A 54,868-nucleotide genomic window follows, 5' to 3' on the forward strand; every position below is an offset into this window, starting at 1 on the left:
GGCGGGGGGCGATCGAGCGGGGACAGGCGCGAGGGGGTTACTCGCGCGGTCCGGGGACTTCCATCGTTGGGGAGCCCGCCCGCCGTCGGCGTCGAACGGGGACAAAGCGCGTGTATTGCCCATTGGCCCGCGCCCTCGGCGGCTGGGACCGGCTCGAAAGGGTCGGTTCCGGGTCCGGCTAAGCCTCAACAGGGCTGCCCACCGGATGCTGGCGGATAACGAGCGCGCGGAGCGATCGGCTTCGTCGAAACGGTACAAACACAAAGAACTCCGGACGTTGTCCGGCGCTCCGCGTCCCTTTCCATCCGCTCACAGCCGAAGGCGTGAGCTTGAGAAGCCGTGCCCGCTAATACTTGCCCCCACCTGGCGGCTTCGCCGCCTGTCCGCCCCCATAGGGGGCGGAGGACGCCGCGCTCACGCCCTCTTCCCCCTGGTGGGGGAAGACGACCGCGAAGCGGTCCGTAGGGGGCAAGTGTTCGCCGCACCGAAAGGAGACGCCCATGGTCCAGCCCCGCGCCAAACGCATCCGCCCGACCCGGCTCAAGCGCGCGATGCGCAACTACATCCGCGCGCGGTTCAAGGTCGGCTTCATCCGGGGAGCGATCGCCAAGGTCGCCGAGCTCCGCCGCGACCGCCCCGACCTGGACGACCGCGTGGCGGACTGGCTGCCCCGCTGGGTGCGCCAGGCGGTGCTGGACGGGGTCGAACCGCCCGAGCCGGACATGTGGTCCTTCTACTGGCGCGGCAAAGGCCAGAAGAACCAGGGCCCGCCTACTCCCCCCGCCGCAGCCGCTCCCGATAAGCCCCCGAGCTCGCCACATAGCCCTCGGCGTCGCCATAGGCCTGGAAGTCGCGATAGCGGTCGTGGCTGCCCTTGACCTTCAGAGCGTGCTTGATCGGGCACCAGTACTGCTCGGTGCGGGCGGTGATCTCGCGGGCGTAGGCGATGACGCCGTTGCCGTAGCCGCAGAACACGCAGTTGAGCTTCTGCACCAGGTTCAGATAGCCCAGCCGGTGGCGGTCGATGACGACATAGTCCGAGCGCTTCACCCGGACCACGCCCCAGGCGGTGAAGCAGCCCAGTTGGTAGAGGCTGACGCTGAGGTCGAGGATCATCAGCGGCAGGGCCATGCCGTAGATCAGCGGCATGGTCAGCAGGGTGGGCCACGGGGTGCGGATCGCGCCCAGGCCGGCGGGCTTGCGGTGGGCGCGCTGGCGACGGAGGGCGTCGGCCTTGAAGCACGGCTTGCCGGCCTCGATCACCAGGCCGGCGGCGGCGGCGCGCTCGGCGTCCCGCGCGGCGAACGCGGCCTCGACCTCGGCCTCCACGGCGCGCAGGCGGTCGATGAGGTGTTCGAGGGTTTCGTTGGGCATGGGGGGCTCCGCTTGCGGGAGACCATGGGGCGAGTCGCGACTTGCCCCCACCTGGCGGCTTCGCCGCCTGTCCGCCCCCACAGGGGCGGAGGACGCGCGCCACGCCGGCGGCGGCTCCTCTTCCCCCTCTGGGGGAAGACGGCCGAAGGCCCGTAGGGGGCAAGTGGTCGCCCCGCTACGGCGCCGCTTTTGCTCAGCTTCACCAACAACGCATCATTTCGAGACAAGGCCGTCGCCATGTTCGCCAAGAAGAAAGACACCGCTCCCGCCCCGGCCTTCACGCCGCTGGCCCAGAGCGAGCCCGTTCAAATCGCCCCGCCGCCGGCCCAGCCGGCCCCGCCGCCGCGTCCCAGGCCCGCCTCGATGGTCGCCCAGGGCGTGGCCATCAAGGGCGAGGTGATGGGCGACGGCGAGGTGCACCTGGACTGCGTGGTCCAGGGCGACGTCCGCGTCGGCAAGCTGGTCCTGGGCCCCAACGCCCGGATCGAGGGCTCGCTGCACGCCCAGGTCATCGAGATCCACGGCAAGGTCACCGGCTCGGTCTGCGCCAAGCAGGTGCGTCTTTATGGGACGGCCGTGGTCGACGGCGACATCACCCACGAGCAGCTGGCCATGGAGAGCGGCGCCCAGTTCCAGGGCCGCAGCCTGAAGTTCCAGCGCCAGGCCCCGGCGTCCCCGGCGCCCGTCGCGAGCCACGCGCCGGCCCCCACCGGCGGGCATGCGCCGGCCATGGCCGTCTATCCGGGCTGATCGCGCGTTCTGGTGTTGAGCGGCGCGGAAAGGCATGGGGTCTTTTCCGCCGGCCGCCGACCGCGCTAGGATTTGGCATGCGTTCCCTGATCTCGAGTTCACGCGTTCTGATCCCGGCTCTTCTGCTCGGCCTGGGCCCCGTCGCCTTGGGATTGGCCGCCTGCTCGCGGAGCGACGACCGGGCCAGCGATCCGGCGGCGGGCGCGGGCCCTGTCCAGTCGGCCGCCCAGGACGCCGCCCCGGCGGCGGGCGGCCCCAGGACCCTCAAGCCGGGTCTGTGGCGGACCGTGACCCAGAGCCCGACCGGTCCGCAGGACTCGGTCCAGTGCGTGGGCGAGGGCTACGACCCCGGCGCCGAGGCGGCCCGCAAGGTCTCGCCCTGCGGCAGTCCCAACGTGACCCGCACCGCCGACGGCTTCCAGCTGGACCTGTCCTGCGAGAAGGACCACATCAACTACAGCCTGATCGGCCAGGTGCGGGGCGACTTCGTCACCACCGCCGACACCGACCTGGAACTGGAGGTCTCGGCCTTTGGACGCCGCCAGACCCTGCGCATGAAGGCCGTCAGCACCTATCAGGGGCCTTGCGAGCCAGGACAGAAGTCTGGTCAGGACGCGGATCAAAATATGGGCAAGACGACCGGTCGATAGGCCCGAAAAAGGGCGCCGGAATCCCCGCCTCCTACAAGCCATGGGCGAAGCTGTGGCATGCAGGACACTTAACCCAGCCGATCGCACGAACCGGCGCAAACCGGGGGAACGGCAGGGCTTGGACCCGCCTTGTATCTTCGAGGGCCGGCGCCGCGTTCGGACGCCGCCCGAGGAGTGAAGACGCCATGAATGGTCCGCTCTTGACCGTTGTTCCCGACCACGCCGAGCCGGTCGAGGTCTACAATCTCAGCCGGGGCCCGGAGACCACCACCCAGCGCGTGCAGCGCCTGCAGCGCGAGGCGCGCCTGCTGGCCCGCGAGCAGATCGAGGCTATGGGCCGCGACCTGGAAGACCTGGCCCGCCGGGCGCAGGAGATCGCCGAGGGCGGCGACGCCTATGCGGTCGGCGTGCGGGAAATGTGCTCGCGCCTGGCCTCCGACCTGCCCCAGAAGTCGCAGGGCCTGCTCGCCATCCTGAACCGTTCGGGCAAGGACTAAGCGGCGCTGAACGATCGGTGACGAGAGGTCGCCAAGGGAAGAGGGTGCGGGCTGGTCAAACCGTCACATCGGCGCGCTAGATGGCCGCCATGACCTTGCTGACCCGACGCGCCCTCACCACCGCCGCCCTGGCGGGAACCCTGCTGTCCGGCACGAGCTTCGCCGCCGCGCGGAAGAAGCCGATCGTCATCGCCCACCGGGGCGCCTCGGGCCTGCGTCCGGAGCACACCGAACTCTCGTACAACCTGGCCATCGACCAGGGCTGCGACTTCATCGAGCCCGACCTGGTGCCGACCAAGGACGGCCACCTGATCGCCCGCCACGAAAACGAGATCGGCGGCACCACCGACGTCGGCTCGCGTCCGGAATTCGCCGACCGCAAGGCCACCAAGACCATCGACGGCCAACAGGTCACCGGCTGGTTCACCGAGGACTTCACCCTGGCCGAGATCAAGACCCTGCGGGCCCGCGAGCGGCTGCCGCAGCTGCGTCCGGCCAATACGAAGTACGACGGCCAGGCCTCGCTGCTGACTTTCGACGAGGTCTGGGCCATCGCCAAGGCCGGCAGCCAGCGCACGGGCCGGACGATCGGCGTCTATCCCGAGATGAAACACCCCGGCTACTTCGCCAAGATCGGCCTGCCGGTCGAGGATCGGCTGGTCGCCTTGCTCAAGAAGAACGACCTGGACTCGGCCACCGCCCCGGTCTTCGTCCAGTGCTTCGAGGTCACGCCGCTGAAGACCATCCGCGCCAAGACCAAGGCCCGGCTGGTGCTGCTGACCGCCGGCGAGGGCGGCCCGCCCGACCTGCCGAACGTGACCTATTCCCAGCTGGTCAGCGCCTCGGGCCTGAAGGACGTGGCGCTCTACGCCGACGGCCTGGGCCCGGAGAAGACCCAGATCGTGCCGCAGGACGCGACCAACCTGCTGCCGGCCACCTCGCTGGTGAACGACGCCCACGCCGCCGGCCTGGCCGTCCACCCCTGGACCGTGCGGGCCGAGAACTATTTCCTGCCCTCGTCCCTGCGCCGCGGCGACGCGGCCGCCGCCGACTACCTGGCCCAGCCGGGCGAGGTCTCGGCGGTCTTCAAGGCCCTGTACGCCGCCGGCGTCGACGGCGTCTTCAGCGACTTCCCGGGCCTGGCGGTGGCGGCGCGGGGCTGATCCCCGCGGCGCCTCTTGCCGAGGCGCGAGGTCCGATGCAGCTTGCGCGCCTTCCTCGCCTAGAGACGCGCTCCATGATCCTCCGCCTCGCCGCCGCGACCGCCGCCTTCGCCCTGTTCGCCGCGCCCGCCCTGGCCGCCCCCGAGGGCGCCAAGCTGGACGTCATCGCCAAGGACTTCGTGCGCCTGACGCTGGAGGCCGGCGAGCGCGAGCCCGGCTATGTCGACGCCTATTACGGTCCCGCCGAATGGGCCACCGCCGCCAAGGCCAAGCCGCGCGAAGTGCCCGCCCTGCGCGCCGAAGCCGACCGGCTGGCCGCCGCCCTGAAGGCCGTGGACGGCGCGGGCCTCAGCCCGGACGAAGTCCGCCGCAAGGCCTTCCTGGCCGGCCAGGTCAAGGCCGCCCAGACCCGCCTGGCCATGCTGGCCGGCGTCAAGTTCAGCTTCCAGGATGAGGCCGAGGGCCTGTTCGGCGTGCGCCCGCCGTTAAAGCCGCTGACCTCCTACGACCCTATCCTGGCCAGGATCGACAAGCTGGTCCCCGGCGAGGGCGACCTGGCCAGCCGCGTCACCGCCTTCCAGGCCCGCTACACGATCCCGACCGACCGGCTGGAGCCGGTGATGAAGGCGGCGATCGCCGAGTGCAAGGCGCGCACGGAAGCCCACATCGCCCTGCCCAAGAACGAGCGCTTCGACCTGGCCTTCGTCACCAAGAAGCCCTGGAGCGGCTACAACTGGTACAAGGGCGGCGCCCACAGCCTGATCGAGGTCAACACCGACCTGCCCACCCCGATCAGCCGCGCCGTCGACCTGGGCTGCCACGAGGGCTATCCCGGCCACCACGTGCTGAACGCCCTGCTGGAGGAGAAGCTGACCAAGGCCAGGGGCTGGGTCGAGTTCAGCGTCTATCCGCTCTATTCGCCGCAATCGCTGATCGCCGAGGGCTCGGCCAATTACGGGATCAGGCTGGCCTTCCCGGGCGACGAGAAACTGGCCTTCGAGCGCAAGACGCTCTACCCGCTGGCCGGGCTGGATCCGGCCACGGCCGCCACCTACGACGCCCTGACCAGCGCCACGGCCGACCTGGCCAGCGTCCAGAACACCATCGCCGACCTCTACCTGTCGGGAAAGCTGGACAAGGAGGCCGCCGTCGCCGCCCTGGCCAAGTACGCCCTGAGCAGCCGCGCCAAGGCCGAGAAATCGCTGAGCTTCATCGAGGGCTATCGCAGCTACGTGATCAACTACAATCTCGGCCAGGACATGGTCCGCGCCCATGTCGAGCGGGCCGGCCCGTCGCAGGACGCCCGCTGGACCCGGATGGAGGCGGTGATCTCGCAGCCGACCACCCCAGCGGATTTGGCGAAGTAGGCTTAAGGCAGAGGGGCCAGGATGCGCCCCTCTTCGGCGTCGGCCTGGCCACTCACCACCGCCGCATAGGCCTGCGCCACCGCCTCGGCGCCCACGCCCTCGATCACCCGCAGCCAGCGCGGCGCATCAGCGGCGAACGGGGCCCAGGCGGCGTCGTGGCGCTGGTCCAGCCCGCCCGGCCCCCAGTCGGTCGCGCGCTTGCGGATGCGGTCGGGGGCGAAGAAGAACACCGGCTTGGGGCCCGGCAGGACTCCAGCCCCCCGCTCGGCCTCCCAATGCGTGCCGCCGACCAGGCAGGAATAGGCCAAGGCGTCGCCGAACCGCTCGTGGACGACCTTCAGCAGCGGCGCGTCGCCGGCGAAGTCGACCAGCACCACCGGCGCCTCGATCGGCGCGGACACGACCTCGTCATAGGTCACGACCTGATCGTAATAGCCCAGGCCCTCGACGAAGGCCTTGTTGCGGGCCGAGGTCAGGCCGACCACGCGCGCCTTGCCCCGTTGCTTGAGCTGGAAGGCCAGGCTGATCGCCGTCTTGCTGGAGGCGCTGGTCAGCACCACCGACCGCGCCCCGAACAGGTCGTTCTCATCGAGAAAGTCCTCGATCAGGAAGCCGGTGATGAACAGCGGTCGCAGCAGGGCCTGATAGTCCTCGGCCGGCTCGGCCGCGCCCACCGCCTGATACTGGTTGTAGACCAGCGGCAGGCCCTGCCGGTGCGGAGCGACGTCGGCGAAGCCGGTCCGGGTCTTGCGCGGCGTCACCGTCAGGTGGGTCGACATCGGATAGTAGCCGTAGAACCGCTGGCCGATGGCCAGGTCCGGGTGGTTGGAGGCCTCGACCCGCGCATGGCCCCAGACCGGGATCCGCCCCCAGCCCTCCGGCCCGGGGAAGAACTCCCAGTAGCGCATCGCCTCGCCGAACACCGCGTAGGTGACGTTGTTGGAGGTCAGGGCGAAGCGCTCGATCGCCAACCGCGCCTCGCCGTCGGCCAGTGCCGGCGGATCGCTGGGCGCGATCCTGGCCTGTCGGAAGTCGGCCTTGCCGACCAGGAAATCCCAGGTGGACATCGTCATGGCTCCCTTGCTCGACGCCAAGCTAAACGCCTTCCATGACAGAACGTCAAACAGATGTTTGAATTTCAAGGACCGAGCTTCGCCGCTTGACGGCCACATTGGCGGGATCACTCTAGGGACGGCCTTTGGAGGACTGGCTATGGCAAGGCGAGGATCGTCGGGTCCCATCGCGCTCGCGGCGCTGTTGGCGCTGGCGACGCCCGCCGTGGCGGCGGCGCAGAGCGACACGCTGAGCAAGACCCAGGCGCGCGCCCTGCCGCCCGCTGAACTGACCCACAGGGTGATGGACCTGGTCGCCGACCTGCTGACCCCGTCCGATCCCCGCCCCTCGCCCGGCCGCACGCCGACCAAGCCGTTGCGCGACCTGGCCTTCCAGGCGACCCCGCGCGCCACCTGGGCCCCGGGGGTTTGCGCCCGCGACGGCGTGGTCGTGACCTTCGAGCCGGCCCAGAAAAGCGAGGGGGAAGCCGAGCGCGGCGCCGACACCCCCATGCGCGCGGCCAGCCTCAAGGCCAGCACCCGTTATCACCTGGTGGCCCCACCGGCCCGCGAGGACGACTATTACGACGGCCCGCCGCCGCCCGAGGCCCAGGCGGCCTGCGCCAGGCTGGCCACCCAGGAGGAGGTGAGCTTCTTCTCCGCCCCGACCGCCGAGGCGGCGCTGAGCGGCGCCTGGTGGCTGACCCGCGCGGCCGAGGGCGCGAGCGGCGCCGACCCGGCCTTCGAGATCGACTGCCGGGTGGCGACCGCGACGCCGGAATCCTGTCCCGCGATCCTTCGTCGCCTGACCGTGGCCGACATCCGCTCGGTCTGGCCCTGTCCCGACGAGCGTCGCCCGACCGAGACCCTGCGCTGTTGGACGATGAAGGTCTGGCCGGACGACAAGACCTACGAGCTGCGGGTGTTCGCCTCGAAGGGCCCCGGCGCCGCGATCGCGCGCATCGAGGTCGATGAACAGGTCCTGACGGGCGAAAGCCTGATGGAATAGCCGAACCGGCATGGCGTCGCTTGGGCCGAGCGCCTAGATACGGCGGATCCCCGGAGCCCGCCGATGTCCCTGCCGCTGCGCCACTTCCTGCTCGCCCTGGCCGTGGTGGCGGTGTGGGGCACCAATTTCGTGGTCATCCGCGTGGCGCTGGACCACCTGCCGCCGCTGCTGTTCGCCACCCTGCGCTTCACCCTGGTGCTGTTGCCGGTGGTGTTCTTCGTCAAGCGGCCGCAGGTGCCTTGGACCAATCTGGCGGCCTATGGCGTGCTGATCGGGGCGGGGCAGTTCGGCTTGCTGTTCGTGGCCATGAAGGGCCACATCTCGCCGGGCCTGGCCTCGCTGGTGGTGCAGACCCAGGTGTTCTTCACCATCGGCATGGCCATGAAGATCAGCGGCGAGAAGGTGCAGCCGTTCCAGATCGTCGCCCTGCTGCTGGCCGCCTCGGGCATCGTGCTGATCGCCGCGCACGGCGGCGGGGCGGCCACGCCCCTGGGCGTGCTGCTGATCCTGCTGGCCGCCGCCAGCTGGGCCGGCGGCAACATCGTCGCCCGCCAGGCCGGCACGGTGAACATGTTGGCCTATGTGGTCTGGGCCAGCCTGTTCTCGATCCCGCCGCTGTTCCTGATGTCGCTGTGGCTGGAAGGCTGGCCGGCCATGGTCGCCGGCGTCAGAAACGCCGACGCCCTGACCTGGGGCGCGGTGGCCTGGCAGGCGGTGGGCAACACCATGTTCGGCTACGCGGCCTGGGGCTGGCTGCTGGCCCGCCACCCGGCCGCCACCGTCACGCCGATGGCCCTGCTGGTGCCGGTGTTCGGCATGGGCGCCTCGGCGATCCTGCTGCACGAGAGCCTGCCGCTCTGGAAGCTGGCGGCCGCGGCCCTGGTGCTGACGGGGTTGGCGGTGAACATGCTGTGGCCGAAGGTCCGGACGCGGTGGGTGGCTTCGGCTTGAGGCCGGGGACATGCCCTTGGGCGTGTCCCCATCAGAGGGAGCAGGCTTGGGGACACGCACAAGTGCATGTCCCCGGCCATGTCTGAACCTTCCACCCCAAAACCCTGGAATCGTCGGATGATCGTTGCGGAGGCGGACCCCTCGCCCCACCTCCGCAGCTGTGGACAAAGTCGGAAACCCGTTAACGCCTCCGCCCGGGGGTCTGGGCTCGAACCCGACCTGTCTCCATGGTGCCGCCAGTAGAGCCCTAGCCGCCAGCCAATGCGTTTCGACGACCACTTCCTTGACGAACTGAAGACCCGTCTTCGCCCTTCCGACGTGATCGGAAAGTCGGTGAAGCTGCGGCGGCAGGGGCGCGAATATGCGGGGCTGTCGCCGTTCACCAAGGAGAAGAGCCCGTCGTTCTTCGTCAACGACGACAAGGGCTTCTACCACTGCTTCTCCAGCGGCAAGCACGGCGACATCATCTCCTACCTGCAGGAGACCGAGCGGCTGACCTTCACCGAGGCGGTGGAGCGGCTGGCGGCCGAGGCGGGCATGGCCCTGCCCGAGCCCGACGCCCGCGCCGCCCAGGAAGACAAGAAGCGCGCCGGTCTGGGCGACTGGATGGAGCTGGCCTCGGCCTGGTTCGAAAGCGAGCTGCGCCGCCCCGTCGGCCAGGCCGCCCGCGACTACCTGGCCCGCCGCGCCCTGCCCGAGGATCAATGGAGCCGCTTTCGCATCGGCTTCGCACCCAACAACCGCACGGGGCTGAAGGACTACCTGATCGCCAAGGGCGCAAAGCCGGCCGAGCTGGTCGACGCCGGCGTGCTGATCGCGCCCGAGGACGGCGGCGCGCCCTATGACCGCTTCCGCGACCGGATCATCTTCCCGATCACCGACACCCGGGGCCGGGTCGTGTCGTTCGGCGGCCGGGCCATGGATCCCGCCGCCCGCGCCAAGTACCTGAACGGGCCGGAGACCACGCTCTTCCACAAGGGCCGGCTGCTGTACGGCCTGTACGAGGCCCGCAAGCTGCTGCACGCCGCCCAGGCCGCCGCGCCCACCGAACAGACCCCGATGCTGGTGGTCGAGGGCTATATGGACGTCGTGGCCTGCCAGCGGGCGGGCCTGCCGGCCGTGGCGCCGATGGGCACGGCCATGACCGAGGAGCAGATGGAGGTGCTGTGGCGCCTGCATCCCGAGCCCACCCTCAGCTTCGACGGCGACAAGGCCGGCCAGCGCGCCGCCGCCCGGGCCATCGACCGCGCCCTGCCGCTGCTGAAACCGGGCCGCTCGTTCAAGTTCTCGATCGTGGTCGGCGGCAAGGACCCCGACGACGTGCTGCGCGAGCAGGGCGCGGCGGCGCTGAAGAGCCAGCTGACCCAGACCACGCCGTTCGTCGAGGCGCTGTTCAATCGCGAGCGCGACCTGGAGCCGCTCGATACGCCCGAGCGCAAGGCCGGCCTCAAGCAGCGCCTGCGCGCCGCCGCCGGGACCATCGCCGACAAGGACCTGGCGGCCGCCTATCGCGACGACCTCTACGCCAAGCTCGACGCCTTGTTTCCCAAGCCGACTTTCGGCGGAGGCGGGTTCGGCGACGGCGGCGGCCGTCCCTTCGTGCCGCGCGGCCAGTGGAAGGGCGGACGCGATCGCGGACCGCCCGATCCCGGCATCCGGGGCGTGGCCCGGGCCGAGATCACCACGCGGCTCAACCCCTTCCACGCCGCCGTGGCCGTGGCCGCCTTGCGCCATCCGGCCTGGGCCCGGCCTTATGACGAGGCGATCGAGCGCATCGGCTTCGGCGATCCGCGCCTGGCCCCGCTGGCGGTCGAGCTGTTCGAGGCCCTGGCCGACGAGATCAGCGACGACGTGCCGTTCCGCGACATCCTGACGCGCAAGGGCCTGGGCCCGCAGCTGGCCGAGGCCGAGCGCGTGGCCTCGGGCATCGGCGCGCCGTTCCTCGACGAGAAGACGGACGCGCACCGCGCCCGCGCCCTGTGGGCCGCCTGCTACGAGGCCTTGGTCGAGATCGCCGACAGCGAGCGCGCCCTGGCGGCCCTGCGCCGCGAGGCCGTCACCGCCGGAACCCTGGCCGCCACGCGGGACCTGCGCACCCGGATCGGCGTGCTGGAACGCCAGATCAGCGGGCTGGAGTTCTGGGAAGCGCCGCCGACCTCGGTGGCGATCACCTAGGGGCGGAAGGGCCGCCGGCGGGCGGCCGAAATAGAACGATACTCAACACTACCCATCTTGACTCACGCGTCATGCAACGCCATCTGGCGACTCAAGGATTTGCCACGCTGCTGATTGACATCGCTCGGGCCGCCATTTTCATGCGCGCGCCCTCCTTGAAACAGGATGTCACCCTCGCCGCCGCCAGGTCCCAGTGGCTGCCGAAACCCCTCAAGGGTCGACGCTGATCGCGCCCGAAGGCAACGCCTCCGCAAAGAGCCCAGCTCGCGGAGCGTTAGGTCATGGCTCTTCGGCGTGTGTCAGGCGTTTATCTTGAGAATTTTTTCAGCGGTTCACTGGACAGCTTGCACGGACGACAGGGCGCGATGCGCAGGCGACCCATCACGTACACATTTCTCGACGCGCGCCGCGTTTCGGCGCCGCGTCGTTTCGGAGACCTGAATGAGCACCAATTCCTCGGCCGAGACGGAAGCGCCTGAAGCCACCGGCGGCGACGGGCCCCTGCTCGACCTGACCGACGCCGGCGTCAAGAAGTTCATCAAGCAGGCCAAGGCCCGCGGCTACGTCACGATGGACGAGCTGAACAAGGTCCTCCCGTCCGAGGAAGTGACCTCCGAGGCCATCGAAGACACCCTCGCCATGCTGAGCGAGATGGGCGTCAACGTGGTCGAGGCCGAAGAAGACGCCGAGACCTCGGAAGGCGGCGAAGTCGTCGCCCGCGAGGACAACCAGCAGGTCATCACCAGCGACAAGCCGGCGGCCTATGACCGCACGGACGACCCGGTGCGCATGTACCTGCGCGAAATGGGCTCGGTCGAGCTGCTGTCGCGCGAAGGCGAAATCGCCATCGCCAAGCGCATCGAGGCCGGCCGCGACACCATGATCCGCGGTCTGTGCGAAAGCGCCCTGACCTTCGAAGCCATCATGGTCTGGCGCGAGGAGCTGGGCACCGGCCGCATCCTGCTGCGCGAAGTGATCGACCTGGAAGGCACCTACGCCGCGATCAACGGCGTGGCCGCCGCGCCCGCCGCCGAGGAAGAGCCGGCCGAGCCGGTCGACGAGGAAGCCGCCGGCGAAGCCAAGCCCGAGGGCGAAGGCGACGACGACGACGATTTCGACGACGGCGCGGGCCCGACGGTCAGCGCCATGGAAGGCGAACTGCGCGAAGGCGTGATGGCCATCCTGGACGCGATCGCCAGCGAGTTCGAGACCTTCCGCAAGCTGCAGGACAAGCTGGTCGGCAGCCGCCTGAAGGGCGCGGACCTGAGCGACGCCGACCGCAAGGCCTATGAAGGCCTGTCGACGACGATCATCCAGCACCTGAAGACGCTGAAGCTGAACAACAACCGGATCGAGGCGCTGGTCGAGCAGCTCTATGCGATCAACAAGCGCCTGATCGGCCTGGAAGGCCGCCTGCTGCGCCTGGCCGACAGCTACGGCATCAGCCGCAGCGAGTTCCTGAAGGCCTATTTCGGTTCGGAACTGAACCCGAACTGGGTCGACCAAGTGAAAGCCATGGGCGTGCGCTGGACCAAGTTCGTCGAGAACGACGTCAACTCGGTCAGCGACATCCGCCAGGAGATCGCGGCGCTGGCCACCGAGACCGGCGTGCCGATCGACGACTATCGCCGCATCGTCCAGACCGTGCAGAAGGGCGAGCGCGAGGCCCGTCAGGCCAAGAAGGAGATGGTGGAAGCCAACCTCCGTCTCGTGATCTCGATCGCCAAGAAGTACACCAACCGCGGCCTGCAGTTCCTGGACCTGATCCAGGAAGGCAACATCGGCCTGATGAAGGCCGTCGATAAGTTCGAATATCGCCGCGGCTACAAGTTCTCGACCTACGCCACCTGGTGGATCCGTCAGGCGATCACCCGCTCGATCGCCGACCAGGCGCGGACCATCCGCATCCCGGTGCACATGATCGAGACGATCAACAAGATCGTCCGCACCAGCCGTCAGATGCTGCACGAGATCGGCCGCGAGCCGACCCCGGAAGAGCTGGCTGAAAAGCTGGCCATGCCGCTGGAGAAGGTGCGCAAGGTCCTGAAGATCGCCAAGGAGCCGATCAGCCTTGAAACCCCGATCGGGGACGAGGAAGACAGCCACCTGGGCGACTTCATCGAGGACAAGAACGCCATCCTGCCGATCGACGCGGCCATCCAGAGCAACCTGCGGGAAACCACCACCCGCGTGCTGGCCTCGCTGACCCCGCGTGAAGAGCGCGTGCTGCGCATGCGCTTCGGCATCGGCATGAACACCGACCACACCCTGGAAGAGGTCGGCCAGCAGTTCTCGGTCACCCGCGAACGGATCCGCCAGATCGAGGCCAAGGCCCTGCGCAAGCTCAAGCACCCCTCGCGGTCGCGCAAGCTGCGGAGCTTCCTGGACTCCTAAGGGTTCCGGACCGCCCAGACGTCAACGCCCGCCTCGGTCAGCCGAGGCGGGCGTTTTCGTTTTTCGACAAGACCAAGAAACATCTGGCTCCGGACCGACGAACTGGCGACCTGCCCGCCTCCCGTCTAGAGTGTGCGGAGCGACCAAGGAGCCCCGCCATGACCGTTCCCGACGAAGAGGTCTTCGCCTTTGTCGACGGCGAGCTGCCGCCCGAGGCCATGGCCCGGATCGAGGCGGCCATGGCGACCGATCCGCAGCTGGCCCTGAGAGTCGAGACCCAGCGTTCCTTGCGCCGTCTGCTGTCGGGCGCCCATGCCGGCGTCGGGCGAGCGCCCGAGGTTCGCGGCGCCACGGCCGCTGCCAAGCCGCCGGCCGCGTCCAAACCGGCCGAGGTGATCGCCTTCCCCGGCGCCCAGGCCAAGAAGGCGAAGGAGAAGGTCAAGCCGCGCGACCCCAAGCTGGCCAAGCCGGCCGGCGCGGCGGGCCAGGGCGCGCCCGCCTGGATCGGCCTGATCGCCTGCCTGGTCGCCGGCCTGGTGATCGGCCGCCTGGCCGCGCCGTCGCCCGTCACCCTGAGCGGGGCGGACGATCCGGCCCCGCTGGCCGCCGGCCCGCTGGCCAAGGCGCTGAACACCCTGGATTCGGGCCAGGCCGCCGGACCGGTGCGCATCGGCCAGTCGTTCAGGACCCCGTCGGGCTTCTATTGCCGGTCGTTCCAGGCCTCGGGCCGCTCGTCCATCGCCGGGGTGGCCTGCCGGGACCCCGACGCCTGGCGCGTGCGGGCCGTCAGCCCCGCCAACGCCAGCCCGAGCGGTCCACAGATCCCGGCGGCCATCGTGGCCGCCGTCGACTCGATGCGCGCCGGCCCGCCGCTGGACCCCGCCGGCGAGGCCAAGGCCAAGGCGGCCGGCTGGAAGCCAGGCGCTCGATAAAAGGCGCTCGATAAAAGGGGGCCGCCCCCCGGCGGAGCCGGAGGGCGGCGGGTCCGAGTCCGCGCAGGGGGGAATGCGGGATGGGCTCGGACCGGCTTGAGCCGGGGCTCTCCGGTGTTACCCGGTAACCTAGACCTTCATGTCCAGGAGGGCGCCCGTCATCTCGTCGGCGGTCTTGATGACCGCGGCGTTGGCTGTGAAATCCGTCTTGGCCGAGACCTGTTCGACGGCCTCGTGCGCCAGGTCGACCTTCTGCTCGGCCTGGCTCTGTTCCAGTCCCCAGGCGGCGGTGCGTTGAGCGCTGGCGCTGAGTCGGTCGGCGGCGGCGAACATGCCCGCGGCGGCGGTGTTGAGGACCTGCACGACCATCTCCCTGGTTGCCGGGCCAATGTCCGATGCATCGGTTAATCGGTGTTCACCAAAAAGGGTGAAGTTACACGGTTAACGTCCAAGGCCGGATTCGGCGACGGTCGCGCCCAGCAATTTCGGGATTGGCGCTAGGCGCTGATGTTGACCAGCGTGCCGGTCAGCTCGCCGGTGGCCTGGCCGAGGGCGGCGCCCGCCGCGGCCGTCATCTTGACGTTGGTCTGGGCCACGGCCAGTTGCGTGAGGTCGGCCGCCGCCGCGCTCTGGGCCTGGGCCGCGTCCGAGGAGGCCGGGCGTTGGACGGGAGCGCTGAAACGGTTGGCGGCGATCTGCACGACGTCTTCCTCTGGAGAGGCCGCCAACCTCGTCCCGAACCCGTTAATCACGGCTGACCAAAGACGGTAAACGCCGCTCACGCCCGGGATAACGCGTTCTTTCGGTGTTGTTTTTCCAGGAAGATTACAAAACGTTCAGGTTCCCAAACCTCGACAATCCGCCCCGCTCTAGCCAAGGTTCGCCCCTTCGCGGGCTCGGCCCGTATTTGGAGCCTGCCTTGATGCCGTTCTCCCGTCGCGCCGCGCTCGCCGGCGTCGCCCTGCTGCTGACCGTCCAGCCCGCCCTCGCCGCACCCGCCGCCCCCATTAAGTCTGCAGGGGCTAAGCCCGCCGCCACCAAGGCCGCCGCCCCCGCCTTCACGCCGTCTGCGGCCGCCATCAAGGCGCATATGGGCTTCCTGGCCAACGACCTGCTGGAAGGTCGCGAGTCCGGCACCCGCGGCTACGACATCGCCGCCAACTACGTGGCCTCGCAATATGCGGTGATGGGCGTCAAGCCGGCCGGCGACAACGGCACCTATCTGCAGCAAGTGCCCCTGACGGCCTACCGTTCGGCCAACGAGGGCGGCGTGTCCTACACCGGCGCCGACGGCAAGTCGGGCGCCCTGGCCTTCGGCGAGGACTACCTGCCCTCGGCCCAGGCCCGCCAGGCCGAGACCTCGGTCACCGCCCCGCTGGTCTTCGTCGGCTATGGCGTCGTCGCCCCCGAACGCGGCCGCGACGACTACGCGGGCCTGGACGTGAAGGGCAAGATCGTCGTCCTGCTGAGCGGCGCCCCCAGCGGCCTGCAGACCGAGATCCGCGCCCACTACAGCAACACCAACGTCAAGCGCGCCGAAGCCGCCAAGCGCGGCGCGGTCGGCGTCCTGACCATGCCGACCACCAGCTCCGAGAAGCGCCGCCCGTTCGCGCGCGGCGTCGGCAACTACCAGGAATGGAAGATGACCTGGAACGACGCCAAGGGCGTCGCCTATGTCCGCGGCGCCGAGGCGCCGTCCCTAGCCGGCCTGAGCCTGAAGGGCGCCGCCAAGCTGTTCTCGGGCGCGCCGACCTCGCTGGACGACGTGCTGGCCGCGGCCGAGACGCCGGACGGCGTGGTCAAGGGCTTCGACCTGCCCACCAACGTCACCGTCCAGCTGAAGACCGAGATCGAGAAGCGCCAGAGCAGCAACGTGGTCGGCCTGATCGAGGGCTCGGACCCGACGCTGAAGGCCCAGACCATCATCCTTTCCGCCCACCTCGACCACCTGGGCATCCACGGCAAGGACGCCGACAAGATCAACAACGGCGCGCTCGACAACGCCTCGGGCATCGCCACGATGCTGGAGGTGGCGCGGGGCTTCAAGGAAGCCAAGACCAAGCCCAAGCGCTCGGTCGTCCTGCTGGCCGTCACGGCCGAGGAGAAGGGCCTGATCGGCTCGGAATACTTCGCCAACAACCCCACCGTGCCGAAGGCCGGCATCGCCGCCGACGTCAACCTGGACATGCCGGTGCTGCTGTACGACTTCCAGGACGTGATCGCCTTCGGCGCCGACCGTTCGACGATCGGTCCGGCCGTGGCCCGCGCCGCCGGCCGCGTCGGCATCACCCTCTCGGCCGACCCGATGCCGGAAGAGGGCCTGTTCACCCGCTCGGACCACTACCGCTTCGTCGAGCAGGGCGTGCCGTCGGTGTTCCTGATGACCGGCTTCAAGAACGGCGGCGAGAAGGGCTTCAAGGACTTCCTGGCCACCCACTACCACAAGCCCAACGACGACCTGAACCAGCCGATCAACTACGAGGCCGGGGCCCGCTTCGCCTTGGTCAACTACCAGATCGCCCGCGAACTGGCCGACGCTCCGGCCCGTCCGGCGTGGAACAAGGGCGACTTCTTCGGAAACCTGTTCGGGAAGAAGTAGGGACCGATCCACGATCGGGGACAGGCGCATGCGCCTGTCCCCATCAGTTGGCTTGACCCCGCCCCCACGCGGCGCGATCTGTACCCCGAACCAGCCGGAGACGGGACGAGTGATAAGCGTTGGAAACCTGTTGCGGATCGGCCTGGTCGTGCCCGCGATCATGGTGGCCGACGTCCTGCTGGCCCAGCACCTGTTTCCGGGCTTCGACGCCGGCGCGCAGTTCATCAGCGAGCTGGGCGGGCCCAAGGCGCCCAACCCCCTGATCTTCAACATCGGCATGATCCTGGCCGGCCTGGCCGGCGTCGCGGCCGGGGGCGGCTTCGCCCACGCCCTGGAGCACGCCGGCGGCCGTCGCCGGGTCTCGGCCTTCGCGGGCCTCTGGGTGGCGATGACCGGCCTGGGCGCCCTGTTCGCCGGCCTGTTCCATTGGCCCGACCCCATGCACCGCGCCTGCGGCGTGGGCCTGGCCATCCAGTTCGCCCCGCTGTTCACCGCCTGGGCGCTGTGGGGCAAGCCGGGGCATCGCCGCCTGGCGCGGTTCTCGCTGGGCTGGTTCTTCTTCCTGCTGGTGGTGCTGGCCCTGCTGACCGGGGTGTGGAACGTGCGGACCGGCAGCGACGTCGGCCTCTGGCAGCGCGGCCACGCGTTCCTGGGCCTGCTGTGGCTGGCCATCGCCGCCTTCTGCCTGGACCGCCACTGGCGCTCGCGCCAGGCGCCGACCGCCCCCAACGACGATCAGCCGACCTCCGACCCCGACTACGCGCCCGCCGCCTCGTAGGTGACGATCAGGTCGTCGGAGGCCAGGGCGTCGCCCTTCAGCGCGTTGACCAGGTCGGCCAGCGGCGTCCTGGCGTCGAACGGCAGGCGCTCGACCAGGGCGAAGATCTGGACGTGATAGTGGTGCACCCCGTGCCCGACCGGCGGGCGCGGGCCGAACCAGCCGATCGTGCCGTTGTCGTTGGTCCCCTGGGTGGCGCCGCCGATCAGCCCCAGGCTGGCCTCGTTCGGCAGGCCCTCGGGCAGGCTGGTGGCCTCGCCGGGGATGTTCCAGATCAGCCAGTGCACGAACGGCCGCTCGCGCGGGGCGTCGGGATCCTCGACGATGATCGCATAGGCCGCCGCGCCCTCGACCTGGGTCCAGATCAACGGCGGCGACAGGTTGTCGTGATAGGCGCTGTGTCGGTCGGCGAGGCGGCCGTCCAGGTCCGTTGCGGTGGTAGTCAGGACCAGGCTGTCGTCGCCGAACGGCTGGACCTTCTGCATGGTGATCGCTTCACCGGAATGATCGGGCGTCTGGGCGTGAGGCATGAAGCTTCTCCTGGAGTCGGAGAAGAAACCCGCCGATGTCGAGCCGGTTTCAACCGTCGCCGAAGCGGGTCGGCTTTCGTCGACGCGCCAACCGACGCGCGCCGAGCCAGAGGAGCGCGAGGAGCAGGCCCAGCGGAGGGATGATCCAAAGCGCTTCGACGACGACGGGCGGCACGATCCCGCAGTCGGCGACGCAGGTCAGCTGGTGGGTTTCGAGTTCCGACGAGGACGCTTGCGAACCGACCATCGCTCCCCCTTAGCGCCAGGCGTAGTTGAAGCTGAGGCTGATCCGCTGTTCCTCGGCCTGGTTGGGCGTCACCTCGTGGCGCAGCCAGCTTTCCCACATCAGGATCGCGCCCGGCGCGGGCTGGACATAGACGAACGGCTGCAGCGTCTCCGGCGCGTCGGCCAGACGCGTGGGCGCGGCCATCATCATCGGCAAGCGCGGATCCTCGAACTTCAGGGCCGAGGCGCCCGGCGGGATGGTCACATAGACCGTGCCGGAGATGACGCTGTGGGGATGGATGTGGCCGCTGTGCTGGCCGCCCGGCTCCAGGATGTTGATCCAGAAGCTGTCCATCACCAGCTTGCCGCCCGCCAGGTCGAACCGCAGGTCCTTGGCGAAGGCCGCCGCGTGCTTGTCGAGCTTCTTCTTCAGGTCGGCGAACAGGCTGTCGCGCTGGGCCAGGTCGTCCAGCGAGGCGTAGGAGGTGTAGCCCAGATAGCCCTTCTTCTCGGCCCAGGCCTGACCGGCCTCGTCGTCCTCGGCCACGGCGATGCAGGCGTCGTGCAGGTCGTCGATGAAGGCCTCGAAGCCCTTGTCGCCGGCCAGGCTGGCTTCGTAGAGCGGGGTGACGAAGAGCGGGCGCGTGGTCATGGCGTCGTCCATACCGCCCCGCCGCGTTGACGACAAACCGGGACGGGCGGATGATCACGTCATGGCTGATGGTGAAATCACTCTGAAGATCGATGGCGCGCGCGCTGAGCGCCTGAGGGCGCGCGCGGAAGCAGCGGGCCAGAGCGTGGAGGATTTTGCTCTACGGCTGCTCGAGGAAGATGCAGCGATCTGGGAAGAGGTCGATGCGATCTGCGATGCGACCATCGCGAATAACGACGGCATTCCACTGGAAGACCTCGAGCCGTGGATGCGCGGCTGGGGCAAATCGGACGGTCCCTCGCCACCGCGATGAAGCCTGTCGTTGTCACGCCACGCGCCTACGATGACGTGCGACGTCTGGAAGGGCTGGCTGATCGACAAGGACGCCAACGCCGCAACGCGCGTCGGTCCGCTGCTCTTCGAGGCGATGATGTCGCTCTCGGAATTTCCGGAACGCGGTGTTCGGGCGTTGCGGGCCCGCGGCAGAGAGCTGTTTATCCCGTTCGGCGCCAATGGTTACGTCATCCGCTATCGGGTCGAAGCCACGCGAGTGCTGATCGCGACCGTTCATCACAGCCTCGAAGATCGCTGACCGCATCAGACTCGCCTATATGTCGGGCGTGAACGATACGACGACTGACACCCCCGCCGAAAACGCCCTGAAGGGCGCCGCCCTGATCAAGGACGAGGTCTCGCGCCTGCCTGACGCGCCGGGCGTGTACCGGATGATCGGCGAGAACGAGGAAGTCCTCTACGTCGGCAAGGCCAGGAGCCTGAAGAAGCGCGTCGTGCAGTACGCGCAAGGCCGCTTCCACACCAACCGCATCGCCCACATGGTCGACGCCACGCGGTCGATGGAGTTCGTCACCACCCGCACCGAAGCCGACGCCCTGCTGCTCGAGATCAACCTGATCAAGTCGCTGAAGCCGCGCTTCAACGTGCTGCTGCGCGACGACAAGAGCTTCCCCGAGATCATGATCCGCCGCGATCACGACGCGCCGCAACTGCGCAAGCACCGCGGGGCGCACACGATCAAGGGCGACTATTTCGGGCCGTTCGCCAGCGCCGGGGCGGTGAATCGTACGCTCAACACCCTGCAGAAGGCGTTCCTGCTGCGCTCGTGCAGCGACAGCGTCTACGACACCCGCTCGCGACCCTGCATGCTGCACCAGATCAAGCGCTGCGCCGCGCCGTGCACCGGCCTGATCGGCAAGGACGACTACCAGGCCCTGGTCGACCAGGCCGAGGCCTTCCTGCGCGGCAAGTCCCGCGCGGTCATGGCGCTGATCGCCCAGCAGATGGAAGCGGCGGCCGAGGACCTGGAGTTCGAGCGCGCCGCCCGCCTGCGCGACCGCATCCGCGCCCTGGCCTCGGTGGCCCAGGAGAGCCAGATCAATCCCGAGACCGTGGACGAGGCCGACGTCGTGGCCCTGCATGTCGAGGGCGGCCAGGCCTGCGTGCAGGTGTTCTTCTTCCGGGCCGGGCAGAACTGGGGCAACCGCGCCTATTTCCCGCGCGTGACCGGCAACGCCGAGGACGAGGACGAGACCGCCACCGAGGAGCAGCGGATCCTGACCGCGTTCCTCGGCCAGTTCTACGACGACAAGCCGATCCCGCGCCTGATCCTGACCAATCTGGAGCCGGCCGACCGCGACCTGCTGGCCGAGGCCTTCTGCCTGAAGAGCGGCCGCAAGGTCGAGATCACCGCTCCCAAGCGCGGCGAGAAGGCCGATCTGGTCGGCCATGCGCTCACCAATGCGCGCGAAGCGCTTGGACGGAAAATGGCCGAGGGCAGCGCCCAGACCAAGCTGCTGGCGGGCGTCTGCGAGGCGTTCGGCCTGGAGGCCCCGCCCGAGCGGATCGAGGTCTACGACAACAGCCACATCCAGGGCACCAACGCCGTGGGCGGCATGATCGTGGCCGGGCCGGAAGGCTTCATGAAGGGCCAGTACCGCAAGTTCAACATCCGCTCGACCGAGCTGACGCCCGGCGACGACTACGGGATGATGAAGGAGGTCCTGCGCCGCCGCTTCGCCCGCCTGGTCAAGGAAGAGGAAGAGGGCGACAGCGAAAACCGCCCCGACCTGGTGCTGGTCGACGGCGGCAAGGGCCAGCTCGATGCGGCGCTGGAAGTCATGGCCGACCTGGGCGTCGACGACATCGCCATCGTCGGCGTGGCCAAGGGCCCGGACCGCGACGCCGGGCTGGAGCGGTTCTTCCTGCCCGACAAGACGCCCTTCATGCTCGAGCCCAAGTCGCCGGTGCTCTACTACCTCCAGCGCCTGCGCGACGAGGCCCACCGGTTCGCGATCGGGGCGCACCGCACGCGGCGCTCGATGGACCTGAAGAAGAACCCGCTCGACGAGATCGAGGGCGTGGGCCCGGGCCGCAAGAAGGCCCTGCTGCACGCGTTCGGTTCGGCCAAGGGCGTCAGCCGGGCGGGGGTCGAGGACCTGATGAAGGTGGACGGCGTCAGCCAGCCGCTGGCCGAGCGGATCCACGCGTTCTTCCGGAAGAGCTGACGGAGACCCTCCCCCTGTGGGGGAGGCGGCCGAAGGCCGGTGGGGGGACTTTTAGGGTCGGGGATCCAGACTACGACCGCCTGCCGAATACTCCCCCCTCCGATCGCTACGCGATCGCCTCCCCCACAGGGGGAGGGCCTTTATTCGCGGGCGCTCAACTCCAGCCAGTCAAACTCCTCCTCCAGCGCCCGATAGGCGTCATCGCCGATCTCCCCCCGCTGGCGCAGGTCGGCGATCGCCGTGCGGGAAACGGCCACCACCCGCCGGCGCAGGGCGTTCTCGGTGGAGTCCCGGGCGTCGGCGCCCTTCTTGGTCTGGTGCAGGGCGGCGCCGTACTCGCGGCGCAGGGCCTCGGCCGCCTGGGAGTCGTCGCCGTCCAGCTCGGCCAGGGCGGCCTTCAGCGCCTTGGCCCTCGCCACCTTCATCTCCTTGGCCACCGGATCGTCATCGGGCATGCGCAGCAGCGCCATCAGCGGCTTCAGGGTCAGGCCCTGGATCACCAGCGTGCCCAGCACCACCGCGAAGGCGGCCAGCAGGATGAAGTCGCGATAGGGGAAGCCCTCGGGCAGGGCCAGGGCGGCGGCCAGGGTGACCATCCCGCGCATGCCGCACCACGCGACCAGCAGCCCGCCCCGCGCCGTCGGCGGGGCCATGCTGGACCGCGCCAGGTGCAGGCCGAAGAACCGGTTCTTCACCCGCACGGCGCTGTTGTAGGTCATCACCCAGGCGATCCGCACGGCGATCACCGTGGCCAGGATCACCAGGGCGGCGCGCAGATAGTCCATCCGCTGGTGCGGCGACAGGGTCTCCAGGATCGGCCCGATCTGCAGGCCGATCAGGGTGAAGGCCAGGACGTTCAGCACCACCGTCACCGACTCCCAGACCGCGAAGGACGGGATGCGCAGCCGCGCCGACAGCTGCGCCGCCGGCCGCCAGGCCACGGTCACCCCGTAGACGACGATGGTCACCACCCCCGACAGGCCCAGCCGCTCGGCCAGGATCCACACCCCGAAGGTGGAGACGAACTGGACGATCACCGAACTGGGCACATCGGTGATCCGATGGAAGAACAGGCCGCTCACCCGCGCCAGGCCGTAGCCGACCACGACGCTGCCCACCGCCACCAGGGCCAGGGTCGGGGCGGCGTGGACCAGGCTGAAGCCGCCGCCGACCGCCCCCACCGCCAGGCGGTAGATCAGCAGGGCCGAGGCGTCGTTCAGCAGGCTCTCGCCCTCCAGGATCTTGAGGATCCGGTGCGGCGGCTGGATCTGGCGCAGCACGGCCAGGGCGGCCACGGCGTCGGGCGGCGCGACGATGGCCCCCAGGGCGATGGCCGCCGGCCAGGGCATGTCCGGAAACAGCATGCGCGCCGCCACCGCCACCCCCGCCGTCGTCAGGCTGACCGCGATCAGCACCAGGGCCGAGACCGGCCGCCAGTTGTCCTTCAGGTCGCGCAGCGAGGAGTCGTAGGCCGCGTCCAGCAGCACCGGGGCGATGAACAGGGCCAGGATCAGTTCCGGCTCCAGCTCAAGCCGAGGCGCGCCGGGGATCAGGGCGACGGCCGCCCCGCCCAGGGCCAGCAGGACCGGATAGGGCGCGCCGATCCGCCGGGCCAGGGCCGACAGCACCACCGCGCCCAACAGCAGGACCAGGATCCATTCGAAGATCAGCATTCGGCGAAGGTCGCCGCTGGCGGGCGGCTTGGCAAATCTAAAGCGCTCCGTCGACGCCCGCTTGGCGGCGGAACGGTCAGCTGGGGGTCAACACCAGGAGCGAGACGCCCTGGCGCGGCAGCATGAAATCCAACCGCGCCGCTCCACGCACCACCGGGATCGCCGACGGGTCCGGATCCAGCGTCGCCAGCCGCGAGGCCTCGATCAACGCCTTGCGCTGCGCCTCGGAGGGCGCGATCGGCGAGCCCATCGCCAACCAGGCGGCATAGCTGTTCGAATGGTCGCGATCGATGCGGTAGTGGACCAGCCGTGCGCCATGCGCGAACGCCCTCGGCAGGTGCGTGAGATCGACGCTCACCCGCGCATCCGGGCCGGCCAGATCGTCGTCGTGGTAGTGCCACACCAGGACCGACAGCTTGTCGCCGTCCCGCGTCGCCACGCTGCCGACGTCGGCGACGCCGCGCACGCCGTCGCGCATCATGTCGTCGAGCGAGGCTTCATGATCGGAGACGTCGGCGACATAGGTCCCGGTCATCTTCGAAAACAGCTTGAAGGCGTTCATGACCGGCAGGTCGACGCCCGCCGAGGTCAGCTGTCGAAAGCCGGCGAAATACGGCTGGTCCTCGAACTCGAACGCCCAGGTCAGGACGCCCTCCAGATTGAGCGCGCGCCGCCGCGCCAGGGCCTGGAGCCGCGGGAAGGAGGCGGCCGTATAGCTCGAATACATGGTCCCGTTGCGATAGGCGTTGGCCGGTCCCTGGCAGGCGGCGCAGCCCTCCGGGTCGGATTCGCCGATGATGATGGCCTTGTCCCGGAACACCGGATCGGCGGCGATCTGGGCGAACTCGTGATCGGCCGCTTTCAGATGCGCGGCGATGCCCATGCGGACATGACCCCGATCCCCGTCCTCCACGAATTTTGGGCTGCCCTTGGCGTGGAAGGACAGGAAGTCGACCGGCGTTCCGGCCGCCTTGGCGTGGTCCATGAAGGCGGTCATGTAGGTGTCGCCGGCGCCGGCGATGTCGGGTCCGCCGACCCGGGCTTCCGGCAAGGCGCGGCGGACGCCCTTGATGGCCGTGTCGTGCAGGCGGAAGAACTCCGCCTGGGTTCCGCCCCAATAGTACTGCGGCAGGTTGGGCTCGTTCCAGGTCTGGAAATACCAGCTGGCGACCTCGGCCCGGCCGTAGCGCTCCACGCAGTGGCGCACCCACTGATAGACCAGTTCCTCCCACTTGCCGTAGTCCTTGGGCGGATAGGCCCAGCCCGTGCGCAACGCGCCGCTGCCGGGGCGGAACTCGTGCTGGTAGGGCTGGGGCTTGGTCGACAGCGCCTCGGGCATGAACCCGATCTCGACATAGGGCTTCACGCCGCGGGCGCGATAGGTGTCGAAGATGCGGTCGACGATCGTCCAGTCATAGACCGGCCGCCCCTGCGCGTCCTCGGTGTAGACGTTGGTCGAGCCCCACTTGAGCGCCGGCGTGCCGTCGCCCGAGGTCAGCAGGTTATGCGTCCGGAAATAGACCTGGTCGGGGGCCAGTCCCCCGAGCGTCGCCAGGGTGGCGCGCCCGTCCTTCATCGTCGCGTAGTTCGGCTCGTCCGCCCCGAAGAACCGCCAGACCGGCTTGACCGGGTCCTGGGTCCGCGCGGCGTCGACCGTGATGGCGACGGGAAAGGCCTTGTCCTGCGCATCGGCCCTCGCGGCGACGAGAAGGCCAAGCGCCAGCACGGCGGCCGAGAACCATTTCCGCATGAGACTTCCGCTCCGACCGTTCTTGGCTTCCACGCGGGGAACCCGACGCGCTTTCATCAGACAAATATCTCGGATCGCCTGTCAAATCGCGGAGCGGTCAGCCGCTCGTCCTACTCCACCGCGAAAGCCAGCCCCGCCTTCGCCCCCAGCCGCTCCACCAGCTTGCCCCGCAGCGCCGCGCCGGGGGTCCAGATCCCGCCGGCCACCTCCGGCGTGTCGATCAGGCACAAGGCCGTCTCGGCGATCACCTTGCTGGTCGAGCCGTAGCCGGGGTCCTTGTCGCCCTTGACGCCGGCCCGGACCTGGCGGCCGTCGTCGGCGATCGCGACGAACAGCACGTCGTAGAAGCCGGCCTCGCGCTCTTCCTTGCTGGGCCCCTCGCCCGGCTTGGGACCGCCCTCCGCCCCCATCGAGGCGTTGGCCAGGCCGACGGCCTTGGCGGCGGCCTCGCCGCCCTCGCCAGGACCGGTCAGGATCATCTCGTCATAGACGAAGTCGGCCCCGTACGGCTGGTCCATCAGCCAGTTGGAGCGGTGGACGTTGCGGGTGTTGATCGCCGCCATCACGAACGGGGCGGCCCACGAGCCCAGGTCCTCGTCGAAGGCCACGGCCGCGCCGTGCGGCTGCTTGGGGCCGACGAAGTCGGGGGTCAGGGCGAAGGGGTCCTTCAGGTATTCCAGGATTTGCGGGTCGCGCATCGCCGCGGCCAGGGTGGCCTTCAGGCTGGCCGCCGTACCGCCCGAGAACGTGCCGCGCATGGCCCGCACCCGGCCCTTCACGCGGGCGACGGGACCGCCGAACCGCTTGGCCGCCTCCTGCTGCACGAACCAGACGCCCAGTTCGAACGGGATGGAGTCGAAGCCGCAGGAGAACAGGATTCGCGCGCCGCTGTCCCTGGCCGTCCGTTCATGGGCGTCGATCATCTGGCGCATCCAGGCCGGCTCGCCGCACAGGTCCAGATAGTCGGTCCCGGCCTCAGCGCAGGCGGCGACCAGGTCGGAGCCGTACAGCTGGTAAGGGCCGACTGTGGTCAGGACCGCCTTGGTCCGCTGGACCATGCGGCGCAGCGAGGCCGGACTGTCGGCGTCGGCGACGATCAGCGGGATGTCCGCGGGAGCGCCGACCTCGTCGCGCACGGCGGCCAGCTTGTCGGCGTTGCGGCCCGACATCGCCCAGCGGACGTCGGGGTGATGTTTGGCGAAGTGCTCGGCCACCAGCCGGCCGGTGAAACCGGTCGCGCCGTGGACGATGACGTCGAAGTCCGCGCTGGGGTTCATGAGGTCGCCTCCCGAGATCTTATCGTTGGAGGCAGAGTGGCGCGGATGAGCGAGCGGATCAAACGCTCGTTGGGACGACTACCAGGTGTTGTCGATCGGTCGCGTCAGCAGCAGGCGATCGCCGCGCCAGACCTTGAGGATCAGGTGATCCCCGCTCGGCCGCCCGTTGTCGAGCACGGGGTCGAGATAAGCGACGCGGACGGTCTGGCCGCGCAGTTCCTCGGGAATGATGGCGAGGCAATCGTGGGGCGGTCCGTATGATCGTCCGCCCTTGTGAAGGACGCATCCCAGGGACAGCGCCTTTCCGTCAGCCGCCTCGAACTTGTAGCCGAACCGATAGGCGTAACCGAAGGTGTCGGTCGCGAAACGCCCTTCGACGACTATCGGTCGAGGATCGGCGGGCGGACGCCAGCGTTGGCGCGCGCCCCCATCGTTCATCCGCTGGACGGTGATGGCGACCAGGGCGACCACGAAACAGAATATCAGGCCGGCGCCCAGGACTTCGATAACCCGCCCAGTCTTTGAGCGGGGCGTGGTCATGCGGCCTTCGGCTTCAGCGCCAGCAGGCCCCCAAAGCTCAACGCCGCCGCCACCGCCAGGTAGGCGCCCACCGGGGCCAGCCCGCCCCTGTCCGCCAGCGCCTGGGCGATCATCGGCGCCAGGCCGCCGCCCAGGATGCCGCCGACGTTGAACGCGGCCGAGGCGCCGGTGTAGCGCACCCGGGCCGGGAACAGGTCGGGCAGGAAGGCGCCCAGGGGTCCGTAGACGAAGCCCATGACCAGCAGGCCCAGGGCCAGGAACAGGCCGATGGTCGGCAGCGAGCCGGCGACCATCATCACCGGCAGCAGGGCGCCGACCCCGACGGTCATGGCGCAGCCGGCCATCAGCACCCGGCGCGGGCTGGTGGCGTCGGCCCAGTAGCCGGCGACGACGATGCCGGCGGCCATGAACAGGATGGCGATCAACTGGGCGCTCAGCATGGCCGTGCGGCCGTAGGCCAGGTCCTTGGCGCCGTAGCCCAGCGCGAAAGCGGTCATCATGTAGTAGACGGCGAAGCAGCAGATGGCCGCCAGGGTCCCGCACAGGGTGGCCTTCCAGTGGTCGCGCAGCAGTTCGCCCAGCGGCACGGCGGGCGGCGCCTCGTGGGCGATGGCGGCGGCGAAGGCCGGCGTCTCGGTCAGCTTCAGGCGGATCCACAGCCCCACCCCGACCAGGACGACGCTGCCCAGGAACGGCAGGCGCCAGCCCCAGGCCAGGAACTGCTCGGGCGTCAGGATCAGGCCCAGGATCAGGAACAGGCCGTTGGCGGCGATGAAGCCCACCGGCGCGCCCAGCTGGGGGAACATGCCGAAGCGGGCCCGCCAGCCGGGAGGCGCGTTCTCGACGGCCAGCAGCGCCGCTCCGCCCCACTCTCCGCCCAGGCCGAAGCCCTGTCCGAACCGCAGCAGGCACAGCAGGGTCGGGGCCAGCCAGCCGGCCATGGCGTAGGTGGGCAGGAAGGCGATGGCCAAGGTCGATCCGCCCATCAGCACCAGCGAGGCCACCAGCGTCGACTTGCGGCCGATCCGGTCGCCGAAATGGCCGAACACCGCCGCGCCCAGGGGCCGGGCCAGGAACGCCACGCCCAGGCTGGCGAAGGCCGCCATCTGCTGCAGGCTAGGCGACTTGGACGGGAAGAACAGCTGGCCGAACACCAGCGAGGCCGCCGTGGCGTAGATGTAGAAGTCGTAGAACTCGACCGCCGTGCCGACGAGGCTGGCCGTCAGCACCCGGCGATTGGAATTGGTCGCGGTCGGATTTTGGCTCATGGCGCCCTCGAAGAACTTGGCCATGGCTTGGCGTCATGCGGACGTCGCGTCAACCACCCGCGCGAAAATCGACCCCGATCGGCGCGAACGCCCCCCGATAAGGGAGCGTTTCGTTCTCCTTTCGGCGAATGTCCGCACGAAGCTTTCACCGCTGGCCGCCCCACAGATCAGCCTTGCGCCAAGCCGCGCCTATTCCATAGGTTGATGGGGCCGCGTATCGACAGGGAGGGGAAGCGATGCATCGGACCTTTGGTTTTGTCGCCTTGCTCGCGGCCTTGGCGGCGCCAGGCTTGGCCGGCGCCCAGCGCTCCGGCCTCCAGATCGCGCCGCTGGCGCCGATCGAGATCCCGACTCTTGGAGCCATCACGCCCGATATCCGGGCCTACTATCCCGAACAGGCCCTGCTCCTGGGCGTCGCCGGCCGAGCCGTGCTGGACTGCCAGGCCAATGACGACGGCACGCTCAGCGACTGCAAACTGCTGAGCGAATTGCCGAAAGGCTACGATTTCGGCGTCGCCGCCCTGAGGATGGCCAAGGTGCAGTTGGCGCCCTGGAGCGGTCAGACCGGCGGCCGCGTGACCGTGCCCGTCGACTTCAACCCCGCCGACGCCAAGCCGGCCCGGACCAGACCGTACCGTCCGCCCGCGGGTCCGCCCCGCCGCCTGGCCGGTCAGCCGTCGACGCCCGCCGGCCGGGTCAAGCCTGGCGAGACCATCGTCACCGAACCCTTCGCCTACAACCGCACCGCCGTGCTGACCAACGAGGTCACGGGCCACACCCTGCTGGTCATGGGCCTGAAGATCCCGGCCGGCAGCCCGGGCTTCTACGCGGGTCAGTTCGGCACGGGCCCCGGGCGCGCGGTCAACACCTGGTGCTTCGTGCCGCCGCCCAAGAAGGACCGCTTCAAGCCCACCTGCCTGATGCTCTATCGGGACGAGGCCGCCGTGGTTCCCCGGGTGGCCAACGGCTACGCTTTCTCGAGCTTCGGCATACCGTCGTCGGGACGCATGGACTACGCCAACAGCCCGACGTTCGAGGAAAAATCCGTCGAGATCCCTGGCGACCTGCGCCTGGACTATCGCCTGCGTCGCTGGACCAAGACCTGGGCCGAGGTGGAGATCTGGGCCAATGGCGAGATCGCCGACCTCAAGGTGGCGGCCAAGGGTCCCGACGGCCGCGCCCGCCTGGAAACCTTGGGCGGCGTCTACTGGCTCAGCCAGCCCGCCGACGATCCCAAGGCCGCCGTGGTGGAGGCGGCGACTTAGCGGGCCCCATAGCCCTTCGCGGCGTTCATGCGTTAGAACCTCCGCCATGAAAGCCCTGCCCAACATCCTGACCTCCGCGCGCCTCGTCATCGCGCTGTTCATGTTCGTGGCCCTGGCCGCGGCGGCGGGCGGCGTGCCCTGGCTGAGCGAACAGCTCACCGGCGAGCAGCAGCTGTCGCTGCAGCGCTGGGCGTTCTGGGCGTTCGTGGTGGCGGCGGTGACCGACTTCTTCGACGGCTGGCTGGCCCGCAAGCTCGACGCGGTCAGCATCTGGGGCGCGATCCTCGACCCGATCGGCGACAAGATCCTGGTCTGCGGCGCCCTGCTGGGCCTGATGGCCCTGGGCCCCAACCCGCTGGTGATCCTGCCCTCGGGCCTGATCCTGTTCCGCGAATTCGCCGTCAGCGCCCTGCGCGAGGTCGGGGCCGGCAAGGGGATCAAGCTGCCCGTCACCGTGCTGGCCAAGTGGAAGACCACCCTGCAGCTGGTGGCGATCGGGGCCGAGATGATCCTGGTCTCGTGGTCCGCCTTCCACCTGCCGAACGATCCGGCGATCGTGACCCCGGCCACCTACGCCACCCACGGCCTGCTGTGGCTGGCCGCCGTGGTGACCCTGATCACTGGGGCGCAGTACTGGGAAGCGGCAAGGAAGGCGCTGGTTTAGGGGGCTAGAACCTGCCCCCTACTGGCTTCGGCCCTCTTCCCCCAGAGGGGGAAGAGGATGCCGCGCTTGATGTCCTCCGCCCCCTATGGGGGCGGACAGACCGCAAAGCGGTCAGGTGGGGGCAAGTGAGGGAGCCGCTGCTATTCCGCCGCCAGCAGCAACGGCTCGTCGTCCTCGATCGCGTCGGGATCGGTCGGGCCGTGCAGCAGCCATTCGGTGTCGGGCGCGTCGTGACCCGCTCGGGTCCGCTCCGCCCGCATCATCAGGGCCAGCCAGCCGGCCCCTGCCGTCAGAAACACCATGATCGCCTCCGAAGCGCTCCGTCACTATTGAGAATGACTATCAATAACGACGGAGGCAAGGCGTCTTTGCGGTGTGATTTCCGTGTTTAGGCGGCTTCGGCCGCTGAAGCGGCCTTGCGGCGGGCGGCGGCGGTGGCGCCGCGCTTCTTGGTGGCCGCTTCCAGGGTGACCTGACGACGCTTGGAGGCTTCAAGCTCGAGCACGGGCAGCACTTCCGCCGCGGCCAGCCGCTGGGCCGGGGTGCCCACGATGTCCAGGCGACGGGCATTGGCCAGGAGCGAGACCAGCTCCTGGTCGTTCAGCAGAGGAATCCGCTCGATCAGGGTCATACTTAGCTCCTCGAAAGTCAGCAATTCACGCAGTAGCGCGACAGAAGTACCTTAACGTTCAAGGCGGCGCTTGGGGTCCAAAACTATTTGCGATTCAAGTCGATTCACGAATTCACTTGCCCCAGGCGGTTTCTAGGCTCATGGTGGATTATCGAAATTCGCTGACGTTCGGCCTGCTTTTCCATGCCCTCTTCACGAGAGCGCCGGACGCGCCCACCGACCCCCAACGAAATTTGATCGCCGTGCGGAACGATTCCGCCGACGAATATTGACTGCAAGGACTACCACTATGGCTACCGGCACCGTGAAATGGTTCAACGGCACCAAGGGCTTCGGCTTCATCCAACCTGACGACGGCGGCGCCGACGTTTTCGTGCACATCTCGGCCGTTGAACGCGCCGGTCTGCGCGGCCTGGACGAAGGTCAGAAGATCACCTACGAACTCGAGCGCGACAACCGCTCGGGCAAGATGTCGGCGGGCCAACTGCAGGCTTAATCGCCTCACGCTCACGAGATTTGGAATGGGTCGGCGCCTGGCGCCGGCCCATTTTTCTTGCGCGCTCTCCCAGGCCGTAACAGGGTTTCGGCAGAGAACCTCCCCAAGAGCCCCCATGCGCGCAGCCCGCCTCCTCGCCGTCGTCCTGGCCGCCGTCTGGCTTTCGGCCTGCGGATCCCTGTCGCGCGACGTCTACAGCGCCAGCGACCTGGCGGGACCCGCGCCCCAGGGCCTGGCCGAGCTGCGCTTCAACGCCAGCGACAGCGACAGCGACGCGGCCGTCCGTTTCGCAGAGCCGGCCCGCAAGCGCGCCTCGACCCAGCGCACCTTCGACGTCCTGGCCCTGTCGGGCGGCGGCTCGAACGGGGCCTACGGGGCAGGCGTTCTCGCCGGCTGGACCAAGCGCGGCGAGCGGCCCGAGTTCGACATCGTCACCGGCGTCTCGACCGGCGCCCTGACCGCCCCCTTCGCCTTCCTCGGCCCCTCCTGGGACGACCGCCTGACCGAGGCCTATACCGGCAAGGCGGCCGGCAAGATCCTCAAGCCCCGCGGCCTGGGCATGCTGTTCCACCCCAGCGTCTACAGCGCCGCCGGCCTGCGCGAACTGGTTGACCTCAATGTCACCGACGACCTGCTGCAGGCCATCGTCGCCGAGCACAAGCGCGGCCGCCGCCTGTTGATCGCCACCACCAATCTCGACACCGAGGAGACGGTGATCTGGGACATGGGCGCGATCGCCCTGCGCGGCGACCCGGCCTCGCGCCAGCTGTTCAAGGAGGTGCTGGTGGCCTCGGCCAGCATTCCCGGCGTCTTCCCGCCCACCCTGATCGAGATCCAGGGCCCCAATGGCGAGAAGGGGGGCCGGCATCTGTCGGAGATGCATGTCGACGGCGGGGTCACCATCCCGTTCTTCGTGGCCCCGGAGTCGCTGCTGCTGTGGACCGCCGCCAAGGGCCAGGTCCGGCCCGGGCGGCTTTACGTGATCGTCAACGGCAAGGTCGGCGGCACCTTCGGCTTCACCAAGGGCAAGGCCGGGGCGATCGTCGGCCGCTCTTGGGACGCGATGAGCAAGGCCCTGATGCGCACCCACCTGGCCGCCAGCAGCGCGTTTGCCCGCCGCAACGGCGGACAGCTGTTCTACGCGGCCATTCCCGACAGCGCGGATCTCGACACTTCCGGCATGGATTTCGCCAACGACAACCGCGCGGCCCTGTTCCGCATGGGCTTCGAGCGGGCCGAGGCCGGCTGGGCCTGGAGCCTGACCGACGAGCCCGCCGAGGTCCCGCCCGCCCAACCCGCCGTCCCCGCGCCGCCGGCGATCAGCGGTCAGTGAAACGTGAGTGGGGACAGGGTCCGACTCCAGGGTTGCGCCAAACCGACTCCCTCTCTAAACGGGCGGCTTAACCTGCAAGATGGTCGGCAGCGGGCGCGCGGATGTGCGCGACCGTGTCTCTGCGCGCGAGTTTTACCCCTATGCCCAAAAGAACAGACATCTCCTCGATCCTGATCATCGGCGCCGGCCCGATCGTCATCGGCCAGGCGTGCGAGTTCGACTATTCGGGCGTCCAGGCGTGCAAGGCCCTGCGCGCGGAAGGCTACCGGATCATCCTGGTCAACTCGAACCCGGCCACGATCATGACCGATCCGGACGTGGCGGACGCGACCTATATCGAGCCGATCACCCCGGACATGGTCGAGAAGATCATCGCCAAGGAACGGCCCGACGCCCTGCTGCCGACCATGGGCGGCCAGACCGCGCTGAACACCGCCCTGGCCCTGGAAGCAAGCGGCGCCCTGAAGAAGTACGGCGTCGAGATGATCGGCGCCAAGGCCGAGGTCATCGACAAGGCCGAGGACCGCCAGAAGTTCCGCGACGCCATGGACAAGCTGGGTCTGGAAAGCCCCAAGTCCAAGGCCGCCCACAACATGGACGAGGCGCGCGAGGGCCTGGAGTTCGTCGGCCTGCCGGCGATCATCCGCCCCAGCTTCACCCTGGCCGGCACCGGCGGCGGCATCGCCTACAATGTCGAGGAATTCGAGGAGATCGTCGCGCGCGGTCTGGACCTCTCGCCGACCACCGAAGTGCTGATCGAAGAGAGCGTGCTCGGCTGGAAGGAGTACGAGATGGAAGTGGTCCGCGACACGGCGGACAACTGCATCATCGTCTGCTCGATCGAGAACATCGACCCGATGGGCGTCCACACCGGCGACTCGATCACCGTCGCCCCGGCCCTGACCCTGACGGACAAGGAATACCAGTGGATGCGCGCGGCCTCGATCGCCGTGCTGCGCGAGATCGGCGTCGAGACGGGCGGGTCGAACGTCCAGTTCGCCGTGAACCCCGCTGACGGCCGCATGGTCGTGATCGAGATGAACCCGCGCGTGTCGCGCTCGTCGGCCCTGGCCTCGAAGGCCACCGGCTTCCCGATCGCCAAGGTCGCCGCCCGCCTGGCCGTCGGCTACACCCTGGACGAGCTGAAGAACGACATCACCGGCGGCGCGACCCCGGCCTCGTTCGAGCCCAGCATCGACTACGTCGTCACCAAGATCCCGCGCTTCGCCTTCGAGAAGTATCCGGGCAGCGAGCCCCTGCTGACCACCGCCATGAAGTCGGTCGGCGAAGTGATGGCCATCGGCCGCACCTTCAAGGAAAGCGTCCAGAAGGCCCTGCGCGGCCTGGAAACCGGCCTGAACGGTTTCGACGAGATCGAGATCGCCGGCGCCGACGACCCGGACACCGGCCGCGCGGCCGTGATCCGCGCCCTGGGCACCCCGACGCCGGACCGCCTGCGCGTCATCGCCCAGGCCTTCCGCCACGGCCTGACCGTGGAAGAGGTCAACGCCGCCTGCAGCTACGAGCCGTGGTTCCTGCGCCAGATCGCCGAGCTGATCCGCCAAGAGGGCTGGGTCCGGGCCGGCGGCCTGCCGACCGACGCCCAAGGCTTCCGGGCGCTGAAGGCCCAGGGCTTCTCCGACGCCCGCCTGGCCAAGCTGACCGGCGGGACCGAGAAGGCCGTCCGCAAGGCCCGCCAGGACCTGAACGTCCGCCCGGTCTTCAAGCGCATCGACAGCTGCGCCGGCGAGTTCGCGGCCACCACGCCCTACATGTACTCGACCTACGAGACCGGCGCCCTGGGCCAGATCCCCGAGTGCGAGAGCCTGCCTTCGAACCGCAAGAAGGCGGTGATCCTGGGCGGCGGTCCCAACCGGATCGGCCAGGGCATCGAGTTCGACTACTGCTGCTGCCACGCGGCGTTTGCCCTGGACGCGATCGGCATCGAGTCGATCATGGTCAACTGCAACCCCGAGACCGTCTCGACCGACTACGACACCTCCGACCGCCTGTACTTCGAGCCCCTGACGGCCGAGGACGTGCTGGAGCTGCTGCATGTCGAGATGAGCAACGGCGCCCTGGCCGGCGTCATCGTCCAGTTCGGCGGCCAGACGCCGCTGAAGCTGGCCCACGCCCTGGAAGAAGCCGGGATCCCGATCCTGGGCACCAGCCCCGACGCCATCGACCTGGCCGAGGACCGCGAGCGCTTCCAGCAGTTGCTGAACGGCCTGGACATCGCCCAGCCCGAGAACGCCATCGCCCGCACCTGGGACGAGGCCCGCGCCAAGGGCGACAAGATCGGCTTCCCGTTCGTGATGCGTCCGTCCTACGTGCTGGGCGGCCGGGGCATGGAGATCATCCGCGATCACGAGCACCTGGAACGCTACATCACCAACACCGGCGAGATCTCGTTCGAGCACCCGATCCTGCTGGACCACTATTTGAGCCGCGCCACCGAAGTGGACGTCGACGCCCTGTGCGACGGCAAGGACGTGTTCGTGGCCGGCGTGCTGGAGCATATCGAGGAAGCCGGCGTCCACTCGGGCGACAGCGCCTGCTCGATGCCGCCCTTCTCGCTGAAGGCCGAAACCGTCGAGGAGCTGAAGCGCCAGACCGTCAAGATGGCCCTGGCCCTGAACGTCCGTGGCCTGATGAACGTGCAGTTCGCCATCGAGGAGCCGCACGGCGAGAACCCGCGCATCTACGTGCTGGAAGTGAACCCCCGCGCCTCGCGCACCGTGCCGTTCGTAGCCAAGACCATCGGCCAGCCGGTAGCCGCCATCGCCGCCAAGATCATGGCCGGCGAGACCCTGGCCAGCTTCGGCCTGAAGGACGTTCCCTACGACCACATCGCGGTCAAGGAAGCGGTGTTCCCGTTCGCCCGCTTCGCCGGCGTCGACACGGTCCTGGGCCCGGAAATGCGCTCGACCGGCGAGGTCATGGGCCTGGACTGGATCCGCGAGGGCGAGAACGGCCTGGGCCCCGCCTTCGCCCGCGCCTTCGCCAAGAGCCAGCTGGGCGGCGGCGTCAACCTGCCGACCACGGGCACGGCCTTCGTGTCGGTCAAGGAAAGCGACCGGCCGTGGATCGTCGAGCCGGTGAAGCTCTTGCAAGCCGCAGGCTTCAAGGTGCTGTCGACGGTCGGCACCCGCGGCTACCTGGCCGAGCAGGGCGTCGAGGTCGAGCTGGTCAAGAAGGTCCTGGAAGGCCGCCCGCACATCGTCGACGTGATGAAGAACGGCGGCGTCCAGCTGGTGTTCAACACCACCGAAGGCAAGCAGGCCCTGGAGGACAGCTTCGAGATCCGCCGCACGGCGCTGATGATGAAGGTGCCCTACTACACCACCAGCGCTGGTGCGCTGGCCGCGGCCCAGGCCATCTCCTCGGCCCCCGCCGAGACGCTCGAGGTTCGCCCGCTGCAGAGCTACCAGTAAGCCCTCTTCCTTCTCCCCTTGCGGGAGAAGGTGGCGCGCAGCGCTGGATGAGGGGTCGAAAGACGCAAGCCGCCGCGATCCGCCGAAAGGCCGGTCGCGGCGGTTTTCGTTTGCGTGACCCCTCACCAGACGGCCTCCGGCCGCCACCCTCTCCCGCAAGGGGAGAGGGAACGCGTCCGTTGTCCTCCCCGTCTCGCCATGGTCAAGTTTCGCCGTGCGCGTCCGAGGGGGATCCAATGCCGAAAACGAACCTTGGCGTCGGGCGGTTCGCATCGCCCCTCGCGCTCGCCCTGCTGCTCTGCGCCTGCACGCCCAAGACGCCCGAGCAGAGGGCCCAGGAAGCCGTGCGCGCGGCCGAGGCGGCGGCGGAAAACGCCGCGCCGTTCGACGGCGTGCTGTCGCCCGCCGAACTGGCCCAGGCCCAGCAAGGCACGCTGAGAGGCTGGCGCGAGGACGCCGCCCGGCTGTCGATCCACTACTTCATGTACGACATCCACGCCCCCGAGCGCCGCCGCTGGATGGCGCTGGCGGCCGCCACGGGGTCGAGCCAGGCGATCCAGAACTATGTCGACCTGCTCAGGTTCAACGAGACGCCGGCCGACTGCGCCGAGGCCCGAGTCCAGATCGCCAAGGCCAGGACGCTGTACGCCCGCGAGATCGCGGCGGCCAAGGCCAAGAACCTCCGCGACGCCAAGATCGAGGCGCTGGACAGGACCCGCGACCAGGAACGCCAGATGGCCGACGGCGCCTGCGCGACCGTCGGCCGCTAGACGTTATCCACAGGGCTTCCTTCTCCCCTTGCGGGAGAAGGTGGCGGCGAAACCGCCGGATGAGGGGTCTCTCAGACCTGTCCGCCGTGCGCGGCCGACCTGTCCATCACCCCCTCACCCGACCTCCTTCGGAGGCCACCCTCTCCCGCAAGGGGAGAGGGAAACGGTGCTCTATCCCCGCGCCCGCCGATCACGACCTCAACGAATCCAATCCCTTGCACAAAAACGCACGTTTCCCATCCCCGCCCTCCAGGACAGCCGCACACTAGCGGCATGACCCAAGCCCAAGACATCCCCCACTGGTGCCTGACCTTCCAGCTCAAGCTGATGGCCGCCCTCGACGCGGCCTGGAAGACGATCGAGGCCGCCACCGACCCCGCCGTCATCCGCCAGGCCCGCGACAAGGCCAAAGCCGTCGGCGAACTGGCCGCCATGGCCCGCAAGGTCGCCCTGATCGTCCCGACGCCCCGCGGCAAGCCGCAGCTGGCCGAAACGGCCGCCGCCGGCCTGCACGCCGCCCAGGGCGTGGCGAACCTGAGCGCGATGGTGATGGCCTCCAGGCCGACCGCCGCCCCGGACGCTCCCATAGCGGCGCAGGCCGAACACAGCCGCCGCGCGCTCGACAAGCTCAAGGGCGGAGGACGCGGGCGGCTGTGAAGGAGCCCTTCCCTCCCCACAAGGGGGAGGGAAGGCGAGTTTGCCGGACGTTCTTCGCCGAGCGAACGGCGGGCCGTCTACCGCCGCCAGGTCACCTTGACGCCGAGGCCGTTGCGCAGCTGGGGCCGCAGTTCGACGGGCGGCCGCGGGGCGGCGGCGGCCACGACGGCGGGATCCCAGGTGAGCCGGTAGCGCACCAGATAGCCGTCGTGGTCCGACAGCCGCGACCCCGACCTGGAAGCGCCGAACACGGTCTCGATCCGGATCGGCCGCACGGTCACCGGCCCGGCGCTGGCGAAGGCCTGCAGGTCCTGGGAGCCCAGCCAGGGCCGGGCGGCCGGATGACCCAGGGCCTGGCCCTCGCAGGGATCGGCGGCGCGGCTGCAGAATTCGCTGACCACCTGATACGGCCGCTCGGCGGACCGATAGTCGTAGCGGTCGGGGGCGTTGCGGACATTGAAGTCGCCGCCGACCAGCAGCGGCCGATCGACGTCGCGATGGGCGTTGATGAAGGCCGTCAGCTCTTCGGTCTGCAGGTTGTGGGCCCGCAGCGACCGGGCGATCGGCACCTTGGCGGCGCGGCGCGAATTGAGGTGGGTGTTGACGATGTCGATCTCGCCGGGCGCGCCGGGCAGCGCCAGGCGCGCCAGCATCACCCCCTTGTTTGCCAGGCAGTCCAGGCCGGCGCAGTAGCGGTAGGGCGTGTCCTCGACGTCCGTGATAGGCGCGTCGCTCAGCACGTGCAGGCCGGCGCCGGTGAACTTGCCCCAGCCCTCGCCGAACGACGGATAGCGCACCGTGGCGTAGCGCCGTCCGTTCTCCGGCCCCGCCCCCGAGGCCCGTTGGGAGCGGCTGGGCCCGCGCGCCCAGTAGCGGTAGCCGCTGGCCTTGACCAGGTCGTCGACCTCGCCGCGAAAGCCCTCCTGGATCAGCACCACGTCGGGCTGGCGGCCGTCGCGCCGCATCGTCGCCAGTTCGGCCCCGATCGCCTTCAGGGCCTTGGCGCGACCATTGGCCAGCGGCCACGGCAGACCCCGGACATTGTAGGTGAGCACGCTGATCTCGGTGCTGCGGGCGCCGCCGGGCGGGGCGGCCATGCTAGCGCCGGACAAGGCGCCAAGATCGATCTCGTCGGGGGCCAGGACCGCCAGGGCGGGCACCAGGGCCAGAGTCGCCAAAGTCATCATTCGCCGCTCCCAGACATGCGGGCCGCTTCGAATGACGATCCAGATCGTTGGCGTCTTCGAGACGGCGCGTAGTTCAGACGCAGCCGGATGTGTACTGAGCTCTATTGCCGGCGAGGCTTGTCTCCACTGAGTCGGCGACGGCGAAGTGAAGCAGATGCGAAGGTTTTATTTTTCCGACGGGAGGCGGACCCGTTTTTCCAGGGGCGGACAATCGGGATCGAAAGCCGACGTCGCCCTCCGGCGCCGATTGAGCCCGGCCATTTCACCCGCTAAGCCCTGCGGCATGACCGCCGCCCCCTACACCGACGCCGAGGTCGCCGACCTGGCCCGCCGCCTGCTGGACCACAGCCTGCCCAAGGCGCAGTGGACCCACGCCGCGCACATGAGCGCCACCCTGCGCCTGGTCCGCACCCGGAACGAAGGCCTGGAGCGCGACATGCCCGGCATCATCCAGACCTACAACGTCGCGGTCGGCGGGGTGAACGACGACCACAACGGCTATCACGAGACCATCACCCAGGCTTACCTGGCCGCCATCCGCGCCTTCGTCGCGACCCTGCCGGCCGGGACCTCGGACGGCGAGGCCTGCGCCCGCCTGCTGGCCACGCCGATGGGCGACAAGGCCTGGCCGCTGGGCTTCTGGTCGCGCGAGCGGCTGTTCAGCGTCGCGGCGCGCCGGGGCTGGGTCGAGCCGGACCTGGCGCCGCTGGAGGCTCCCGTCGGAACACCCATGGGCGTCCGGGCGTGATCCTGTTCGCGACCCTCTATCTGGGCGTCCTGAACCTGGCGACCTTCGTGATCTTCGGGTTCGACAAGGCCGCCGCCGCCGACAAGGTCAACAGGGGCCGCTCGCGCGTCCCCGAGCGCGCCCTGCTGACCTTGGCCGCCCTCGGCGGCAGCCCCGGCGCCCTGCTGGCCCGCCCGGTGTTCCGCCACAAGACCCGCAAGCAGCCGTTCTCGGCCTGGCTGACGCTGATCGTGTTCGTGCAGGCGGCGGCTGTGGCGGCGGGGCTGGCGCTGTGGTGGGCGCGCCACGGCGACCGATAAAGGCAAGACTCCGAACCCATCGCGTCCAAGGGTGTTCAAGGTTTCCCACCTTGCCAGCACGCAGGCCTCGCGATGACCAAGACCGCCGCCCACTTCATCGCCGAAACCCTGGAAGCCGCGGGGGTCAAGCGCATCTACGGCGTGGCCGGCGACTCCCTCAACGGCTTCACCGACGCGCTGCGGGCGCGAGGAAAGATCGACTGGGTGCACGTGCGCCACGAGGAGGCGGCGGCCTTCGCCGCTGGAGCCGAGGCCCAACTGACGGGCCAGATCGCCGTCTGCGCCGGCAGCTGCGGCCCGGGCAACCTGCACTTGATCAACGGCCTGTTCGACGCCCAGCGCAGCGGCGCGCCGGTGCTGGCGATCGCCGCCCACATCCCCAGCACCGAGATCGGCATCGACTATTTCCAGGCCACCCACCCGGAGAGCCTGTTCAAGGATTGCAGTCACTATGTCGAGCTGGTCTCCCAGCCCGAGAACCTGCCGCAGGTGCTGGAGCGGGCCATGCGCGTGGCGATCGCCCGCAAGGGCGTGGCCGTCGTGGTGATCTCCGGCGACGTGGCGCTGCGGCCGCTGGACGCCGCGCCGCCGACCTGGATCGCGCCCTCCCCGCCCCGGCTCGTTCCCCCGGACCGCGACGTCGCCGCCCTGGCCGACATCCTCAACGACTCCCAGCGCATCACCCTGCTGTGCGGCATCGGCTGCGCGGGCGCGCGCGAGCAGGTCCTGGCCCTGGCGCAGGCCTTGAAGGCCCCGATCGTCCACGCCCTGCGCGGCAAGGAGTCGATCGAGCACGACAACCCCTACGACGTGGGCATGACCGGCTTCATCGGCTTTTCGTCGGGCTATGCGGCGATGAAGGCCTGCGACACCCTGGTGATCCTGGGTTCGGGCTTTCCCTACCGCCAGTTCTATCCGGACAAGGCCAGGGTGGTGCAGGTCGACGTCAGCCCAGAGGCCCTGGGCAACCGCCGCCGCATCGACCTGGGCGTGCTGGGCGACGTGGGCGAGACGCTGGACGCCCTGCTGCCCCGGCTGACCGTCAAGACCGACCGCCGCTTCCTGGACAAGGCGCTGGAGCACTACGCCAAGGCGCGCGAGGGGCTGGACGCCCTGGCCGCGATCCCGGACGGCGCCACGCAGATCCACCCGCAGCAGGTGTCACGCGTGGTCAGCGACCTGGCGGCCCAGGACGCGATCTTCACCTGCGACGTCGGCACGCCCACCGTCTGGGCCGCCCGCTACCTGAAACTGAACGGCCAACGTCGGCTGCTGGGATCGTTCAACCACGGCTCGATGGCCAATGCGATGCTGCAGGCGATCGGCGCCCAGGCGGCCTTTCCGGGCCGGCAGGTGGTGTCGATGTCCGGCGACGGCGGCTTCTCGATGATGATGGGCGACTTCATCAGCCTTTCCCAGTTGGGCCTGCCAGTGAAGGTGATCGTGCTCAACAACGGCACGCTGGGCTTCGTGGAGATGGAGATGAAGGCCGGCGGCTTCCTCGACACCGCCGTCGACCTGGTCAATCCCAACTTCGCCGCCATGGCCCAGGCCATGGGCGTGGAGGGCTTCCGCGTGGAGCACCCGCAAGACCTGGAAGCCTCGATCGCCAAGGCCTTCGCCCATCCGGGCCCGGCCCTGGTCGACGTGGTCAGCGCCCGCCAGGAACTGGTCATGCCGCCGAAGATCGCCGCCCGCGAAGCTCACAACTTCGGCGTCTTCGCGCTGAAGGCGGTGCTGGACGGTCGGGCCGGCGAACTGATCGACCTGGCCAAGGTGAACCTGCTGCGGTGAAGGCCGGGCCGGATGGCTGTTTTTCGCGCGCCCGGCTCCGCGCCGCTAGGGCTGGCGGGCGACGCTGTTGTCGACGCCGGAGATCCTGACCCGGGGTTCGCCGTCCGAGCGCCAGCGCACCTTGTTGCCCGTGCCCTCGACCTTGACCGGCGCGCCGGGCCGCAGGCCGATGGCGATCGTGCTGTCGGCGCCCGTCACGGTCAGGCTGGCGCAGGCGCCGGTGAAGGTCAGGACGTGGTCGACGCCGGCGACGAAGACGTCGCGCCCGTCGCACGGGATCGAGCGCTGCTGCTCCACGCCGCTGATGCGGATCGCGTCCTTCCCCGCACTGGCCGTTCCGACCTGGGCGGCGGCCGCCAGCGCGGCGATAAGCGTCATCATGATCGATCCTCGAGACGTTCGGGGTTTGGAACGGGCAGGCTAGCGGCCGAGCAAGACGGGGGCGTGACCGCCTGCATCGCAAGACGCCGAGGCCTCGGAAGGTTCCCGCCCCGGTTCGCGCAAAGCCTGCTTGACTGACGCGGGGGCGCTCGCCGCCTATGGCCCCACACCGCGTCGGAGCCCGCCATGATCGTCGTCCATCACCTGAACAACTCGCGCAGCCAGCGGGTGCTGTGGCTGCTGGAGGAGCTGGGCGTTCCGTACGAGGTCAAGCGCTACGAGCGCGACGCCAAGACCATGCTGGCCCCGCCCGAGCTGCGCGCCATCCACCCGCTGGGCAAGTCGCCAATTCTTACAGACGATGGGATCACCGACGGCGACAAGACCATCGCCGAGACCGGGGCGATCATCGAGTACGTGATCGAGACCTACGGCCAGGGCCGGCTGATCCCGGCGGCGGGGACGCCGGAGCGCCTGCGCTGGACCTACTGGCTGCACTACGCCGAGGGCTCGGCCATGACGCCGCTGCTGCTGAAGCTGGTGTTCACCGCCCTGCCGGCCCGCGCGCCGGGCCTGCTGAAGGGCCTGGTCAAGAGCATCGCCGCCAAGGCCCAGAGCGGCTTCGTCGACCCGCAGCTGAAGATGCACGTCGACTACTGGGACGCCGAGCTGGCCAAGAGCCCCTGGTTCGCCGGCCCGGACTTCACCGCCGCCGACATCATGATGAGCTTCCCGCTCGAGGCCGGCGCCGCGCGGGCCGGGGCGGCGTCGCGCCCGCATGTGAAGGCCTTCCTGGACCGCATCCACGCCCGCCCGGCCTATCGCAAGGCGCTGGAGCGCGGCGGACCGTACGACTACGCGGGGTAGCTCCGCGGAGGGCATTGGAGCGCATTCGGAACAAGCGTCGCGCAAGCGCGCTTGATCCTGACCGCCAACGGGGTCAAGCTTCGCTTTAAGGGCGGGTACTTGCTTATCGCTAACGCGGCGCCTATCCTCTCAGCCCCCGGTCGTGCGCGCCAACGTCCGGGAGTCTTCCTCCCTCTGGGCGAACCGAGCTAAAATCCGCAATGGAAAAAGTGCCGATGACCGCCGGGGGTTACCAGACCCTCGACGAAGAACTGAAGCGTTTGAAGACGATCGAACGGCCGGCGGTGATCGCCGCGATTTCCGAGGCGCGCCAGCATGGCGACCTGTCGGAAAACGCCGAGTATCACGCCGCCAAGGAACGCCAGGGCTGGATCGAAGGCCGGATCGCCGAGATCGAGGACAAGATCGCGCGCGCCCAGATCATCGACGTCTCGAAACTGTCGGGCACCCAGGTGAAGTTCGGCGCGACGGTCAGCGTCGTCGACGAGGACACCGAGGAAGAAGCCCGCTACCAGATCGTCGGCGAACACGAGGCCGACGTGAAGTCGGGCCGCATCTCGCTGAGCTCGCCGCTGTCGCGCGCCATGATCGGCAAGGAAGTCGGCGAGGTGGTCGAGGTCAATACGCCAGGCGGCGTGAAGGCCTACGAGATCCTCAAGGTCGAGTGGGTCTAGCTTAAGCCCCATTCCAGGGACATTTGCGTACGAGGCGCCGGACAGCTTAGCTTGGCCGGCGCCTCGCTTTGCTATGGCCGGGATCACCGACGTGGTTGAAAAGAAAAACACCGAAGCGACGGAGCCGAAGGCCGCCAAGCCGCGCAAGGCTCCGGCCAAGGCGGGGGCGACGACGCCGGCCGCCGCGAAACCCGCCAGGACGCCCAAGGTCGAAACGCCGCCCCCCGCCGAGACCTCACCCAAGCCGCGGACGGCCGCGCGGCCGAAGTCGCGTCCCGGCGCCGTCGAGGCCCCGACGCCCGTCGAGACGGCGTCGCCCGAGCCGAAGGCCAAGCCCGCGCCGCGTCGCAAGGCCGTCGCGCCGCCCGTTCCCGCGCCCGCCCCTGAAGTCCCCGACGTCCCCGCCCGCGACCCCATCACCATCTGGGCGATCTCGGACGGCCGGGCCGGCATCGAGGCCCAGGCCGTGGGCCTGGCCGAGGCCGTGGCCCGCCAGGTCCCGGCGACGATCGTCGTCAAGCGCGTGGGCTGGAGCGGCCGGATCGGCCGCCTGCCCTGGTGGGCCAACTGGCTGCCCCGCCGCTGGCTGACCCCCGAGAGCGGCATCCAGGCCCCGTGGCCCGACCTGTGGGTCGCCGCCGGCCGCGCCACCCTGCCCTTGTCGATCCGCGCCAAGCGCTGGTCGGGCGGCAAGACCTATGTCGTGCAGATCCAGGATCCGCGCGTGCCGGCCAACATGTTCGACCTGGTCATCCCGCCCCGGCACGACCGGCTGACCGGCGACAACGTGCTGCCGATCACCGGTTCGCCGCACCGGGTGACGAGCCAGCGGCTCGAAACGGAATACGAAAAATTCAAGGACCGCATCGACGGCCTGCCCCATCCCCGCGTGGCGGTGCTGCTGGGCGGCAAGTCCAAGGCCTTCGACCTGCCGGCCCTGCGCGCGGCCGAGATGGCCCACCAGATCCAGCTGCCGCTGGAGCAGGAGGGCGGCAGCCTGCTGATGACCTTCTCGCGGCGCACGCCGGACCCGGCCAAGGCCCTGCTGACGGCCCGCCTGCGGCATCTGCCGGGCATGATCTGGGACGGCGAAGGGGCCAACCCCTATTTCGCCTTCCTGGCGGCCGCCGACTACATCCTGGTCACCGAGGACTCCACCAACATGGCCACCGAGGCCGCCTCGACGGGCAAGCCGGTGTTCATCCTGAAGATGGACGGCGCGAGCCTGAAGTTCCGCCTGTTCCACCAGGAGCTGGAGAGCATGGGCGCGGCCCGTCCCTACGGCGGGGCCTTCCACGGCTGGGCCTACGAGCCCGTCGACGAGACCGGCCGCGCGGCGGCCGAGATCGTGGCGCGGATGGACGCACGGGGCGCGACGGGGGCGGCGAACGCCTAGGGCGAGCCTGAACGTCACTTGCGCGCAATAGTTGTTCTTGTTATGTTCGCGGCATGACGGATCCAGCCGCCCCCGCGCCGCACACCGGAAAGGCTGCTCGCAACGAAGCGCGAAAGGCCTTCGCGACAACGGCCAACGCGCTCTCCATCGCCATACTGGTCACAATCTGGCTGCAGCCGATGCTGTCCGGCCGCGCCCCCGGCTTCAGCGGCCCGATCGCGGTCGGCGCCTTCATTGCGCTGCAAGCCCTGGCCCATTATGTTTTAAGCAGGGTGGAGGACTGAGCATGGACCCGCTCATCTACATGTCGCTGATCGCCCTGATGGGCGGCGTTCTGGCGTACGGGGTCTATTGGGCCTTCTCCAAGTTCGACCGTCGCTGACGCCGGCCTCCCCGATCTTCGCCGAACACCCAAACCGCCCGAAACAACCTGGGCGAAGCTTTGCGGTTCATCTCGGCGGCGAAACTCTCTAAGTCTGCCCGCAGCGATTTGTCGGGGGACACCATGCAGAAATCACGTTTCGCCTTCGGGTCGGGCCTGGCCCTGGCCTTGGCGCTGGCCATGACCGCGCCCAGCGCGGCGCTGGCCACGGCCAAGGAGAAGCCGGCCGCCGAAGCCACCATCACCGCCGCCGAGCGCGAGGAGTTCCGCGCCGGGGTCCGGCAGGCGGGCGAGACCATGGCCCTGCTGATGGACGCCTATCCCGCCGAGTACGCCGAGCTCGAGACCAAGGTGATCCTCGGCGTGAAATCGGGCCGGATGGACCTGGCGGCCGTTCGCCAGATGTCGTTCGAATGGGCGGCCAACCTGCGCGCGCGGGTGATGGCCAACGCCTCGAAGGCCTCGGACGCCGACCTGATCGCCATCGGCCGCCGCCAGCAGGAGATCATGCGCAAGCTGAGCGTCAGCAACGCCCGCGCCTGCTACGAATTCATGGAGCAGGGCGGCCTCAGCCAGGACAGCGCGGCCAATCTGGGCGCCGAAAGCCGGACCGAGATCGACAAGCTGGGGGGCATGCAGCTGCGCGCCGCCGCCGCCGCGACCAAGGCGCCGGTCGTGCGCCAGGAGGTCACCGAAGCCGAGATCAAGCCGATCCTGGAGGCCTTCCAGAAGAACGGCGGCGACATCCAGTGGCTGGCCGCCGTGGGCGACAAGGACAAGATGGGCAATTTCAGCGCCGACGAGCGCTGCACCAACGCCCAGCATTGGCTGGAGACGATCCTGGGCCAGCCCGCGCCGATGTCCGCGCGCCTGCTGGCCAGCTAGGGCCGGGCTTGGCATGATGCGCCGGTGATCATCGCCGTCCTTCAGGCCCGCATGGGTTCCGAACGCCTGCCGGGCCGGCCGGGCATGCCGCTGGTCCGGGCCCCGCTGGTCGTGCGCCAGATCGAGCGGATGGCGCGGGCCCGGCGGGTGGACAGGATCGTGGTCTCGACCACCACCGACCCCGCCGACGACGCCCTGGAAGCCGTGGTCCGGCGCGAGGCTATCCCCGTCCATCGCGGCCCGCCCCAGGACGAGCTGGCCCGGCTGGCCGGCGCCCTGGAGGCCCATCCGGCCGACCACGTGGTGCGGGTGGGCGACGACAGCCCGCTGATCGATCCCGAGCTGATCGACGCGACCATCGAGCTGCACCTGGCCGAACAGGCCGACCACACCACCAACCGCTCGCCCGGCGCGGCCTATCCTGCCGGCCAGGGCGTGGAGGTGATCACCGCCGAGGGCCTTCGCCGGCTGGCAGCCGAGAACGCGGCGCCGCGGCTGAGGACGGGCGACGCGCCGGAGACCCCGCCGGCGCCCGTCCGCTGGTCGTCCCTGGCCCTGCTGGCCCAGCCCGACCAGGGCGAGGTGCGCTGGGCCGTCGAGAGCCCGGCCGACTACGCCTTCGTGGCGGCGGTCTATGACGCCCTCTACCCGGTGAACCGCGCTTTCACCTCGGACGACGTGCGCGCGCTGCTGGCGCGGCGCCCGGACCTGGCGACGTTCGGCGGGGTCAGGCGGCTGTGACCTCCTATCCCCACATCCTCTTCCTCGCCGACGCCGGCCCCGCCGTGGGCGGCGGCCATGTGATGCGCAGCCTGACCCTGGCGCGGGCGCTGGAGGAAGCGGGCGCGTCATGCCAGTTCCTCGTCACCCCGGCGGGCAAGGCCGTGTTCGACGCCTTCGGCGGCGGCGTCTCGTATATCGAGACCTACGACATCACCCAGGCCGAGTTGGTGGACCGCGCGGCCAGCGTCGCGCGAAACGCCGACGCCGTGGTCATCGACCACTACGGCCTGTCCGCCGCCGACCATCGCGCCATCGCCGCCGGCCGTCCGACCCTGGTCATCGACGACCTGGCCGACCGTCCCCTGGCCGCCGACCTGGTGCTGGACTCCGGTCCGGCCCGCGCGGCGAGCGACTATGACGGCCTGGTCCCGCCGCACGCCGAGCTGCTGCTGGGCCCCAACCACGCCCCGGTCCGTCCCGCCTTCGCCGCCCTGCGCAAGGAGGCCCTGGCGCGCCGGGCCGACGCCCCGGCCGTGCGCCGCATCCTGGTCTCGCTGGGCCTGACCGACGTGCGCGGCGTCACCGGCCGGGTGGTGGACCTGATGCTGCCGCTCCTCAAGAAGGAAAATGGGGTGGGCGACGCGGTCCTGGAGGTCGTCCTCGGCTCCGGCGCCCCCAGCCTGCCGCGCCTGACGGAACTGGCCAGGACCGAGCCCCGCCTGGCCCTGCACGTCGACAGCCAGGACATGCCGCGCCTCACCCTGGAGGCCGACCTGGCCGTCGGGGCCGGCGGCTCGACCAGCTGGGAGCGCTGCGTCCTGGCCCTGCCCACCCTGCTGCTGGTGCTGGCCGCCAACCAGCGCGAGGCCAGCGCGACCCTGGCCGGCGCCGACGCCGTCCTGGCCCTGGACGTCGCCGATCCGGACTTCGACGCCGCCTTCGCGGCCGCCCTGACCCGCCTGCTGGCCGACCCGCTGCTGCGCGACCGCCTGTCGGCCGCCTCGGCCGCGGTCTGCGACGGACGCGGCGCGGCTCGGGTCGCGGCGCACTTCCTGGACGTGATCGCGCGCAAACGGCCTGGATAACGGCGTTCACCTATCCCATCTTGGCCGCAACCAAGGGGAGCCAGCGCATGAACCATCCATCCGTCGTCGTCACCGGCGCCTCCACGGGCATCGGCTGGGCCGTGGCCAAGGTGCTGAGCCAGCAAGGCTTCCACGTGTTCGGCAGCGTGCGGAAGGCCGCCGACGCCGAACGGCTGGTCGCGGCGTTCGGCGACAAGGTCACGCCCCTGCTGTTCGACGTCACCGACGAGGCCGCCGTGCGCGCCGCCGCGCGGACCGTCGAGGCCGCGCTGGACGGGCGGCCCCTGGCGGGCCTGGTCAACAACGCGGGCGTCGCCGTGGCCGGTCCGCTGCTGCACCTGCCGATCGACGAGTGGCGCAAGCAGCTGGAGGTCAACCTCACCGGCGTGGTGATCACCACCCAGGCCTTCGCGCCGCTGGTGGGCGCGCGCAAGCCGGCCGGCGGCAAGCCGGGTCGGATCGTCAACATCGGCTCGGTCGGCGGCCGCAACGCCAACCCGTTCATGGCCCCTTACTGCACCACCAAGTTCGGGCTGGAGGGGATGTCGGAATCCCTGCGCCGCGAGCTCCTGCCGTTCGGCGTCGACGTGATCGTGGTCGCCCCCGGCGCGGTGGCCACGCCCATCTGGGACAAGGCCGACGAGACCGACACCGCCGCCTACGCCAACACCGTCTACGCCCCCGCCCTGGAGCGGCTGCGCGCCTACATGCTGTCGATCGGCAAGTCGGGCCTGCCGCCCGAGCGCATCGGCGAGGCAGTCCACACCGCCCTGACGACGGCCAAGCCCAAGGTCCGCTACACCATCACCCCGCAGCCGATGCAGATGCTGATGGCCGACCTCCTGCCCAAGCGCACGCTGGACCGGATCGTCGGCAAGCGGCTGGGGCTGCTGCCGGACTAGCCGCCCAGATAGGCCCGGACAGCCTCGCGGTGGCGGCGGCTGACCCGCAGTTCGACGCCGCTGGCCAGCCGCACCGCGCCGTCGCCGTGCGATCCGCTTCTCACCTCGGCGATGGCGTCCAGGCGCACGATCGCCGCGCGATGGATGCGGGCGAAATCCCGGGCCGGCAGCCGCGCCGCCAGCGAGGCGATCGACTCGTCGATCAGCAGCGCCCGGGCGGCCGTATGGACTTCGGCGTAATTGCCGGCCGCGCCGATCCAGTGGATGTCCTCCAGCGGAATGACGCGCGCCACGCCGCGTTCCCGCGCCACCAGCCTGGGCGCCTGGGGCGCGCCGACCAGCAGGGAGGTCAAGGCGCCGGCCTGGCCGGAACCGGAGGCGACCTGGCGGCGCACCCGCGCGAGAACCTGCGCGAACCGGTCGTCGCCGAAGGGCTTGAGCAGATAGTCGATGGCCTCCACCTCGAAGGCCCGGACGGCGAAGGCGTCGTGGGCGGTCACGAAGACGGTGATCGGCATCGCCTCGGGGCCGATCGCCTCGACCACGTCGAAACCCGTCACCTCCGGCATCTGTACGTCGAGGAAGACCACATCGGGCCGCAGGGCCTCGATCTTGGCGATGGCCGCCGCGCCATGCGCCGCCTCGCCGACGACCTGGAAGTCCGACTGGGTCCGCAGGAGGGCCGCGACGTGGCGGCGCGCCAGGGGTTCGTCGTCGACGATCAGGGTCCTGATCATCGCGGCGTCACCAGCACGACCCTGAAACCCGCCCTCGGCGCGGTGTCGATCTCCAGGGACTGCCGGTCGCCGTAGAGTTGCCGCAGTCGCCGGCGCGCATTGCCCAAGCCCACGCGCTCGACGATCACGCCGGCGCCCTTGCCGTCGTCGGCCACGGTCACGTGCAGGCGCTCGTCGATGACCCGGGCGACGATGGTCACCGTGCCGCCCTCCACCAGGGGCGCGAGGCCATGTCGAATGGCGTTCTCCACCAGCGGCTGAAGCAGCAGGGTCGGCACGCGGCAGGTCAGGGCCTCGGGCGCGACATCGCGCACGATCCGCAGTCTTGGACCCAGCCGCGCCTGTTCGATGGCGAGATAGGCGTCCGTGAAGTCGAGCTCGTCGCCGAACGCGCTTTCCGGCGCGCGGTGCTCCTCGATGGACAGCCGCAGCAGGTCCCCCAGCTTGGCGATCAGGCGCCGGGCCCGAGGCGGCTCGTCCTCGACCAGGGCCGAGATGGCGTTGAGCGTGTTGAACAGGAAATGGGGCTGAAGTTGCGCCCGCAGCGCCGCGCTCTCCACCTCGGCCAGCCGCGCCTCCATCCGCAGACCCGCCACCTCCCGGTCACGCAACGCGCGATAGGCCCCCGCCCCGACCACCAGGGCGACGATGATCGCATAGATCAGGACGTTGATCTGGATGGCCCCCGTCAGCTTCTGCATGAGCATCCGGCCCGGCGCCTCGGCCCCCAGGCTCCACATCAGGGCGACATAGAGCCCGGTCTGGAGGACGGCGAAGCCGAGACCCGCCGCCAGGTGCACGGCGAAGAAGCGGACGGCCCCCCTCGGCTCGAAGGGCGCGCGCTTGGCGAAGGCGACCACCAGCGGCGTGAGAAGCGCCCAGACGCTGTTGGCGGCGACGGAATAGCCGAGCAGCTCCAGCCAGTCCGGATCCTGGCCAGACACCAGGCCGCCCATGTACCACTGCAGGGAATTGAACAGCGCGACCGTCGACCAGACGCCCAGCAGGATCACGCCCCAAAGCAGGTGACTTCGGCTTCGGCCCGCGAGGTTCATCCGACGGCGCTCCTGATCGTCCGCCAGCCTAGCCGAGGGCCAGGGCGGCCGCCACTTCGGCGCCTCTGGCGCGCTAGACGCGATGGTCGTGGGTCGCAATCTGCCGCAGCATCTTCAATGCGCCGTCAGCGTCCCGGCGCCACAGCCGAAGCCCCCCGCCCGACACGACGCCGGAATCCGCGCCGCTGCGCCAGCGGACCTCGAACTTGGCGTATTCGACCACGTAGTCGCCCAGCACCTCGAAGCCCTCGTTCCAGACCCGGACGGAGTCGAACGTCGCGCCCCGGCCCTGGTCGGTATAGGCGGTCAGATGCGCGCGGATCTCTTCGATGCCGACCTTCGGCGTGTCCGCGAACGGCATGTAGATGGCGTCCTTGGCGTAGCGGGCGACCTTGGCGGGCGCGTCGTGGGTCTGAACCGCCGCGGCGTCGAGGGCGTTCAGCCTGGCGAGCTCGGCCTCGACCCTGGGGTCTCCGGGCGGGGCCGCCCGCCCCGACGCCGGCGGCTCGCCCAGGCTGTACGAAGCCGGGTCGTCGACCCGCTGGAGATAGCCCCAGACCTCGGCCTTCAGCTTCAGGGCGCCGTCGGGCTGGCGACGCCACAGGTTCGCGTACCGCCCCTGGCGGCTTTGCGAAGCCCCTCCGGCGGCGGGCGCGTAGGTGATCTCGAAGCGCCCCGATTCCAGCAGGTTCCGGTCATCGAGCTGGATGATTTCGGTGGTGCGTCGAGCGTAGGCGCCGACCCGCTGACGGGACGCCAGGACCCGATAGTAGCGGGTGATCGACCGTGGGCCGTACAGGCGGGACTGGTAGTCGGCGCCGCTGACGCTGTCGGCGGCGTAGTGGACCATGCGCCTGTCGATATCGCCGCTGAGCCAGGTCGCGGACAGGTCGGCGTTGTTCCGCTGGATCTCCGCGACGAGCTCCGGCGCGACCGGTCGGGGCGCGGCGGCGGGTTGGGCCTGGCTCGGCGCGAGGGTCCCGACGGACCACAGCATGATCGCGGCGAGCGCGGCCAGCTCCCTCCTGCCGAAGCGGGCGGGCCATTGGGATGAAGCGTCCGTCATCGTCGGTCTCCTCGACGCCGCGGCCAGCACCGCCCATCCGAGAGCGTACGAATCCCGGCGGCGGGCAAGCGCACGGGGGCGAGCGGGATCAAATCTCCCGTGAGCGGGACCGTGCGCGCGAGCCGCCCCCCAAAGCGTCGCCATCCAGGCCACGTCACGGCGTGACGAAAACGTCATCGATCGTGAATATGAAACGTTTCACTTGATGAAATTAGGCGACCGCCGTGCGGATCGCCACACGGGGGCATGAGCATGAAGACGTCCATCTGGCTGGTTTCGAGCGCGCTTTGCGCTGTGCTGGCCGCCCAACCGGCCCTGGCTCAGACCAGCGCCGCACCGGCCGACCAGACCCTCGACGAGGTGGTGGTCACCGCCGAGCGCTTCGGCTCGGGCCTGGCCCGCGCGACGTTCACCCTGGGCGCCGAGGACATCCAGGAACGGCCGATGGGCGCGGACGTCACCCAGGCCCTGGTCAAGGTTCCGGGCGTCCAGGTCTCGACCGGCGACGCGCGCGGCGGCAGCTTCTCGTTCGAGATCTACATGCGCGGCCTGACCGACGAGCAGATCGGCCTGACCCTGGACGGGATCCCGACCGGCGACAGCCGCTTCAACGGCGGCTCGCCGCCGCAGCGCTTCGTCGAAAGCAGCAACGTCGGCAAGATCACCGTCTCGCAGAGCGCCGGCGACATCGGCGCGCCGTCGCGCTTCGCCTTGGGCGGCTTCATCGACTTCGTCACCGACGCCCCGCGCCAGGCCTTCGGCGCGACGCTCGAGGCGGGCCTGGGCTCGTTCGATTTTCGCCGGATCTACGGCCGCGTCGACAGCGGCGAGATCGCGCCGGGGCTGTCGGGCTACCTGACCTATTCGCACCAGGAGAACGACATCTGGGCCGGCCGTGAGAGCCGGGGTTCGGAGCGCGACCACTACGAGCTGAAGGTCGTGAAGGACTTCGACAACGGCTCGTTCGTGAAGGCCCGCGTCTCGTACAACGACCAGACCGACAACGACTTCAACATCGTCACCAAGGGCGAGTTCGAGGCCGCCCCGCGCAGCGACCGCGCCCTGGACGCCCTGACCGGCATTCCGGCCAAGGACATCGACTTCGGCGGGGCCCTGGGCGGCTGGCGCAAGGACTGGCTGACCTATCTGAACGGCCACTTCAAGCTGACCGACACGGTCAGCCTGGACGTCAATCCGTACTACCAGACGCTGGACGGGGAATCCTTCCGCTACCAGGACCGCCAGCGGATCCTGACGGGCGGCGATCCGCGCGCGGTGACCGGCTACAACGCCGCCGGCGGCGCGATCCGTCCCGCCCTGACCACCCTGCGCAACAGCAATGTCGTGGGCGGCCCGGCCGACATGCGCGTCACCCCGCGCGACCGCGAACGCTACGGCGCGACCGGCGAGATCAAGGCCCTTAACGTCTTCGGCTCGGGCCACGACCTGCGGGTCGGCGGCTGGTGGGAAGGCGGCGACTCCAGCGAGAACCGCAACTTCTATCCGATCCTCAATTCGGCCCAGAGCATCGCCTACGACCGCTCCAAGCTGAACTATGTGGAGTACCAGCGCACGGCCTCGGTCGAGACGACGATGCTGTACGCCCAGGACGAGTTCCGGGCCCTGGACGACAAGCTGAAGGTCGACCTGGGCGTGACCTGGTACGACGTCCGCTACGACGCCCGGTCGCCGCTGGAATACAAGGCCAACGTCAAGTTCTCGCAGCACTCGGACGTCAATCCGAAGATCGGCGCGACCTACCAGCTGGCCCCGGCGTGGGAGCTGTTCGGCGGCTACGCCAAGAACTTCGCCGGCATCCCCGAGGACGCCTTCCTGGGCTCGACGGCGGTGATCAGCCCCAGCGACCTGGACCCGGTCGAGACCGAGAACCTGGACCTGGGCCTGCGCTACGTGAAGCCGAACCTGGCCTTCTCGATCCAGGCCTATGACGTGGACTTGAAGAACAATGTCGGCATCGTGCCGCGCGACCCGACCGCCGCCCTGGACCCCGACGAGGTGGTCCGCGGCAACGTCGCGACCAAGGCGGTCAACATCGCCGGCATCACCACGCGCGGGGTCGAGCTGACCGGCTATTACGACTTCGGCCGCGTCGACCTCTACGGCTCGTACTCGCACCAGGACGCCAAGCACGACGATCCGGCCGTCGGCAGCGCCGCGCGCAAGGCCCTGGCTTCGGTGGGGGTGATCGGCGGGGCGGGCGTGCGCGACATCCCCAAGGACAGCTTCTACGGCCAGGTCGGCTGGGAGCCGCTGGACGGCGTGAAGATCGACGCCAATGTCCGCTATGTCGGCGACCGGGTCGGCGGCCATATCGTGGCCCCGACCACCTTCCAGGAGATCGGCGTCGAGACGATCGACGGCTACACCCTGGTCGGGCTGACGGCGACCTATGACCTGAAGCGCGCCGGGGTTCCCGACCTGCGGTTCCAGCTCAACGTCGATAACCTGCTCGACGAGGCGTATATCGGTTCGGTCAGCGGCTCGACCGCCACCCAGCCGGAGTTCGGCTACACGGCGGCGACGCCGAACAACCGCACCCTGGACCGCTACTTCATCGGCGCACCGCGCACCTGGACCCTGTCGGTGCGGGCCCGCTTCTAACGGACGAACGACCACCCGCCTTGACGGCCCACGTGAAAGGTTTCACGTCGCGTGGGCCGCACCACCGGAATCCCCCATGGCCAAGAGCGATCCGTTGCAAGACGCCCCCCGCCGCGTGACCCTCAAGCAGGTGGCCCAGGCCGCCGGCGTGTCGCTGGCCAGCGCCTCCTACGCCATCAACGGCGCCGGGTCGGTGGGCGAGGCGACGCGCGAGCACGTGCTGAAGATCGCCGCCGAGCTGGGCTATCGCCCCAACCAGAGCGCCAAGGCGATGAAGACCGGCCGGACCGGCGCCATCGGCCTGATCCTGCCCGACCTGACCAACCCGTTCTTCCCCAGCCTGGCCCAGGGCGTGATCCAGGCCGCCCGGGCCCACGGCTACAGCGTCTTCCTGACCGACACCGGCGGCTCGGTCGAGGCCGAGGAGCGGGCCGTGGGGCTGATGATCGACCACGGGGTGGACGGGCTGGTCTGGTTCCCGATCGCCGACGCCGCGCCGGTGGAGCGGCTGATCGAGGGCGTGCCGACCGTCGTGCTCGACCGCAACCTGCCGGGCTATGACGTGATCCAGGCCGACTACGCCGAGGGCGGGCGACTGGCCGCCGAGCACCTGATCGCGGCGGGCCATGTCGACATCGGCGTGATCTCCGGCCCGCACGCGGCCTCCAGCGCCCGGCAGCGGGCCGA

Annotated in this window: 54 protein-coding genes (1 of these 54 cut by a window edge); 35 read left to right on the plus strand and 19 right to left on the minus strand. The window is 69.6% G+C overall.

Annotated features, from left to right (window positions below):
• Positions 1 to 771 precede the first annotated feature (771 nt).
• Entirely contained in the window at positions 772 to 1,374 is a 603-nt protein-coding gene (locus AC1DMQ_RS08315) for a hypothetical protein (RefSeq protein ID WP_477033084.1), read from the minus strand.
• 237 nt (positions 1,375 to 1,611) lie between these two features.
• Between AC1DMQ_RS08315 and AC1DMQ_RS08320 the strand changes: the two genes are divergently transcribed.
• The 5 genes from AC1DMQ_RS08320 to AC1DMQ_RS08340 all read left to right on the plus strand — a co-directional run bounded on the left by AC1DMQ_RS08320 (position 1,612) and on the right by AC1DMQ_RS08340 (position 5,801).
• Complete coding sequence (locus AC1DMQ_RS08320; RefSeq protein ID WP_477033085.1) at positions 1,612 to 2,124, plus strand: bactofilin family protein; 513 nt, start codon at positions 1,612 to 1,614, stop codon at positions 2,122 to 2,124.
• 77 nt (positions 2,125 to 2,201) lie between these two features.
• A complete protein-coding gene (locus tag AC1DMQ_RS08325; RefSeq protein ID WP_477033086.1) occupies positions 2,202 to 2,774 on the plus strand; it encodes a DUF3617 family protein in 573 nt (190 codons plus the stop codon).
• Between the two features lie 185 nt (positions 2,775 to 2,959).
• Entirely contained in the window at positions 2,960 to 3,271 is a 312-nt protein-coding gene (locus AC1DMQ_RS08330; RefSeq protein WP_477033087.1) for a hypothetical protein, read from the plus strand.
• Positions 3,272 to 3,351: 80 nt separating this feature from the next.
• Positions 3,352 to 4,434, plus strand: a complete 1,083-nt coding sequence (locus AC1DMQ_RS08335; protein WP_477033088.1) for a glycerophosphodiester phosphodiesterase — start codon at positions 3,352 to 3,354, stop codon at positions 4,432 to 4,434.
• Positions 4,435 to 4,508: 74 nt separating this feature from the next.
• Positions 4,509 to 5,801: a hypothetical protein gene (locus AC1DMQ_RS08340; protein WP_477033089.1), complete on the plus strand. Its 1,293-nt coding sequence runs from the start codon at positions 4,509 to 4,511 to the stop codon at positions 5,799 to 5,801.
• A gap of 2 nt (positions 5,802 to 5,803) precedes the next feature.
• On the opposite strand, the gene AC1DMQ_RS08345 is transcribed toward AC1DMQ_RS08340, so the two are convergent.
• Complete coding sequence (locus tag AC1DMQ_RS08345) at positions 5,804 to 6,868, minus strand: DUF2855 family protein (RefSeq protein WP_477033090.1); 1,065 nt, start codon at positions 6,866 to 6,868, stop codon at positions 5,804 to 5,806.
• Between the two features lie 145 nt (positions 6,869 to 7,013).
• On the opposite strand from AC1DMQ_RS08345, the gene AC1DMQ_RS08350 reads away from it, so the two are divergent.
• The 5 genes from AC1DMQ_RS08350 (at position 7,014) to AC1DMQ_RS08370 (ending at position 14,314) form a co-directional block, all read left to right on the plus strand.
• A complete protein-coding gene (locus AC1DMQ_RS08350; RefSeq protein ID WP_477033091.1) occupies positions 7,014 to 7,862 on the plus strand; it encodes a hypothetical protein in 849 nt (282 codons plus the stop codon).
• A 63-nt stretch (positions 7,863 to 7,925) separates the two neighbouring features.
• A complete protein-coding gene (locus tag AC1DMQ_RS08355; protein ID WP_477033092.1) occupies positions 7,926 to 8,813 on the plus strand; it encodes an EamA family transporter in 888 nt (295 codons plus the stop codon).
• A 261-nt stretch (positions 8,814 to 9,074) separates the two neighbouring features.
• Positions 9,075 to 10,988 carry a DNA primase gene (dnaG, locus tag AC1DMQ_RS08360; RefSeq protein ID WP_477033093.1) on the plus strand — a complete coding sequence of 638 codons (1,914 nt, stop codon included), beginning with the start codon at positions 9,075 to 9,077 and terminating at the stop codon, positions 10,986 to 10,988.
• Between the two features lie 441 nt (positions 10,989 to 11,429).
• Complete coding sequence (gene rpoD / locus AC1DMQ_RS08365) at positions 11,430 to 13,382, plus strand: RNA polymerase sigma factor RpoD (RefSeq protein ID WP_477033094.1); 1,953 nt, start codon at positions 11,430 to 11,432, stop codon at positions 13,380 to 13,382.
• Positions 13,383 to 13,540: 158 nt separating this feature from the next.
• Complete coding sequence (locus AC1DMQ_RS08370; RefSeq protein ID WP_477033095.1) at positions 13,541 to 14,314, plus strand: anti-sigma factor family protein; 774 nt, start codon at positions 13,541 to 13,543, stop codon at positions 14,312 to 14,314.
• Positions 14,315 to 14,443: 129 nt separating this feature from the next.
• On the opposite strand, the gene AC1DMQ_RS08375 is transcribed toward AC1DMQ_RS08370, so the two are convergent.
• Positions 14,444 to 14,683 (minus strand): flagellar basal body rod C-terminal domain-containing protein, encoded by a 240-nt coding sequence (locus AC1DMQ_RS08375; RefSeq protein WP_477033096.1) that lies wholly within the window; start codon positions 14,681 to 14,683, stop codon positions 14,444 to 14,446.
• Positions 14,684 to 14,811: 128 nt separating this feature from the next.
• Positions 14,812 to 15,015, minus strand: a complete 204-nt coding sequence (locus tag AC1DMQ_RS08380) for a hypothetical protein (RefSeq protein ID WP_477033097.1) — start codon at positions 15,013 to 15,015, stop codon at positions 14,812 to 14,814.
• Between the two features lie 221 nt (positions 15,016 to 15,236).
• Here AC1DMQ_RS08380 and AC1DMQ_RS08385 point away from each other — a divergent pair, with 221 nt between their 5' ends.
• On the plus strand, positions 15,237 to 16,913 hold the full coding sequence (locus tag AC1DMQ_RS08385; protein ID WP_477033098.1) for a M20/M25/M40 family metallo-hydrolase: 1,677 nt from the start codon (positions 15,237 to 15,239) through the stop codon (positions 16,911 to 16,913).
• Between the two features lie 160 nt (positions 16,914 to 17,073).
• Positions 17,074 to 17,691 (plus strand): DUF998 domain-containing protein, encoded by a 618-nt coding sequence (locus AC1DMQ_RS08390; RefSeq protein WP_477033264.1) that lies wholly within the window; start codon positions 17,074 to 17,076, stop codon positions 17,689 to 17,691.
• Here the strand turns inward: AC1DMQ_RS08390 and AC1DMQ_RS08395 are convergent.
• The 3 genes from AC1DMQ_RS08395 to AC1DMQ_RS08405 are packed head-to-tail and all read right to left on the minus strand — an operon-like array spanning position 17,670 to position 19,098.
• Positions 17,670 to 18,221: a YbhB/YbcL family Raf kinase inhibitor-like protein gene (locus AC1DMQ_RS08395; RefSeq protein WP_477033099.1), complete on the minus strand. Its 552-nt coding sequence runs from the start codon at positions 18,219 to 18,221 to the stop codon at positions 17,670 to 17,672. The two genes, AC1DMQ_RS08390 and AC1DMQ_RS08395, sit on opposite strands and share 22 nt — an antisense overlap.
• Before the next feature lie 49 nt (positions 18,222 to 18,270).
• Positions 18,271 to 18,468, minus strand: coding sequence for a hypothetical protein (locus tag AC1DMQ_RS08400; protein ID WP_477033100.1), 198 nt, complete (start codon positions 18,466 to 18,468; stop codon positions 18,271 to 18,273).
• A gap of 9 nt (positions 18,469 to 18,477) precedes the next feature.
• A complete protein-coding gene (locus AC1DMQ_RS08405) occupies positions 18,478 to 19,098 on the minus strand; it encodes a TIGR02466 family protein (protein WP_477033101.1) in 621 nt (206 codons plus the stop codon).
• 61 nt (positions 19,099 to 19,159) lie between these two features.
• Here AC1DMQ_RS08405 and AC1DMQ_RS08410 point away from each other — a divergent pair, with 61 nt between their 5' ends.
• From AC1DMQ_RS08410 to uvrC, 3 genes are read left to right on the plus strand one after another with little or no spacing between them, the layout of a single operon-like run.
• On the plus strand, positions 19,160 to 19,411 hold the full coding sequence (locus tag AC1DMQ_RS08410) for a hypothetical protein (RefSeq protein WP_477033102.1): 252 nt from the start codon (positions 19,160 to 19,162) through the stop codon (positions 19,409 to 19,411).
• 30 nt (positions 19,412 to 19,441) lie between these two features.
• Entirely contained in the window at positions 19,442 to 19,690 is a 249-nt protein-coding gene (locus AC1DMQ_RS08415; RefSeq protein ID WP_477033103.1) for a type II toxin-antitoxin system RelE/ParE family toxin, read from the plus strand.
• Positions 19,691 to 19,709: 19 nt separating this feature from the next.
• Positions 19,710 to 21,620 carry an excinuclease ABC subunit UvrC gene (uvrC, locus tag AC1DMQ_RS08420; RefSeq protein ID WP_477033104.1) on the plus strand — a complete coding sequence of 637 codons (1,911 nt, stop codon included), beginning with the start codon at positions 19,710 to 19,712 and terminating at the stop codon, positions 21,618 to 21,620.
• 140 nt (positions 21,621 to 21,760) lie between these two features.
• On the opposite strand, the gene AC1DMQ_RS08425 is transcribed toward uvrC, so the two are convergent.
• From AC1DMQ_RS08425 to AC1DMQ_RS08445, 5 genes are all read right to left on the minus strand, one after another.
• Positions 21,761 to 23,293, minus strand: coding sequence for a cation:proton antiporter (locus AC1DMQ_RS08425; RefSeq protein ID WP_477033105.1), 1,533 nt, complete (start codon positions 23,291 to 23,293; stop codon positions 21,761 to 21,763).
• A gap of 76 nt (positions 23,294 to 23,369) precedes the next feature.
• Positions 23,370 to 25,043, minus strand: a complete 1,674-nt coding sequence (locus tag AC1DMQ_RS08430; protein WP_477033106.1) for a GH39 family glycosyl hydrolase — start codon at positions 25,041 to 25,043, stop codon at positions 23,370 to 23,372.
• Between the two features lie 110 nt (positions 25,044 to 25,153).
• Positions 25,154 to 26,320, minus strand: a complete 1,167-nt coding sequence (locus AC1DMQ_RS08435) for a saccharopine dehydrogenase family protein (RefSeq protein ID WP_477033107.1) — start codon at positions 26,318 to 26,320, stop codon at positions 25,154 to 25,156.
• A gap of 78 nt (positions 26,321 to 26,398) precedes the next feature.
• Positions 26,399 to 26,860 (minus strand): hypothetical protein, encoded by a 462-nt coding sequence (locus AC1DMQ_RS08440; protein ID WP_477033108.1) that lies wholly within the window; start codon positions 26,858 to 26,860, stop codon positions 26,399 to 26,401.
• Positions 26,857 to 28,128, minus strand: a complete 1,272-nt coding sequence (locus tag AC1DMQ_RS08445) for an MFS transporter (protein WP_477033265.1) — start codon at positions 28,126 to 28,128, stop codon at positions 26,857 to 26,859. Before AC1DMQ_RS08445 ends, AC1DMQ_RS08440 begins: the two co-directional genes overlap by 4 nt.
• A gap of 236 nt (positions 28,129 to 28,364) precedes the next feature.
• On the opposite strand from AC1DMQ_RS08445, the gene AC1DMQ_RS08450 reads away from it, so the two are divergent.
• Positions 28,365 to 29,393, plus strand: a complete 1,029-nt coding sequence (locus tag AC1DMQ_RS08450; protein WP_477033109.1) for an energy transducer TonB — start codon at positions 28,365 to 28,367, stop codon at positions 29,391 to 29,393.
• Positions 29,394 to 29,439: 46 nt separating this feature from the next.
• Positions 29,440 to 30,057, plus strand: coding sequence for a CDP-diacylglycerol--glycerol-3-phosphate 3-phosphatidyltransferase (pgsA, locus tag AC1DMQ_RS08455; RefSeq protein ID WP_477033110.1), 618 nt, complete (start codon positions 29,440 to 29,442; stop codon positions 30,055 to 30,057).
• Positions 30,058 to 30,197: 140 nt separating this feature from the next.
• Here pgsA and AC1DMQ_RS08460 read toward each other — a convergent pair whose 3' ends face one another.
• Positions 30,198 to 30,359 carry a hypothetical protein gene (locus tag AC1DMQ_RS08460; protein WP_477033111.1) on the minus strand — a complete coding sequence of 54 codons (162 nt, stop codon included), beginning with the start codon at positions 30,357 to 30,359 and terminating at the stop codon, positions 30,198 to 30,200.
• A gap of 86 nt (positions 30,360 to 30,445) precedes the next feature.
• A complete protein-coding gene (locus AC1DMQ_RS08465; RefSeq protein ID WP_477033112.1) occupies positions 30,446 to 30,688 on the minus strand; it encodes a hypothetical protein in 243 nt (80 codons plus the stop codon).
• 289 nt (positions 30,689 to 30,977) lie between these two features.
• Between AC1DMQ_RS08465 and AC1DMQ_RS08470 the strand changes: the two genes are divergently transcribed.
• The 5 genes from AC1DMQ_RS08470 (at position 30,978) to AC1DMQ_RS08490 (ending at position 37,378) form a co-directional block, all read left to right on the plus strand.
• On the plus strand, positions 30,978 to 31,184 hold the full coding sequence (locus AC1DMQ_RS08470) for a cold-shock protein (RefSeq protein WP_007666377.1): 207 nt from the start codon (positions 30,978 to 30,980) through the stop codon (positions 31,182 to 31,184).
• 115 nt (positions 31,185 to 31,299) lie between these two features.
• Positions 31,300 to 32,517: a patatin-like phospholipase family protein gene (locus tag AC1DMQ_RS08475; RefSeq protein WP_477033113.1), complete on the plus strand. Its 1,218-nt coding sequence runs from the start codon at positions 31,300 to 31,302 to the stop codon at positions 32,515 to 32,517.
• Positions 32,518 to 32,657: 140 nt separating this feature from the next.
• Positions 32,658 to 35,951 carry a carbamoyl-phosphate synthase large subunit gene (carB, locus tag AC1DMQ_RS08480; RefSeq protein WP_477033114.1) on the plus strand — a complete coding sequence of 1,098 codons (3,294 nt, stop codon included), beginning with the start codon at positions 32,658 to 32,660 and terminating at the stop codon, positions 35,949 to 35,951.
• A gap of 236 nt (positions 35,952 to 36,187) precedes the next feature.
• Positions 36,188 to 36,721: a hypothetical protein gene (locus AC1DMQ_RS08485; RefSeq protein ID WP_477033115.1), complete on the plus strand. Its 534-nt coding sequence runs from the start codon at positions 36,188 to 36,190 to the stop codon at positions 36,719 to 36,721.
• A gap of 273 nt (positions 36,722 to 36,994) precedes the next feature.
• A complete protein-coding gene (locus tag AC1DMQ_RS08490) occupies positions 36,995 to 37,378 on the plus strand; it encodes a hypothetical protein (RefSeq protein ID WP_477033116.1) in 384 nt (127 codons plus the stop codon).
• Positions 37,379 to 37,455: 77 nt separating this feature from the next.
• On the opposite strand, the gene AC1DMQ_RS08495 is transcribed toward AC1DMQ_RS08490, so the two are convergent.
• Positions 37,456 to 38,562, minus strand: a complete 1,107-nt coding sequence (locus tag AC1DMQ_RS08495; protein WP_477033117.1) for an endonuclease/exonuclease/phosphatase family protein — start codon at positions 38,560 to 38,562, stop codon at positions 37,456 to 37,458.
• A gap of 286 nt (positions 38,563 to 38,848) precedes the next feature.
• Between AC1DMQ_RS08495 and AC1DMQ_RS08500 the strand changes: the two genes are divergently transcribed.
• From AC1DMQ_RS08500 to poxB, 3 genes are all read left to right on the plus strand, one after another.
• Complete coding sequence (locus AC1DMQ_RS08500) at positions 38,849 to 39,313, plus strand: hypothetical protein (RefSeq protein ID WP_477033118.1); 465 nt, start codon at positions 38,849 to 38,851, stop codon at positions 39,311 to 39,313.
• Positions 39,310 to 39,612, plus strand: a complete 303-nt coding sequence (locus AC1DMQ_RS08505) for a DUF1294 domain-containing protein (RefSeq protein ID WP_477033119.1) — start codon at positions 39,310 to 39,312, stop codon at positions 39,610 to 39,612. The genes AC1DMQ_RS08500 and AC1DMQ_RS08505 overlap by 4 nt, the downstream gene beginning before the upstream one ends.
• 72 nt (positions 39,613 to 39,684) lie before the next feature.
• Positions 39,685 to 41,406, plus strand: coding sequence for a ubiquinone-dependent pyruvate dehydrogenase (gene poxB / locus AC1DMQ_RS08510; protein ID WP_477033120.1), 1,722 nt, complete (start codon positions 39,685 to 39,687; stop codon positions 41,404 to 41,406).
• Between the two features lie 45 nt (positions 41,407 to 41,451).
• Here poxB and AC1DMQ_RS08515 read toward each other — a convergent pair whose 3' ends face one another.
• On the minus strand, positions 41,452 to 41,787 hold the full coding sequence (locus AC1DMQ_RS08515) for a DUF3060 domain-containing protein (RefSeq protein ID WP_477033121.1): 336 nt from the start codon (positions 41,785 to 41,787) through the stop codon (positions 41,452 to 41,454).
• Positions 41,788 to 41,973: 186 nt separating this feature from the next.
• Here AC1DMQ_RS08515 and AC1DMQ_RS08520 point away from each other — a divergent pair, with 186 nt between their 5' ends.
• The 8 genes from AC1DMQ_RS08520 (at position 41,974) to AC1DMQ_RS08555 (ending at position 48,701) form a co-directional block, all read left to right on the plus strand.
• Complete coding sequence (locus AC1DMQ_RS08520) at positions 41,974 to 42,654, plus strand: glutathione S-transferase family protein (RefSeq protein ID WP_477033122.1); 681 nt, start codon at positions 41,974 to 41,976, stop codon at positions 42,652 to 42,654.
• A 200-nt stretch (positions 42,655 to 42,854) separates the two neighbouring features.
• A complete protein-coding gene (greA, locus tag AC1DMQ_RS08525) occupies positions 42,855 to 43,328 on the plus strand; it encodes a transcription elongation factor GreA (protein ID WP_477033123.1) in 474 nt (157 codons plus the stop codon).
• A 415-nt stretch (positions 43,329 to 43,743) separates the two neighbouring features.
• Positions 43,744 to 44,724 (plus strand): mitochondrial fission ELM1 family protein, encoded by a 981-nt coding sequence (locus tag AC1DMQ_RS08530; protein WP_477033266.1) that lies wholly within the window; start codon positions 43,744 to 43,746, stop codon positions 44,722 to 44,724.
• Between the two features lie 53 nt (positions 44,725 to 44,777).
• Entirely contained in the window at positions 44,778 to 45,008 is a 231-nt protein-coding gene (locus AC1DMQ_RS08535) for a hypothetical protein (protein ID WP_477033124.1), read from the plus strand.
• Positions 45,009 to 45,229: 221 nt separating this feature from the next.
• Positions 45,230 to 45,991: a hypothetical protein gene (locus AC1DMQ_RS08540; protein WP_477033125.1), complete on the plus strand. Its 762-nt coding sequence runs from the start codon at positions 45,230 to 45,232 to the stop codon at positions 45,989 to 45,991.
• 24 nt (positions 45,992 to 46,015) lie between these two features.
• Entirely contained in the window at positions 46,016 to 46,732 is a 717-nt protein-coding gene (locus AC1DMQ_RS08545; RefSeq protein ID WP_477033126.1) for a cytidylyltransferase domain-containing protein, read from the plus strand.
• Positions 46,729 to 47,799, plus strand: a complete 1,071-nt coding sequence (pseG, locus tag AC1DMQ_RS08550; RefSeq protein WP_477033127.1) for a UDP-2,4-diacetamido-2,4,6-trideoxy-beta-L-altropyranose hydrolase — start codon at positions 46,729 to 46,731, stop codon at positions 47,797 to 47,799. The genes AC1DMQ_RS08545 and pseG overlap by 4 nt, the downstream gene beginning before the upstream one ends.
• Before the next feature lie 47 nt (positions 47,800 to 47,846).
• Positions 47,847 to 48,701 (plus strand): SDR family NAD(P)-dependent oxidoreductase, encoded by an 855-nt coding sequence (locus tag AC1DMQ_RS08555; protein WP_477033128.1) that lies wholly within the window; start codon positions 47,847 to 47,849, stop codon positions 48,699 to 48,701.
• Here AC1DMQ_RS08555 and AC1DMQ_RS08560 read toward each other — a convergent pair.
• The 3 genes from AC1DMQ_RS08560 to AC1DMQ_RS08570 all read right to left on the minus strand — a co-directional run bounded on the left by AC1DMQ_RS08560 (position 48,698) and on the right by AC1DMQ_RS08570 (position 51,559).
• On the minus strand, positions 48,698 to 49,438 hold the full coding sequence (locus tag AC1DMQ_RS08560; protein WP_477033129.1) for a LytR/AlgR family response regulator transcription factor: 741 nt from the start codon (positions 49,436 to 49,438) through the stop codon (positions 48,698 to 48,700). The two genes, AC1DMQ_RS08555 and AC1DMQ_RS08560, sit on opposite strands and share 4 nt — an antisense overlap.
• Positions 49,435 to 50,493 carry a sensor histidine kinase gene (locus tag AC1DMQ_RS08565; RefSeq protein WP_477033130.1) on the minus strand — a complete coding sequence of 353 codons (1,059 nt, stop codon included), beginning with the start codon at positions 50,491 to 50,493 and terminating at the stop codon, positions 49,435 to 49,437. The genes AC1DMQ_RS08560 and AC1DMQ_RS08565 overlap by 4 nt, the downstream gene beginning before the upstream one ends.
• A 73-nt stretch (positions 50,494 to 50,566) precedes the next feature.
• Complete coding sequence (locus tag AC1DMQ_RS08570; protein WP_477033131.1) at positions 50,567 to 51,559, minus strand: YybH family protein; 993 nt, start codon at positions 51,557 to 51,559, stop codon at positions 50,567 to 50,569.
• Between the two features lie 252 nt (positions 51,560 to 51,811).
• Between AC1DMQ_RS08570 and AC1DMQ_RS08575 the strand changes: the two genes are divergently transcribed.
• Positions 51,812 to 54,181 (plus strand): TonB-dependent receptor, encoded by a 2,370-nt coding sequence (locus tag AC1DMQ_RS08575; RefSeq protein WP_477033132.1) that lies wholly within the window; start codon positions 51,812 to 51,814, stop codon positions 54,179 to 54,181.
• A 76-nt stretch (positions 54,182 to 54,257) separates the two neighbouring features.
• Positions 54,258 to 54,868 carry the 5' portion of a LacI family DNA-binding transcriptional regulator gene (locus tag AC1DMQ_RS08580; protein ID WP_477033133.1) on the plus strand. The gene runs 406 nt beyond the window's last position, so the window shows 611 of its 1,017 coding nt (coding positions 1–611); it begins with the start codon at positions 54,258 to 54,260; its stop codon lies beyond the right edge, outside the window.

The organism is Caulobacter sp. 05L422 (assembly GCF_056397765.1).

Bases quoted from the DNA above. Each gene is read 5' to 3' on its own strand.
- AC1DMQ_RS08355 (WP_477033092.1), top strand. From the start codon at position 7,926: ATGTCCCTGCCGCTGCGCCACTTCCTGCTCGCCCTGGCCGTGGTGGCG.
- AC1DMQ_RS08460 (WP_477033111.1), bottom strand. From the start codon at position 30,359: ATGGTGTTTCTGACGGCAGGGGCCGGCTGGCTGGCCCTGATGATGCGG.
- uvrC (WP_477033104.1), top strand. From the start codon at position 19,710: ATGTCGGGCGTGAACGATACGACGACTGACACCCCCGCCGAAAACGCC.
- rpoD (WP_477033094.1), top strand. From the start codon at position 11,430: ATGAGCACCAATTCCTCGGCCGAGACGGAAGCGCCTGAAGCCACCGGC.
- AC1DMQ_RS08335 (WP_477033088.1), top strand. From the start codon at position 3,352: ATGGCCGCCATGACCTTGCTGACCCGACGCGCCCTCACCACCGCCGCC.
- AC1DMQ_RS08465 (WP_477033112.1), bottom strand. From the start codon at position 30,688: ATGACCCTGATCGAGCGGATTCCTCTGCTGAACGACCAGGAGCTGGTC.
- AC1DMQ_RS08410 (WP_477033102.1), top strand. From the start codon at position 19,160: ATGGCTGATGGTGAAATCACTCTGAAGATCGATGGCGCGCGCGCTGAG.
- AC1DMQ_RS08535 (WP_477033124.1), top strand. From the start codon at position 44,778: ATGACGGATCCAGCCGCCCCCGCGCCGCACACCGGAAAGGCTGCTCGC.
- AC1DMQ_RS08415 (WP_477033103.1), top strand. From the start codon at position 19,442: ATGACGTGCGACGTCTGGAAGGGCTGGCTGATCGACAAGGACGCCAAC.
- AC1DMQ_RS08370 (WP_477033095.1), top strand. From the start codon at position 13,541: ATGACCGTTCCCGACGAAGAGGTCTTCGCCTTTGTCGACGGCGAGCTG.
- AC1DMQ_RS08445 (WP_477033265.1), bottom strand. From the start codon at position 28,128: ATGAGCCAAAATCCGACCGCGACCAATTCCAATCGCCGGGTGCTGACG.
- AC1DMQ_RS08330 (WP_477033087.1), top strand. From the start codon at position 2,960: ATGAATGGTCCGCTCTTGACCGTTGTTCCCGACCACGCCGAGCCGGTC.
- AC1DMQ_RS08320 (WP_477033085.1), top strand. From the start codon at position 1,612: ATGTTCGCCAAGAAGAAAGACACCGCTCCCGCCCCGGCCTTCACGCCG.
- AC1DMQ_RS08485 (WP_477033115.1), top strand. From the start codon at position 36,188: ATGCCGAAAACGAACCTTGGCGTCGGGCGGTTCGCATCGCCCCTCGCG.
- pgsA (WP_477033110.1), top strand. From the start codon at position 29,440: ATGAAAGCCCTGCCCAACATCCTGACCTCCGCGCGCCTCGTCATCGCG.
- AC1DMQ_RS08440 (WP_477033108.1), bottom strand. From the start codon at position 26,860: ATGACCACGCCCCGCTCAAAGACTGGGCGGGTTATCGAAGTCCTGGGC.
- AC1DMQ_RS08375 (WP_477033096.1), bottom strand. From the start codon at position 14,683: ATGGTCGTGCAGGTCCTCAACACCGCCGCCGCGGGCATGTTCGCCGCC.
- AC1DMQ_RS08430 (WP_477033106.1), bottom strand. From the start codon at position 25,043: ATGCGGAAATGGTTCTCGGCCGCCGTGCTGGCGCTTGGCCTTCTCGTC.
- AC1DMQ_RS08350 (WP_477033091.1), top strand. From the start codon at position 7,014: ATGGCAAGGCGAGGATCGTCGGGTCCCATCGCGCTCGCGGCGCTGTTG.
- AC1DMQ_RS08570 (WP_477033131.1), bottom strand. From the start codon at position 51,559: ATGACGGACGCTTCATCCCAATGGCCCGCCCGCTTCGGCAGGAGGGAG.
- AC1DMQ_RS08520 (WP_477033122.1), top strand. From the start codon at position 41,974: ATGATCGTCGTCCATCACCTGAACAACTCGCGCAGCCAGCGGGTGCTG.
- AC1DMQ_RS08515 (WP_477033121.1), bottom strand. From the start codon at position 41,787: ATGATGACGCTTATCGCCGCGCTGGCGGCCGCCGCCCAGGTCGGAACG.
- AC1DMQ_RS08390 (WP_477033264.1), top strand. From the start codon at position 17,074: ATGGTGGCCGACGTCCTGCTGGCCCAGCACCTGTTTCCGGGCTTCGAC.
- AC1DMQ_RS08500 (WP_477033118.1), top strand. From the start codon at position 38,849: ATGACCGCCGCCCCCTACACCGACGCCGAGGTCGCCGACCTGGCCCGC.
- AC1DMQ_RS08315 (WP_477033084.1), bottom strand. From the start codon at position 1,374: ATGCCCAACGAAACCCTCGAACACCTCATCGACCGCCTGCGCGCCGTG.
- carB (WP_477033114.1), top strand. From the start codon at position 32,658: ATGCCCAAAAGAACAGACATCTCCTCGATCCTGATCATCGGCGCCGGC.
- poxB (WP_477033120.1), top strand. From the start codon at position 39,685: ATGACCAAGACCGCCGCCCACTTCATCGCCGAAACCCTGGAAGCCGCG.
- AC1DMQ_RS08540 (WP_477033125.1), top strand. From the start codon at position 45,230: ATGCAGAAATCACGTTTCGCCTTCGGGTCGGGCCTGGCCCTGGCCTTG.
- AC1DMQ_RS08340 (WP_477033089.1), top strand. From the start codon at position 4,509: ATGATCCTCCGCCTCGCCGCCGCGACCGCCGCCTTCGCCCTGTTCGCC.
- AC1DMQ_RS08325 (WP_477033086.1), top strand. From the start codon at position 2,202: ATGCGTTCCCTGATCTCGAGTTCACGCGTTCTGATCCCGGCTCTTCTG.
- AC1DMQ_RS08385 (WP_477033098.1), top strand. From the start codon at position 15,237: ATGCCGTTCTCCCGTCGCGCCGCGCTCGCCGGCGTCGCCCTGCTGCTG.
- AC1DMQ_RS08405 (WP_477033101.1), bottom strand. From the start codon at position 19,098: ATGACCACGCGCCCGCTCTTCGTCACCCCGCTCTACGAAGCCAGCCTG.
- AC1DMQ_RS08435 (WP_477033107.1), bottom strand. From the start codon at position 26,320: ATGAACCCCAGCGCGGACTTCGACGTCATCGTCCACGGCGCGACCGGT.
- AC1DMQ_RS08575 (WP_477033132.1), top strand. From the start codon at position 51,812: ATGAAGACGTCCATCTGGCTGGTTTCGAGCGCGCTTTGCGCTGTGCTG.
- AC1DMQ_RS08495 (WP_477033117.1), bottom strand. From the start codon at position 38,562: ATGACTTTGGCGACTCTGGCCCTGGTGCCCGCCCTGGCGGTCCTGGCC.
- AC1DMQ_RS08470 (WP_007666377.1), top strand. From the start codon at position 30,978: ATGGCTACCGGCACCGTGAAATGGTTCAACGGCACCAAGGGCTTCGGC.
- AC1DMQ_RS08450 (WP_477033109.1), top strand. From the start codon at position 28,365: ATGCATCGGACCTTTGGTTTTGTCGCCTTGCTCGCGGCCTTGGCGGCG.
- dnaG (WP_477033093.1), top strand. From the start codon at position 9,075: ATGCGTTTCGACGACCACTTCCTTGACGAACTGAAGACCCGTCTTCGC.
- AC1DMQ_RS08565 (WP_477033130.1), bottom strand. From the start codon at position 50,493: ATGAACCTCGCGGGCCGAAGCCGAAGTCACCTGCTTTGGGGCGTGATC.
- AC1DMQ_RS08345 (WP_477033090.1), bottom strand. From the start codon at position 6,868: ATGTCCACCTGGGATTTCCTGGTCGGCAAGGCCGACTTCCGACAGGCC.
- AC1DMQ_RS08555 (WP_477033128.1), top strand. From the start codon at position 47,847: ATGAACCATCCATCCGTCGTCGTCACCGGCGCCTCCACGGGCATCGGC.
- AC1DMQ_RS08400 (WP_477033100.1), bottom strand. From the start codon at position 18,468: ATGGTCGGTTCGCAAGCGTCCTCGTCGGAACTCGAAACCCACCAGCTG.
- AC1DMQ_RS08395 (WP_477033099.1), bottom strand. From the start codon at position 18,221: ATGCCTCACGCCCAGACGCCCGATCATTCCGGTGAAGCGATCACCATG.
- AC1DMQ_RS08475 (WP_477033113.1), top strand. From the start codon at position 31,300: ATGCGCGCAGCCCGCCTCCTCGCCGTCGTCCTGGCCGCCGTCTGGCTT.
- AC1DMQ_RS08560 (WP_477033129.1), bottom strand. From the start codon at position 49,438: ATGATCAGGACCCTGATCGTCGACGACGAACCCCTGGCGCGCCGCCAC.
- AC1DMQ_RS08425 (WP_477033105.1), bottom strand. From the start codon at position 23,293: ATGCTGATCTTCGAATGGATCCTGGTCCTGCTGTTGGGCGCGGTGGTG.
- AC1DMQ_RS08490 (WP_477033116.1), top strand. From the start codon at position 36,995: ATGACCCAAGCCCAAGACATCCCCCACTGGTGCCTGACCTTCCAGCTC.
- greA (WP_477033123.1), top strand. From the start codon at position 42,855: ATGGAAAAAGTGCCGATGACCGCCGGGGGTTACCAGACCCTCGACGAA.